Consider the following 57,671-nt stretch of genomic DNA (forward strand, 5'->3'; position numbering starts at 1 on the left):
GTATGTATTGGAGGGGATAAGACAGCGACAATTACCCACCATCCGGCAGTGTGAAGAGCGATTCATTCGCATCATTGCGATGCCGCCTAGCATAGCGATTAAACAGCACTCGCTTCAAGACTACAGTCAATTGTTTGGAGCCCATCATGCATAGAAATACCGCTTCCTTACCCTTGATGCTAAAGCAGCTAAGATTAGCCACGNTTGGCACGCTCTGGGAGAGCGTGGCAGATAAAGCGACTAAAGAACAATGGTCACCCCAGCAATACTTGGCTGAGTTATGCCATCAGGAGCTATTGGCACGCGAGGATAAACGTTTAGCACGCAACCTAAAAGATGCCACACTACCCATCGGGAAGCATTTAAATAACTTTGATTTTATGGCTGTCGATGGCATTAACCAAGCGACCACCTATGATTTACTTCAAGATAAAACGTGGCTGACGCGAGGTGCAAACCTCTTGCTCTTCGGAGCAAGTGGCCTGGGTAAAACACATCTCGCTAGTGCCCTTGGGTATGGGCTACTAGAGCAGGGTTATAAGGTTAAGTTCATACAGGCGACCACACTTGTACAGCAGTTGCAACTAGCTAAGCGACACCTCAAGCTACAGGACGAATTGAAAAAGCTGGATAAATATCAATTACTTATCATTGATGATGTCGGTTATGTTAGAAAATCCGAACAAGAAACTAGCGTCTTATTTGAGCTGATAGCGCACCGTTATGAACGCTTTAGTTTAGCTATTACATCCAATAAGTCGTTTGAAGAGTGGGATGAGCTATTTGACGATACCACGATGACGGTAGCTGCCATTGATCGACTCGTACATCATGCCACAATGATTCATTTTACAGGAGAGAGTTATCGCAAGAAAGAAGCACTAAAAACCCAAGACAAGGGGCAGTAAAAACCGGCCAAGTTAATTGACGCTAAACCGGACAAAGTAGTTGACGTTCTATAGCATTGGCTGAAACGGTTAACGGGCTTTATAAAACAGAGGTGATTGAATATTTAAAACAGCAGTGGCGGGATGCGTGTGATGTTGAATTAGCAACCCTTGAATGGGTCGATTGGTTTAACAAAACTCGCATTCATAGTACGATTGGTTATGTGTCGCCTTTTGAGTTTGAGAGACGATACTATGATAGTCTTACTGAGTCAGACAAAGTTGCCTGACTCAAGCAATCCACTCTCCGATATACTCGGGGCGGTTCTCTATATCATTCCTAAACGCAACTATATATATCCTTTCTCTATTCTGAGGAACCCCAAAGTTTTTGCTATTTAGAACTTCAGAGTAAACCTTATAACCTAAATCATGAAGAACTTGAATAATTACTTTAAATGTCTTGCCACGATCATGACTTACTAAATTTTTTACATTTTCACAAAAAATAATTTTTGGTTTGTGATATTCAACAATACGAGCTACATCAAAAAACAATGTTCCTCTTGTATCTTCAAACCCTTTCTTGCGTCCGGCTAGGGAAAAAGCTTGGCAGGGAAAACCAGCCAACAAAATATCATGCTTAGGAATTGCGCAAGCTGCCACTTTAGTGATATCGCCATGAATTTTAATTGGATCATGAAAGTTCGCTGCATAACTTTCTTGTGCCTTGAGGTCCCATTCACTGACAAACACTGTACTTATATCATCTTTAAAGGCTTTATCAAATCCAAGTCTGATTCCACCGATTCCAGCAAATAAGTCAATAGATTTATACATAAAATGTCCTGCAAGGTTATTTTTAGTCAGACCATTCATTTTGACAACTTATCAAAATATATTTTTTAGTCTTATGAATTAACATGAAAACCGGATAATTAAACACAAAGAATTTTTCTAAAAAGAAAAGATCTTGAGAATAGAAAATTTAGGAAACTTTGTGTTGATGCTTGATTTAAATCTGTTTTTTATATTATTTTTTAATTAACCGACTCACAAATAGTAGCACAAAAAACACCTGTTAAACAGAAAGGCTATTTAATGTCTACCTACAATTGATGAGCTAATTATTGATTATGAAGAGCGCTTTAGACAGGATAAAGCTCGCAGCCGTAGTCACCAAAAAACGGTATAAAGCACAACATACTACTTAGCACCCTCTATCCGTCCCCTACCACTCACCACCAAACTTAGTAAAACGCTCGATATCACGGCGCTGGCGCTTGGTCGGACGACCGCCTCGCATATCATGAGCAGGTTCTGGCGCAAAGCGGCGCATTTCCGCACGACGCTCGCGCTCGGCAATACTCTCAGACGTTTCTTCATAAAGTTGCTGAGCAACTGGCGCTGGCCCACGCACTTGGCTGAGCCCCTTAACAATGATGGTTTTATAATCACGAGGCAATTTAATGAGAATCGTGTCACCAATTTTGACCTCACGGGCCGGCTTCACATTTTGACCGTTAATTTGAACACGGTCCTTATTGATGTTGTCTACTGCCAAGGATCGAGTTTTGAAAAAACGCGCAGCCCATAGCCACTTATCAATACGAACTTTTTCTGCTTCCATTAATACTAGCTCCTCCTAACATTTTCAACCTACCGTTATATATTACAATATCAACGCGCTTAATTACCCGTTTCTCATTTAATTTTCTATGCCTTTATTATCTGAACTACGTCTTTTAGATCTAACTGCACCTTATTGCGAGCATTGGCGCCCCCTGATTCAGGCGTCTTTGCCACAGATAGCAAATCATCCTTCGGTCAGCGCATTATTAAATCAAGTGAAACCGACAAGTTTTCCTAAGCACTTTGTTCCTCAAGAGGATTTACCCGAAGGACAAGCCTATGAAAGCTTTATCTTTGAGACCAACCGCATTCCTACGCGCGACGGCCCTCACGATTACTTCAATGCCCTCTGTTGGTTTTTATTTCCTAAATCAAAAACTAAGCTTAATCAAATTCAAGCCGCGCAAATACAAAAAGATGGCGTTTTAAATCAACGAGGTGCGGTGCGAGATGCCATCACCATTATTGATGAAAATGGCCTTTTACTTGCCTGTTCCGATGCGCTTTGGCATGCACTCGTACAGAAAAATTGGCACACTGCTTTTGTGGAATTAAGTGATCATTGGCAAAGCAGTCAACCAGTCATTTTTGGTCACGCCCTAATTGAAAAATTACTCCACCCCTACAAAGGTATCTGCGCACATGTATTACGAGTCCCCCAGCAAAACAAGCCGATAGATTTAACAACGACAGACACTTGGTTGAGTGAGCAGCTCACAGCGGAGTGGCTGGCAACTAAGCCCTATATACCGGTTCCTATTTTCGGCATTCCCGGATGGCACCCTGATCAAGAACAAGATGACTTTTATCAAGACACACATGTTTTTAGACCACCGCGCCGATAAAAAATTACCTCCTTCCTAACATTTTTTAGGTCTTATCTACAATATTGTTGGTACAGCACAATAGCAAAAGCATTAAATCGATTGAATAATTGTTCAGTGCTACAATTCAGCCTAAGTAATTTTTAAACAATCAGCTTATTAAAACAGTAATAAGCCTTTGGAGACTGTTCCCATGAGCATTTGGGCTATTCTAATTTCACTGTTATTACTGATGTTTCTCGCTTATCGAGGGATTTCAGTATTAATTCTCGCCCCCGTTTTGGCGGCTTTAGCTGTTTTGTTATCGGGTGATATTCATCTCATGCTACCTATTTACACCGAAACCTTTATGGGTGCATTGGGTGGTTACTTAATCAATTATTTTCCGATTTTCTTATTGGGTGCGATCTTTGGCCAATTGATTGCTGACTCCGGAGCGGCATCCAGCATTGCTCATTGGTTCACCAAAGTGTTAGGCCCTAAGCACGCCATACTCACCGTCGTACTGGCTTGCAGTGTACTAACTTATGGTGGAGTATCACTTTTTGTCGTCGCATTTGCAATTTATCCAATTGCTAAAGTCATGTTTTATCAAGCAGGCATCCCGAAGCGGCTCATTCCGGCGACCATTGCCTTAGGTGCTTTTACCTTTACCATGACTGCTTTACCAGGCACACCGGCCATTCAAAATGCCATCCCCATCCCCTTTTATAGTACCAATGTTTTTGCAGCTCCCGGATTAGGTATTATTGCTTCGCTAATCATGCTCTCAACAGGTTTGCTTTGGCTCACAAGCAGAGTAAGAATAGCCCATGCCAATGGCGAAGCATACGGCGAGCACGATGATGGCGTGGAACATGAAACGATCAGTGGTGAAAATCAAATGCCTATTTTATTAGCATTTTCTCCACTGATTCTGGTCATTGCTTTAAATGCACTCTTTACCTACGGCATTTTTCCAAACATGGATTTCACCGGCATCCATGCTGAATTCTCTGCCCTTGACCCAAGCAAAAAAACCGGTTTGTGGGCAATTATTGTTTCTCTCGTCATTGCCTGCATATGGTTAATTGCGATTGCTTGGCCTCGTTGGCAACACCTCCAACAAACGATCAATAAAGGCACCTTAGGTTCAATGCTACCGGCCTTTAATACCGCTTCTGAAGTAGGTTATGGTGCAGTGATTGCCAGTTTGGCAGGTTTTGCGATTTTAAAAGAATTAGTCCTTAACGTCTCACCAAATAACCCGCTAATTTCTGAAGCTATTGCAATGACAACCTTAGCCGGTATTACCGGTTCCTCTTCCGGTGGTTTAAGTATTGCACTACAAACCCTAGGAGCAGACTACTTACGAATCGCACTGGAGAATAATATCAATCCAGAGCTTTTACACCGTGTTGCGGTGATTGCGGCGGGCGGTTTTGATACGCTACCGCATTGTGGGGCAATTATCACCCTACTCTCTATTTGTGGTATGAATCACCGCCAGTCTTATTTGAACATTGCTGCTGTGACTATTATCGGCCCAATGATTGCCCTAGCGGCTGTTATCACACTTGGAACCATCTTCGGTTCATTCTAGGAAAGCACTAACGCGACAAACAATCAAATAACTAGTTTGTCGCGTTATGTCCTAAAAGCTAATCAGTTAAAAACTTAGTTTTTAGCTTTCATCTCTTTAATCATTTGGTCGGTAATTTCTGTCAGGTTACTTACACCGCCAGTCACCACATACCAAGGGTTAGGCTCTACATAGAAAACACGGCCTTCTTTAACTGCGTCAGTTTTGCTAAGCTCTTCGTGATTGTTTAAGGTGTTAGCAGCTGTTTTCTCAGCATCATTGAGCGCGCCGCGGTCTAATACAATGAACCAGTCAGGGTTAGCCTTAGCGACAGTAGAAATTTCTGCAGCAGATTTCTCAGCCCGTGCCTTTGCTTCCGGTGTGTCAGGCTTTGGACGAGGTTGATTTAATTCTTCTTCGGTACGAGCGCTTAAGATAGGTTTTAAACCGGTTAGCTCTTCAATATAGCCAAATCGATCCCCTGGTGCATGAGTCATTACGCGATCTTTGATAACAAAAAGAAATGCGCCCGTTTTACCCTTGTTTAACTCATGCAGCTGTGCAATATTCTGCTCGAGCTTCTCTAGGAGTGCCTTGCCCTCGGCCTCTTTATCCCACGCTTTAGCAATACTATTTGTGGAGTCTTTAACAGAATCAACAAAATTATTAGGATCGCTAGTAAAACTGATGGTTGGTGCAATTTTTGAGAGCTCAGGTATCGCTGCAGCAGAACGGCCACCGGCAATAATTAAATCCGGTCCGATTTTCTTTAAGGCCTCATAATCCGGCTCAAATAAGGTACCAACGGTAGGACTGTCATTATATCGCTCTAATGAGTTTTTATAACTAGACGTTGGAACAGCGACTGCCTCAATCCCTAAAGCCGTTAATGTATCTAGTTGCGCTAAATCATAGCTCACTACTTTTTGAGGTGTCTGCTCAAGTTCTAATACACCCTCACTGTGTTTGATCTCAAATGCATTAGCCGCTTGCATTGCTAATAAACTAGAGCCAATTAACATACTGCTTAATAAATATTTTTTCATCGTTTTTAAATTAAAGAGTTAAGAAAATTAAAAATAGCGATAACCGCTCAGTGCAACCGTCATAGCAGCACCAGATTAGTTATATCTCCATCCGAAAAGTACCAAGTGCTACATTGACATTCAAATTAATTGAACATCAATGTAATGAGAGTCATTATCAGAAACATTCGCGACAAAGTCAACTATATTTCCCAACTCGATAACAAAGCAATACGCTTGTCTCATATAAAAACAGCGCCTATTTCACCGTAAACGCTGTTTAAAACTAAATCACCCCAAAAGCAATAAGCGATGTTCTCAACATATAAATACAAATAAAAGCTAATATGCCTGCGAAGATTTTTTTAATACGCCCTACTGGCCATGTATGGGCGTATTTAGCGCCAACCGGTGCCATCAACATACTGGTAGAAATTAGTACTAACAAAGCAGGCCAATATACATAACCCAACATACCTGGCTGTAAACCTATCTCTTTGATACCTGAAAAAATAAAACCGACACTATTAGCAATAGCAATTGGAAAGCCTAATGCCGCAGACGTACTGACCGCCTTACGGATATCAACATTACACCAAACTAAAAATGGCACTGTTAAAAAGCCGCCGCCCGCACCGACCAAACCTGAAACAAAACCAATCACCGCCCCCATTGCCGAGGTGCCTAAAAAGCCGGGGAGTTGACGTGATGGTTTAGGCTTTTTATTTACCGCCATATTGTAAGAAGAATAGGCCATAAAAAGGGCAAAAATCAATGCTAACCAAGCAGTATTGATAAAGGAGAAAACCACCCCTCCCGACAGGAAACCACCAATCAACACGCCGGGCACGAGTGCCGCCACGACCGGCCATAAAATACCGCCACGCTTATGGTGAGCTCGCATACTGGACAAAGAGGTAAAGCAAATCATCGCCATGGATGTAGCAATACACGAGTGCACCACTAACTCAATAGGCATTCCCTTCCAAAGGAACAACATGGTCAGAAACGGCACTAAGATCATACCCCCGCCTATACCTAACAAACCTGCTAAAAAGCCACCGAAAGCGCCTAAAACTAACAAGCACAGAGCGAGGTCTAAGCCAAAACTGATCATTTTTCACCTTCTTTTATAGGACGACAATAAAAACGATTGCAACGCCCTAACGTATTATTTTAAGTTACCGGATAAAAACTGCTGTAGGCGCAAACTTTTCGGATTATCCAAGACTTCCGCCGGGGTACCTTGCTCTTCCACTAAGCCCTGATGTAGGAATACGACTTGCGTTGCGATATGACGTGCAAAGCCCATCTCATGAGTCACGACAATCATAGTTCGTCCCTCTTCGGCCAGCTGCTGCATCACTTTAAGCACCTCACCGACCAACTCCGGATCAAGGGCTGATGTGGGCTCATCAAACAGCATAACCTCCGGCTCCATCGCTAAAGCACGGGCAATCGCTACGCGCTGTTGCTGCCCACCTGAAAGTTGGGCTGGATACTTAGCTTCGGCTTCTCGTGGCAAACCCACTTTCTGTAAATATATACGGGCACGCTCAATGACTTCTTCTTTTTTAATACCCAACACATGCACCGGCGCCTGTATCACATTATCCAAGACCGTCATATGGGCCCATAAATTAAAATGCTGAAATACCATGGTGAGTTTAGTGCGGAATTTTTGTAATACTTTTTTATCACTCACCTGCAAATAACCCTTATTGTTCTTTTCTAAGGGTAACGCCGTACCATTAAGGACGATTTTACCGTCATTAGGCTGCTCTAAAAAATTAATACAGCGCAAAAAAGTACTCTTGCCCGAACCGCTAGAACCGATCAGAGCAATCACATCACCGGCCTTTGCTTGCAGGGTAACTCCCTTCAAAACCTCGTGTTCGCCGTAAGACTTATGAATATCCAGAACTTCTAATTTATACATTTTTAACTACCTGTTTATCATTTTTTGAGCTAACCACAAGATAAGCTAACGCCCGTTTTTCTACTTTTCTAAATACTGCCACAATCACAAACGCCACCACCATATACACTAAGGCGGCAATACCATAGGCGATAAAGGCTTGATAAGTAGCGGCATACGCATCACGCGCCACCTTCAGAATATCGGGCACTGTCGCCGCAAAGGCTAATGAGGTCGTATGCAACATCAAAATCACTTCATTGCTATAGGCAGGGATAGCACGCCTCAACATGGAAGGAATAATAATCCGCGTATAAATCTGCCATTTGCTCATACCATAAGCCAGCGCCGCTTCGATCTCACCCTTATTCGTAGTGCGAATATAGCCGGCAAACATTTCTGTCGTATAAGCGGTTGTATTGAGTGTCAAGGCTAAAATCACGCAATAATAACCATTAATAAAAAAGTGACGCAGCAATGGCGTACCCTGCACCACCTCAAGGCTCATCAAGCCACTATAAATCAGCAACAGCTGTATATAAAAGGGAGTGCCTCTAAAAACATAGGTAAAGAGCCAAATCGGCCCTTTGATCAAACGATTTTTTGAAGTACGACCGATCGCTAAAAGTACTGACAACACAAAGCCAAAAAGCAGTGACAGTACTAAAATCCATAAAGTAACGGCAAGCCCTGAGACCTCAAAACCATCCCAAAACAAATAGGCCGACCAATACTCTTGCCAAATGTCTAAAAATCTATCCATTGCCGCTTAATCCAGCTCAAATTTAGCAGCACCCACTGAATAGCGTCGCTCTAAAAGCCAAAGAACCATATTAGACAAAGAGGTCAGGACTAAATAAATCAACCCCGCGATCAGGATAAACTTAAACATATCCCCGGTTGCTCGCCCCGCGTCCTGACTCGCTTTAACCAAATCACTAAGACCAATAATCGATACCAGAGCCGTTGCTTTTAGTACCACTAGCCAATTATTACCGATGCCGGGAATGGCATAGCGCATCATTTGTGGAAATAGGATATGGCGAAACACCTGTGTGGAGTTCATGCCATAGGCCATACCGGCCTCGATCTGGCCCTTTGGCACAGCTAAGAAAGCTCCCCTAAATGTTTCCGTAAAGTAAGCGCCATATATCATACCAATCACAATCACACCGGCCCAAAAGGGATCAATTTGGATCACTCGCCACCCCAGCGCATCAGTTACTTGGTTGAGCCCCATTTGAATACTGAAAAACAATAGCAACATCAGTACCAAGTCAGGCACAGAGCGAATAATGGTGGTGTATAGCGTGGCTATACCACGCAGTAAGCCACCACCAAAAAGCTTGGCACTCGCGCCAAGCAAACCTAAAATAAAGGACAATAAAACGGACAAAAGGGCTAACTGAATCGTTGCCCAAGTGCCGTTTTTAATGAGTTCCCAATAGCCGTCTAAGAACACGATATTTTTAATTTAAGATTTAGTTAACAACAGAGATTTCACCTTCTTGGAAATACTTCTCGGCAAACTTCTCGATGACACCCTCATCCTTAAGTGCCTGAATCACCTCATTGATTTTGGCTTTTAACTCCTCATCGCCCTGACGTAAGCCGATGGCAATCTCATTATTCATAATAGGATCGTTTGTGATTGGCTCACCTACAAACTCATAGCTATCACCGTCCGGTGTGCCTAACAAGCCCTCAACTGCATTGGGTGATTCAAATAAAATGGCATCAATACGACCCACTTTTAAATCACTGATTGTTTGTGTCTGATCCATATAAGCCGTGACTCTGACACCAGAACGTCTACCCCAACGCTCACGTGCATAGGTTTCTTGCACTGAACCCTGTAATACGCCAACTGTTTTACCTTTGAGGGACTCATCACTACCATCGATGCTGCTACCCTTGGGGGCTACTAATTGACTGCTGACTTCATAAAGAGGATCAGTAAAATCAATGGTCTTTTTACGCTCTTCGGTCACTGTTATTGCTGAGTGAGCTAAATCAAATTTACGTGCTAATAAGCCGGGGATTAAACTATCAAACGGTTGCTCAACCCAGACACACGTCATATCCAATTTTTCACAGATAGCATTACCAATATCAATATCAAAACCGGCTAGCTCGCCGCTCGGTAATTTATACTCAAAAGGCGCATAAGATGCCTCGGCACCAATACGTAACTCGGCCTTGTCTTGTGCTGCAACAGCAAAAGAAGCAAGCCCTAAAATAGTGGCAGCAACCAATGAGGTTAGTTTTTTCATAATTTTCTCCGCTCGGGTAATTTTAGTTATATAAAAAATTAAAGACTTGAATTCTACTGCCTTAATCGCAAGATTAATATAGTACATAGCCTAAACCCTTGATGTTACATCAATTTACTCGTGTCGTTTATTAAATGTGTTCAAGTTAAGTCAATGTAAACACTTTTTTTAGCCTATGTGTAAAACACATTTTTTTCAGGTGGTAAACATGCAACAAATCGAATTTTCCCGCTTCTCTTTTTTTAATAAGATAAGCAATATTGCTCTAAAAGCCGGTCAAACCACCATTGAAAAAGCCTTACAGCTTTTTTATGCTGCGCAAAGCCCTGACACACCGGCTTGGACTAGGCGTGTCGTATACGGAGCGCTTGCTTATTTAGTATTACCGGTTGATGCGATTCCGGATTTTTTACCGGCTCTTGGCTTTACCGATGATTTGGCAGTTATCACAACAGCACTTACTACAATTGCAACCCATATCACACCGGAGATTAAAGCAAAATCCGCTGCCAAGGTAACGCAATGGTTCCACAAAAGCTAATCATTCAACAAAGTGTGAAATAATATCACGTTTAGATAGGCAATAGCCTCACACTTGATTTCACACCTTATACCAACAACATGACTAAATTCACCGAGCTTTGGCAAACAGAGGCTGTCCGCTTAAAGGAACATCATGATGGTCCTCTGGATGATGCTGCCTATATTTATGCTTTGCGCGCTCAAGATCTTAGTCCACAACAGAAAATCATTCATCGTGCTCAACGCTTAGCAACGGCATCAGGTCTCAGTGAAGCGATTGCTAATTACCGTCGATTAGCTAAATACGCTTTGTTGTTATTGCTTGTTTTGTCCGTATTTACCGGTATTGGGTTAGCCTATGCGGCGCTAGGTAGTCGTAGCACGGAAGTTAATCTACTAAGCGCTTGGATGGCGATATTAGGCTTGCACACCTTAAGTTTTATTATTTGGTTAGTGTATTTATTTGTGCCTAAACGCAGCGATAAAGACTACCCATTATTAGGTCAGTTATGGCTATGGTGCACTAAAAAATTAGCACGCGGCCCACATGCAGCTCTCGTTCCTAACGCCTTATTCAGCCTGACACGCCAACAACGCTCAACCTCATGGCTTTTATCAACGATCAGTCATGCATTGTGGCTCACGGCACTCCTTTCTGCCTTGGTGACCGTCTTCTTTTTACTATCGACTCGACGCTACATCTTTGTTTGGGAAACCACCATTCTTTCTACACAAAGTTTAGAAAACATCGCGCATGTATTAGGATTTATCCCCGCTTGCTTAGGTTTTCCGATGCCGGAAGTCGATCAACTCCTGAGCACAGGGGCAGCCGACAATCCGGCACTGCACGCCTTATGGTCAAGTTGGTTCGTTGGTCAAATTATTGTTTTTGGTCTCTTAACCCGCTTAATTGCTTTTATTATTTGTTTGGCTATCAGTCGCTATCGTCTCAGCCGCTGTCAATTGGATATCGACTCCGCCGCTTATGCTTCTTTACTGGCTCGCTTAGCGCCTATTGCGATCAATACCGGCGTGGACTCCCCAGCACCTCAGATAAAGGCACCCGCACTTCAAAAGGCCTCTCTTGACCTATCCGGCAATGGCACCTTGGTTATCGGCATCGAACTGGACCCCCATGAAAAATGGCCCGTCATTAAGAATCCAGACGGTCGGCATATAATTGATGGCGGCAATATAGAAAGCCGAGAGCAGCGCCATCAACTTCTTAGTGAGCTTGGTCAACGACTGGCGCCCTTACAACAAATACTTTTTATTTGTGATGCCGAGCAAACCCCGGATCGCAGCCATTTAAATTTAATGCAGACCATCGCTCATTTTGGACAAAAACACGCTGTTCTTCTCATTAATCATCACGATCCTCAACGCGACCAACGTGCGTTATGGCTAAAATCACTGACTGATTCCGGTCTTGAACAAGAAGCTATTTTTATGGAAGAAGAAGCAGCTTATAATATGCTTGACATCTAAAGCACAAAGCCTATGAAACAAATTCAGCAGCGTTTTTTACCTCAAGAGGATTACCTGAAGTTAGCCGTGGTCGGTCATACCAACACCGGCAAGACATCACTTTTACGCACACTATTGCACGACGCTGACTTTGGTGAGGTGGCCAACGCTCCCGCGACCACACGCCATGTGGAGGGTGCCATGCTGCGCATTGAGCATCTTAAACTACAGTGGTTTGATACCCCGGGCATTGAGGATAGTATTGCTTTATTGGATTATTTAGATCAATTACAGCAACAAAGCATTACGCGACTTGACGGTCCTGCCATCATTGAGCGCTTTTTAGAGAGCCCAGAAAGCCGGCAGCGCTTTGAGCAGGAGGCGCGTGTGTTGCGTCAACTCCTCACCTGTGATGCCGGCTTGTACGTAGTCGATGTACGCGAACCGGTACGCTCTAAACACCGCGATGAGCTGGCTATTTTGGCGCGCTGTGGTCGTCCCATCATTCCGGTTTTAAACTTTTTACATCACTCAAATAATTATAGCGACGATTGGAAAAACACCCTCTCACGCTTAGCAATCCATTTGATTATTGAGTTTGATACCGTTGCCCCGGCCATTGATGGTGAGCGACAGCTTTATCAGAAATTAGCCTTAGTGCTTGATGAGCACCAGCAAAGCCTAAACGAGCTAGCAGAAGGTGCCAATAAAAGACGTCAACGCCGTCGCCAACAAGGTCAAGAGTTATTAGCTGAGCTCTTAATTGATGTGAGCGCCTATAGGCGTCAAAGCGCTTCCTCTTCCGATAATGAGCAGGAAGGCATCCGACTCTGGCAAACAATGCAAGAACAGGTTCGACAACGTGAGCATCAGTTTATCCGCGACCTACTGGGTCTTTACCGTTTCCACGAAGAAGATTACGAAGAGGACCTTTTACCGATTAGCGGCGAGCGTTGGAAAACTGATTTATTCAGTACAGAAGCCCTTAAAGACATGGGTATTAGGGTCAGCAAAGGTTTTGCCGCAGGCGCGATGGCAGGCGCTACGGTAGATATCATTACCGGCGGTTTAAGTCTAGGCGCCGGGACGTTAGTGGGTGGTCTAGTCGGAGGGCTCTGGCAAGGCGCAGAAAAAGTCGGTAATCGCTTACTCGGCATGCTGCAAGGCTACCGCGAACTTACCGTTGATGATGCCGTACTACGACTCCTAGCTATACGCGGTTTACGCTTATTGGATGCCCTAGACCGTCGTGGTCATGCAGCTCAACATCGTATCGAACGACATGATGCAGACTATAAAACCTGGCAGGAGGAATCCCTGCCATCGCCACTGAAAAACGCCCGCTCCTACCCCGAATGGTCAAGCCTCAACAAAGACTTCAAAGATAGTCGGGCAAGAGGTGAGGAAATTAGGACATTGAGTCAAACACTCAACCCCTAATCCGACATCCCAACAACTCACCCCTTAAAGAATCACCGGAGTATTAGGTAGATAGTCCTCGCCATCACCATCAGTACATTGTGGACAGGCCTTTTGAAGCTCCTCTTCAATCAACCTAACGGCTTCGACTAACCCTTCTCGGAACTGCTTATTTTTAAAATAAGTGACTAATACATTGCTAATCTCAACCCACCGCTCATTATCAACAGCGATACCGCGATCAGCAATAATTTCAATCGCCTGTCTGTCTAAAGACAGGTATAGCAACAGCCCTGTATTGAGTGGAGTATCCCACACTTTAAGACGCCCAAAGACCTCAAAAGCTCGGTCTCGGGTGACCTCCAGATGCTCCGGGAATTTGCGCTCAATTGCCACCACTAACTCGGCCTGATGGTCACGCTCCGCCTCGGTAATCAACGCAGAGATTTCCGCCAAAAACTCCTTTGTAAAGTAACGACGTCCAAGGTACTGGCCTTTTAGCGTAGCAATACCTGTTAGCTTTGTTAATGCATTACCACCCACCTGATGCTCCTCCACCGCCGCTGGAGCCACCGCCCCCGCCGCCAAAACCACCGCCACCGAAGCCGCCGAAACCTCCGCCGCCACCAAAGCCACCCCAATGATCATGGTTGCGCTTACGGCGTGTCGTGCGACTACCTGTGATTGGATTACTGTTTGCTGCGACCAGTCCCGTTGCCATTAATTTCTTGACGAACAAGTTCCATATTAGCGCAACAACAGCAGCGATCAACGCAAGTCCGATCGAACCACTGATAGCTAAAATAAAAAAACCGGCAACAATAGGGGCTAGCCAAATAGGCCAAAACAAGACAAAGACGCCCATGAAAAGGAGCAACTCCATTGGCAATATATCACCAAACAGCGACTCCTCATCCATCGTTGTACTCGTACTGACCTCCGGTAAATCCTCACCTTGAATCAATAACGTTAAATGATCAACTGCCTTTTTAAGGCCGCCATAATAATCATTGGCTTGGAAGGCCGGTGCCATATCGCGGTTAATGATATAAGAAGCTTGGACATCAGTGATCGCTCCCTCTAAACCATAACCGGTTTCAATACGCATTCGACGGTCGTTTTTAGCGACTAAAACTAATACCCCGTCATCAATCTTGGCTCGACCAATGCGCCACTCATCAAAAACTCGTCGGGCATAGGTCTCAACCGTATCATCCGGTTGCACCGTAGGCACCATTAAAACCATGATTTGCGAGCCTTTTTCCTCTTCAAGTTGCGCAATACCTTGATTAAGCTCACTTTGCTGCGCAGCTGATAGCGTGCCTGTCATATCCACCACATAATTAGTCAATGGTGGCACCGGCACTTCCGCACGTACCGATGTGTAGAAAGACATCGCTGCGATCAGCATCGTGAGCAGCCATAGGTAAATAGAGCGCAGAGTAGTAGGCTGCTTAAACAGCGTCATGACACTCTCCCGAATAATAGCTATAGGTTATTAAATTATTGAGCCGGTGCAGAGCGGGGATTATCAAACTGAATGGTTGGTCTTTGCATGATCTTGTCTTGATTCTCCACGCCAAAATTTGGTAGCACCTTGTAGCCGAAAATCTTTGCTGTAATTAACGTAGGAAACTGGCGGATATACGTGTTGTAGCCCTGAACCTCACGAATATAACGACCACGCGCAGTAGCGATGCGATTTTCAGTACCTTCGAGTTGTACATTTAAATCTCTAAACAAACCATCTGCCTTTAGATCAGGATAGTTTTCTGATACCGCAATCAAACGTGATAGAGCGGACGTTAATTGTGACTGTGCTGCTTGGAACTGCGCCATTTCCTCTTCGGTAGGTAAGCGATCCGGCGATACGTTAATAGAACCGACACGTGAACGTGCCGCTGTGACCTCCGCTAATAACTCACGTTCGTGCACCATATAAGCGTTAACACTTTCAACTAATTGCGGTACTAAGTCTGCTCGACGTTGGTATTGATTTAACGTCTCTGACCAAGCGGCCTTAACACCCTCATCCAAGCGCTGAATTTCGTTATAGCCACAACCGGCCAATAAGCTAGCGAATAATGCTGCGATAAACAATCTAAACAATTGACGCATAAGAGACTCTCTACAAGATAAGTTAAGCTGACGCTATTTTAAGGTCACAGTAAAAATTACTCTACCCTAAGGGATAACTAATTGTAACTTAGCTTAGCGCTTATAATTCTCTGTCTGCATGATTAACTATGCAAGTTTTCACACCCAACTTTCTACTCAATCTCTATGGATTTCTCCCTCTGGTTAGCCTTGTTCTTAGCAGCATGGGCAATTTCTATTTCCCCGGGCCCGGGCGCAGTAGCCTCAATGGCTGCCGGCTTACGCTACGGCATGTGGCCTGGCGCAGCCTTAGTCTGCGGTTTAATTACCGGATACACCATACAGTTTATTATTAGTGTGGTGGGTGTGGCTGCAGTAATTAAAACCTCGCCACTTTTATTTGAAGTCATTAAGTGGGTTGGGGTCTCGTACTTAATTTACCTAGGTATCAAGCAGTACCGTTCGCCAGTCAGTATGATTCGAGTCGATGTATCCACGATGCCCTCTGCCACAGCCGGCAAATTATTTATGCAAGGCTTGTTAGTTGATATTACGAATCCTAAAGCGGCTATTTTCTTATTAGCGGTAATCCCACAATTTGTTGATACAACTCGACCGCTCATGCTGCAATATGTTCTAATTTGCCTCACACTATGTCTGGTAGATCTGGTGATCATGTTGTGCTATGTGGCGCTGGCAGCAAATTTAGTTAAGCTGTTAAAAAATCCTCACCTCACAGCTAGGATTAATAAAATCTTTGGTGTGTGCTTTATTTTGGCTGCCCTAAGCATGGCGTTTATGAATATTTAGCGCACCTCAAACCAGCTAAGCTCATGATACAATTGACCAATTTCTATTTACGCTCAAAACGATAACGTTATAAAAAGCATGTCAAGCAACAATAAAATCTCTCAAGAAGTCGCCAGACGGCGCACCTTTGCTATTATCTCCCACCCTGATGCGGGTAAAACTACGCTAACTGAAAAACTCCTTTTGTTTGCTGGTGCCATTCAAATTGCCGGTAGCGTAAAAGCGCGTAAAGCTGAGCGTCATGCCTCTTCAGACTGGATGGAAATTGAAAAACAACGCGGTATTTCTGTCGCCTCTTCTGTGATGCAGATGGAGTATAAAGACTGCGTGATTAACTTACTAGACACCCCCGGTCACCAAGACTTCTCTGAAGATACCTATAGAGTACTCACCGCTGTCGATGCGGCAGTCATGGTGGTTGATGCGGCAAATGGTATTGAGCCACAGACCGAACGCTTATTACAGGTTTGTCGTGCGCGCAATACACCGATTTTGACTTTTATTAACAAGTTAGACCGTGAAGTACAAGAGCCCTTAGATTTGATAGGTGAAATAGAATCGCACCTGGAAATGGACTGTATACCCTTTACTTGGCCCGTCGGCATGGGTCGCCAGTTTAGCGGCATTGTGGATTTACAGAAAGGCCATATGCGGATGTTTAACCGTAGTAACCCATCAAAAAGCGGCTCTGCGGACGATGAGTTTATTAGCGGTTTAGATAACCCCTTACTGGACGAACGCTGTTCTGAGACCATCGATAAAGCCAGAGAAGAAATCGAACTCATTAATATCGCCACACCTGATTTTGATCGGGAAGCCTTTTTAAACGCTAAACAGACACCGGTATTTTTTGGCTCGGCAGTGTATAACTTCGGCGTCCAAGAGCTTCTCGATACGCTCGTTGAATATGCTCCGCCACCGGGTGCGCGCGAAGCGTTAGAGCGCACCGTTGAGCCAAACGAAAGTAAATTCACCGGCGTTGTGTTCAAAGTACAAGCAAATATGGATCCGGCTCACCGCGACCGCGTGGCCTTTGTCCGTGTCAGCTCCGGTAAGTTCGAGCGCGGTATGCGCTTGAGAGTTGCTCGTACCGGCAAAGATATTCGCCCCAATAACCCTGTATCTTTTTTATCACAACGACGTGATATTGTGGATGAAGCGTACGCCGGCGATGTGATCGGTATTCCTAACCATGGTGTTTTACATCTAGGTGATGTCCTCACTGAGGGAGAAAAGCTACACTTTACAGGTTTACCATTTTTTGCCCCAGAACTTTTTCAAACGGTTGAAGTCAAAGATCCATTAAGAAGTAAGCAGCTTCGCACAGGTTTAACCCAATTGGGCGAAGAGGGCGCGATTCAGGTCTTTAAACCACAAATTGCCGGCGGCGCATTATTACTAGGTGCGGTCGGACAGTTACAGTTCGAGGTAGTGGCTCACCGCCTCAAAACTGAATATGGTGTAGAGGCTCTATTAGGCCCTTCTCGCTACAATATGGCCAGATGGGTCACTAGCAGCGACCCCAAAGCCTTGCGTAAGTTTTTGGACACCAACATCGCAAATATTGCCTATGATGTGGTTGAAGCGCCTGCCTTTTTAGTCAGCTCGCCTGCACAACTAAGGGTAGCGCAAGAGCTCCATCCCGATATACAATTCCATGTAATGCGTGAGCATGGCGGCCAGATTTTTGCTGATAATCACTAATTAACTCAAAGGGTTCACCCTCCTACCTATTATGTCTTGGCGTTTATTAATTTTTACCATTTTAGTTTTTGCCGGTGTTGCCACCGCCCTAGGTCTACAAGCCGGCGATTACTTAATTGGACGTGTACCGGTTCAGGCTAATATTCCTAACGTCACTGAATTGGATCCCCCGGCAGAATATGACGAACAAGGTCGGTTAATCATCCCTCAGCCAATGCAGCCCTTGCTTGATGGTACGCAAGGGCTAGCAACAGCAACCCCGGATATTGATTGGAAAATCAAAGAATCTTACTTGGATGAGGCAGTTAAAAATGAGGAAAGTAGCGCCATGTACGCCGAAGAGAACCTTCGCCTAAGTGGTGTCGTCACGCAGGGCTCAACCGGTGTGACCAAAAACTTCCAACCTATTCAACGCCAGCGCCCTACTCAAGGCGATGCCGGTGGCAACAACTTATCGTGGGTTGGCACATTTAATCAAGAGATGGCCCAATGCCGCACGCTCGGCTTCAATGACCGTCCTTCGTGCATCAGCCGAGTTCGCCAACAATACTGTGGTGCAAACAACGCTTGGGGCCGTGTTACTGATTGCCCCGCCCGTTAATTGCTCCTAAGGTGGTTAGGCCAGTTAAAAATCGGTAAAATGAGTTTTCATTCATTTAAAAACTGATAGAGTACTCGCCATGAACCCCAAACGCTCTGATTACAGAAGAGATATTAAAGTCGTAGATAGCACGCTCTTAAACTTAATTAAGGGCCGCATTTTTATATTGATCGTTGTCAGCATGCTTATTTTGGGCGTGCTGTACTTTGTTGCTAAAAAAATTCTAAGCTTTGGTCAAACGCTGGACTACTCTCCCTTAAAAGACACCGCTGTTGACTCGATTATTGAGTACTTAGAAAAATACGACACCTACTTCTGGTGGGCTATTGTCATCATCATCGCTCTCTTTGTACTGTCTTTTATCAATCATATCGTACGACAAAGTCTTGATAGCTTTTCCAAAACCAATGTGCCCATGCCGGTTGCACGAAATCTCTTTAGCACCCTTTCTCCAATGGCCCTCGAAGTGCTGGCTTGGGTCTGGCATGAGCGCCGTGAACCTCTCAAGGTCAATGACTTGAAGCTGCTAAGTCGCGAGCTTAAGCAAGGCAGATTTAGCCGTATCGAAGACGCGAGAGAGCAAGAGCGCCTTCTCAGCCAAGGACTCTACGGACAAACGCATACAGAGGCAAACCAAGTACCGATAGCCTCGAATTTTCAGCAGTCTGAGACCCAACAAGTCGAACCGATACTCAACGAGCACGCTCTAAGTGAGCCCACGTTAAGACAAAATGATACAGTTCAGATACAAAATGACGCTTTAATAATAAAAGATGAACCCAAGGCTTGATAAATTAATATAGCCGTGATAGAAATAATAGTTATGGATACTCAACAGGAAACTTTCGCTGTGCCTTATATGCACTTTGTTGATGGCTTATCAGCCTCAACTAAGTCGGCGACTCCTGTCTACACGTCTTTCACTGCTATCACTGCTAATTTATCCACTCAAACTGCGGCTCTCCTCCTCGGTTTACTCCTCCTATTGATCGGTTGCCTAGCCTAGAGCCTAGGTGGTGCTATGCAGCCGACCTCTTTGAGCCACCCAAACAAACCCCTCTCACGGTGTGTTTTTCTCAAAACATTTTTTATTTTTATAGATAAGATCTACATCAAGACGATTGATAGGACAATCAAGGTCATAAGCCAACTTGAGTAGAAAGAAATAGGTGTCATCATGCTATCGAACCCAGCCACAAAATACGTCCCTTTTAAGCCTTTTCAACGTGATTTCTCTGAGCGTACCTGGCCTTCTAAAACCATCACAGAACCGCCTATTTGGATGAGTACTGATCTACGCGACGGTAATCAGGCGCTTATCGAACCAATGAGTATTGATCGTAAGTTACGCTTCTTCAAACACTTGGTTAAAATCGGCTTTAAAGAAATCGAAGTAGGCTTCCCTTCAGCCTCAGATACGGATTTTGATTTTGTTCGTCATATCATTGAAAACAACCTTATCCCTGATGATGTAACCATTATCGTACTGACTCAAGCGCGCCAGGAACTCATTTCTCGTACAGTCGACGCGTGTGCCGGCGCTAAAAATGCCATGGTGCATCTATACAATGCATGTGCACCTTCTTTCCGTAAAATCGTTTTTAATATGAGCAAAGACGAGGTTCGTGATTTTGCGGTTGCCGGTACTAAAATGGTCATGGCTGAGCAAGCCCGTTATCCTGAGATTAACTGGCGCTACGAATACTCTCCGGAGATCTTCTCAACCACTGAGCCGGAATTTGCAGTCGAGGTGTGTAATGCCGTAGCAGAAGCGTATGGCGCTACAACTGATAAGAAAATTATTTTCAACTTACCGGCGACTATTGAGGCGACGACGCCTAACATTTACGCTGACCAAATTGAGTACTTCTGCAATAACATTAACAATCGTGAGGCTTGCATTGTTAGCGTCCACCCACACAATGACCGTGGTACAGCAGTAGCTGCGGCTGAATTAGCCGTAATGGCCGGTGCTGATCGTGTCGAAGGCTGCCTGTTTGGCAGTGGCGAGCGCACAGGTAACGTATGCTTAGTCACACTAGCAATTAACCTTTATACCCAAGGTATTCACCCCGGCTTAGACTTCTCAGATATCGACTCAGTACGTCGTACAGCTGAATATTGTAACCAGCTACCGGTACATCCTCGCCATCCATGGGCCGGCGATTTAGTGTTTACCGCTTTTTCAGGTTCACACCAAGATGCCATTAAAAAAGGCTTTGCAATTCAGAAAAAAGACGCTGTTTGGGAAGTACCCTACTTACCAATCGACCCTGCTGACTTAGGCCGTAGCTATGATGCGGTCATTCGTGTTAATAGTCAATCAGGTAAAGGTGGTGTCGCTTATTTACTCGAAGAAGAGCATGGCTTGAGCTTACCGCGTCGTTTACAAATTGAATTTAGCCGTGCCATTAAGCGTGTCACTGATGAGACAGGTAAAGAAGTCAATGCACAAATAGTTTACGAAATTTTCCAAAATGAGTATTTAACACAAGATACCCCTTGGAAATTAATCGATCATCAAATCACCAGTCACAATGATGCGGCAGAAAATGAGCGTTTCTCTGTGGTTGTACGTATGAGCCACCATGGCGAAGAAAAAACCTTCAGTGGCAAAGGTAATGGCGCTATCTCTGCCTTTATCAATGCGATCGATATGCCAATTGAGTTTATGGACTACTCAGAGCATGCGGTAGGTAGCGGTGAAAGTAGTAAGGCGGCAAGCTACGTTGAGCTGCGCTTAGGCGATTCTCAGTCAGGCTATGGTGTTGGCATGCATAAAGACATTGTTACTTCTTCATTCCTAGCTGTAATTAGTGCAATTAACCGCCACTTACAAACGGCTGAAGTGGAAACTAAAGCAGCAACTGAAACCGTTTAGTTAGACCGAAAAGCACTAAAACTTGAAAAACCGAGCGTGTTCATAACCTCATAACCGCTCGGTTTTTTTAAATACCGATCAAAACGCCTAATTACCAGCCACTACCACCTTGCCAAATGACGTCATCGCCATGCTTTTGCGCATTTTCGAACATATTTAATAGTGGATAAGCACGCTGACTAAAGCTGACACCCTCAAGCATTGGGTGCTTTTTCTCACGCTCCTCTTCCTTACGCTCTTCCTCTTCCTTATCATGCACAGCATAACTATGCATATCTTTATTCTCATCCTCTGCAATCGCCTGGCGTAATTTGGCAATTGCATCAGGTAACTCTGCCACAGTAAAAACACCCTCTGTAGGTAACTCTTTACCATAATCTCGTCCAGCGACTTTTAATACGGCGAGTACATGCTTATCCAACATAAACACTTCACCACTATTTTTAGATTTAAAAGTAATTAACATGTATTTCTCCTGTTGTTACAAACACCATCCATGTTATTTATGATGCCAATATTAAGCCTATTAGGCAATTAATAATACTTTTTATCACATGAGCTTAAGCTTCAGGATTATAAGAACGTCACAAATGTTTAAGCTAAAACTTGATAGCACCATGATAAACAGTCGCTTATAAGTCAACTCTATTTATTCATGAAATGAAAAGAGTATAAACAAATGACGAAATAGTATTTTCTAGTAAATGAATTTCACTCCTATGATGTACTCCACGCATCCTCTATTTTCTAAGGTCTTTATTGCTACAGTACTGAGCCTAGTCGCAGCACCTGCTTTAGCTGCAACAATTAACTTGCTCAACGTCTCTTACGACCCAACTCGCGAGTTTTACCGTGAGTACAATAAAAGCTTTGCTAAGCATTGGAAAGAAAAAACCGGTGATGATGTCGTTATTCGTCAATCCCATGGCGGTTCGGGAGCTCAGGCGCGTTCTGTCGCCTTTGGACTAGATGCAGATATCGTCACCCTAGCCCTGGCTTACGACATTGACGTCCTTCGCCTACGAGATGAATTAATTCCGGAAGATTGGCAAAGCCGTCTTGATAAAAACAGTTCACCTTACACGTCCACCATTGTGTTGCTTGTACGTAAAGGTAATCACAAAAACATTCAAGATTGGAATGATCTAGCTCGTGACGATGTAGAGGTTATTACACCTAACCCTAAAACGTCCAGTGGCGCTCGCTGGAATTATCTAGCCGCTTGGGCTTATGCGTTAAGACAATACGATAATGATGAGACCAAAGCCTATGACTTTGTCCGTAAAATCTTTGCTAATGTCTCTGTTTTAGACTCAGGTGCGCGTGGCTCTACCAACACCTTTGCTCAACGCGGCCAAGGCGATGTTCTTATCGCTTGGGAAAATGAAGCGTATCTATCGATTCAGCAGCTGGGTAATAATGAACTCGAAATGATTGTCCCCTCACTAAGCATTCTGGCTGAGCCTCCTGTAACACTCATTGATAAAAACGTTGATCGCAAAGGCACCCGTGAAGTGGCGCAGTCATATTTAGAAAATCTCTACAGCGACGATGCCCAACGCCTTGCTGCCAAGCACTTTTATCGCCCCAGCAATCCGGATATTGCAGCAGAGTTTAGCGATCAATTTCCCCAAATCGAGCTAGTCACCATAGATGAGGTCTTCGGCGGTTGGACCAAGGCACAAGACACTCACTTTAATGATGGTGGAGTGTTTGACCGTATTCAAGCCGATTTATATAGGAAATAACGTTCAATACATACTGATAGGACAAATTTAGCCTACTAGGATCTTTTAATCGTATTCTCTATGACAATAAATAGTTTCTTTAGTGTGTTGAGAATGGTTTTATGAATCTAGGTATTTCGTCGGCTTTTATTGTATTAACCTTATTTAGTGCATTACTTGTTCCTACTCCCGCTTCTGCACAAACAGCCTCCACTGCCGGTGCAGAATGCTCCACCCCCTCTACCGGTAACCCATGCTTTGGTACCGCTAATAATCCAGGCCAGGATCGTTCTGCTGCCAACCCGATTAATTTGACTAACGGCAATAAATACCAAGAAGAGTTGGATTATTGGGGTGGTGATGACTATTCCGGCCTCGAATTCCTCCGGTATTACAACTCAACCCAATTAACCCCCTCATTAATTGGTCAGGGTTGGCGCCATTCCTATAGTCGCAAGCTGTATTGGCGTGGGCATCGAGCTCAAATTCTGCTTGATGACAGTACCCGCATTATGTTTGATCCGCTACAAGGTGACGTGGCACAGTCACGTTTTAATGAATATGGCTCCCTTAAAAGGGTCAAATTATACGGGGCAATGGAGCGCTTAGATTGGTCCAAAGCAGCCACTGCTAGAAAATCCGTTAATGATTTTTTCTCAAAAAACTATTTACACACGTTACAAGGCGACCTCTGGCTCTGGCAATACCCTTCCGGTGCCATTGATGTATTTAATCGCTATGGCCACCTAGTCATTAGCCAAATGCCGTTTAGTGAGGCCATTTTTATCGAAAGGGAGATTAAACCGGGTCCTACTTACGAGGCTATTCTAAAGGTACAAAACCAAAATCAACAGAGCATTGACTTTCACTACGCGATTTTGGGAAATCGTGCTCGCCTAAGTCAAATTGATACGCCCGAGGGAAGTGTAGAGTTTAGGCATGACATCCCTAGAGACTTTGAGGAAACCCGTCTTCTTAGCGCCCATCATATTGATGGTGCAAAAATTACTTATGGCGCCGTTGATACATCTACTGATGAGGAGCTATCGCCCTATTTACTAGCACGTGCCAAACATTACACGTCGGATAGCAAGCAAGCTTTTCGTGATATTGAATGGCGTTATGACACATGGGGACGAGCAACTGAAACTATTCTTCATCGTCATGAACAGTTAAATCAACCTCTTTCAATGCAATTCAACTATGTGAAAACGCCTCAATTCAATGGCGACAAGGGTATCACTGAGTTAACTCAAAGGATTGGCACCGAAAAAAGTCTCAGCCGTTTTCACACAACCATGCTAGGTAGTCAGTATCTTCTCACTAAGGCCGAAGGCGCTCCTTGCTTTGCATGCCCTGCGACAGGCACTGAAATCAGCTATAACGAAAAGGGCCAAATCACTGCAATCAACGGTCTCAACATCAGACGTAGCACGAGCGATAACAGCATTGAAAGCATAGGAATAAACCATCGAGGCTGGCCCGGTTTACGTATTTATTACGATAAAGACGGTACACCTCACGGTTGGAGCAGTCTGCATACAGGCAAAACGCTTTATGAGCTAGATACAGATACTTTATTTCCAAAGTATAAAAGCTTTGCGAATAAGACGAGGATGTATAGCCGGGACTATGATAGTGGCTCACGCTTAGTTAGGTACAGTTATGAAAATGGAAGTCACGATGCAAGCGCTCCGAGCGGTTTATTAACAAAAACTAAACCTTTGGTATTCAATTTAAGCGGTGAAGACAATAGAAAACGTCTCAGCATTAAGCTTCATAGCCAAAGTGTTAATTTAAGAACAACTCGTTGGTGGGCTAACCACAAAGAATCACGGTTAAATGAATATTTCACACCAAACTATGCCAATAAGCTGGTAGAGCATCAGCTTCCCGAATGGGGTAGTCTCTATTATCAATATGACGACAATCAGCGGTTAAAAAGCATTTTTTGGCAAGTTGCTAATACGACAGAAGAACATCAATGGCAGTTAGTTTATGAACGCCTAAATAACCACGAGCGTCAATACGGCAATCACATACTAGCACGTGCTCGTAAAAACACCGGTTTCATTAAACACAGCACACGACTGGAACTATTAAAAGACAAGACGGACACTCCCTATTGGCAGGAAATTCGCTATTATCATGCTGACGGGCACCTAGCAGCAGAGCACCAACTATCATCTAACTTAGACATCAATAAGTTTAGACAATATCAATTTAATCTCCACGGCCAACTCATACGCGTAGATACCGATCTACACAATAAAAAAAGCACAACCACCGATTTATATGCGTGGCAACTTGGTGGCGCATCCTTTGCTCGTCAGCATACAAGCAAAACAGACAAAGAAGATCATACTGAAACGCAAACAGACTTAATCATTAAAAATATAGAAAGAGATAAGGCCGGCTTCATACACAAAATGGACAATTTAGAGCTAGTCTATGATGAAAGAAATTTACTGACAGAGATAAAAAAAGGCAACGACACAATCGCCAGCTATCTCTACGATGCTCTTAATCAACGTATTAGAAAAGTCACCGCCAAGGGCGAAACCCAATACTATTATTTAAACCAGCAATTAGTTGCTGAAGCCTTCATACCTACCAATGAAATTAACCCCAACTATGGTGACTACTCTCTTGAGAGATCATTCATTTCAAAACGCTACATCTATGATGGTGTACTTCCTGTCGCCCTAATTGACTACTCTAAGGACATTGATGGTCAACTCTACTACATACATAGTGATGGTAGCGGGCAACCTTTTTTAATCACAGATGATGCTCAACAAACGGTCTGGTTAGCAGACAATGACGCTTTTGGACAAAGCCGTCCAATCATCGAAAAAATCGAGTTTAATCTACGCCTACCCGGTCAATACTATGACGAAGAGAGCGGTTTACATCAAAACCTTTATCGAAACTACGACCCTGAAGTGGGTCACTATCTTGAGCCCGATCCCTTAGGCCCAATATCCGGCAATGATGTCTTTGGCTATGCTAAGCAAAACCCTCGTCAGTACATCGATCCGCTCGGTCTGCTCATGTTTGTCTTTGATGGCACAACCAATACCCCCAGCTCACAAAGTAATGCCTATAAACTAGGGCAACTTTATGATGAAGGACCTCTAAATTACTTAGAAGGAATAGGCACCAAAGAAGCGCAAAACAAGGTAATCAACTTCTTCGATAGCTATCGAAAAGAACTCACTGAGACACAAACCGTACCCGATGATATCAGAGCCCAGCGCATCTACGCCTCTTCACTCCTAGAGTGGAAGGTACCGGAGTTTATCCCCCACGTCACACAAGATAAAATCTCAGCCGGCATGGCACCCTATATGCTTAATATGCAGTGGATGCAATTAATCGATGAGATGATTCGCCTCACATCCGCAGGGCCTCTCATAGACAACACAATCAATATTGATTTGTCCGGTTTTTCCAGAGGGGCTGCCCTCGCCAGTATCTTTGCTAATAAAATTGACCAATATACCAAACATGGCTATTTTCAATACACGGCTAAGTGGCTGCCGCCCGGACAACAACACATTCGAGCGTGCGTCAATTTACGCTTTGTCGGGCTATTTGATACAGTCCATCAACTGGGCACGTTAGGAGCTGACAACGATGACTATAACTACACTGTGTCCCCTGCCTGGTCAACTGTTGCCCATGCGGTCGCATTAAATGAGCATCGCTATTGGATGATGCCTTTGACCAGCTTTGCAAGTGATGATTTAAGCAATGTGTATGAGCAGGGCTTTTTAGGTAATCACTCGGATATTGGTGGAACTATCTTCTCCAAAGATTTAAACGCCCAAACTAACCCCTATCCCGGTACCTATGGAGACTTAGGCAACATCCCCTTAGCTTGGATTCACTATATGGCACTGGATGCCGACGTTAAACTCAAGCCGTTAGAATCCCTCACTCAATGGCAACTCGACACCGTTAAAAACCCGCTTTTGCATCTCAACAGCCTATTTGATCAAGATTTAGCAAGCCGTCGCTGGTCACTTGCCGACAGAAGAGTTTATTCTTCAAGCGGTAAGCTACTCGGCTTACAATCTTTCTCAAAAAGACTGGGAGGAGCGATACGCAAGGAGCACGCTGAGCACGTGTACTTCCCATTATCACTGGCCACGGAGTCACTCTATGACACTAATGGAGCAGGCTACCCTTACGGCATCGTCGACGCGAGTAAGTATATTAACTTTTTAAAAGGATCAATAGAGTGGGAATCTTCCCTCAAGACAATATCGCAACAACAGCAATAGCAGCCCTTCATGCTATCATTACACATTGATTTTATAAGATATTTTTAACCATTATTGATTGTTTAAGTCACCATTTGATTAAGATGGTGATATAAGTAGAGAAAGTTATGCTCCCTGAGCTTCAAGAAAAACTAACGCGATTAATCCAAGAAACTATTAATAAGATTGTGCCTGATAATCAGGCACAGATTAAACTTGAGCGCCCAAAACAAGCAAGCCATGGCGATATCGCAACTAACATTGCTATGCAATTAGCCAAACCGGCAAAGCGCAACCCACGAGAACTAGCACAAGAAATTTGTGATGCTCTTATCGACAATCCGGAAGCACAGAATATTCTCGCGACCGCTGAAATTGCCGGTCCCGGGTTTATTAACTTCCGACTCAAGCCGGAAACGCTTTGGGCTGTGATTGAAAAAATCGCAGCTGAAAAAGAGCAGTACGGTCACTCCAAAGGCCAAGCCGATCAAAAGGTCATGGTTGAATTCGTTTCAGCCAACCCTACCGGCCCTTTACACGTCGGTCACGCTCGTCAAGCAGCGTTAGGTGATTGTATTTGTCGTTTATTTGCGGCTAACGGCGCTGAGGTTCATCGCGAATTCTACTACAACGATGCCGGCAACCAAATCAATGCCCTTGCTCTCAGCGTTCAAGCACGCGCACAGGGTATTGATCCTGATGACGCTAACTACCCTGAAGATGGGTATCGCGGCGATTACATTCTTGACATTGCCAATGATTTTATGGCCCAAAAAACCATTTTAGCTGATGGCCAGGAAATAACCGCTAGCGGTGACAGCGATAACCTAAGTGATATTCGTCGCTTTGCAGTCGCTTACTTACGTCGCGAGCAAGATCTTGATTTGCAAGCCTTTAACCTGATCTTTGACGAGTATTACCTAGAAAGTTCACTCTACACGGATGGTAAAGTTGAGGAAACCGTTCAGACTTTAACCGACAACGGTCACGTTTATGAAAAAGACGGTGCGCTTTGGTTAAAAACGACGGAACTCAATACCGGCGACGACAAAGACCGTGTGATGCGTAAGTCTGACGGTTCTTACACCTATTTCCTACCGGATGTAGCCTACCACCGCAGCAAGTGGGAGCGTGGTTATAAGCAGGCGATTAACATCCAAGGCAGTGACCACCATGGTACGGTTGCGCGTGTTCGTGCCGGCTTGCAGGGGTTGGAACTAGGTATCCCGAAAGACTACCCTGATTATATTTTGCACAAAATGGTTCGCGTGATGCGTGATGGAGAGGAAGTTAAAATTTCCAAACGTGCCGGCAGCTACGTCACCATGCGTGATTTAATTGACTGGGTTGGTCAGGATGCGGTGCGCTTCTTCTTAATTCAACGACGTGCTGACACCGAATTTACCTTTGATGTCGACTTAGCTCTCTCTAAGAGCGAAGAAAATCCCGTCTTTTACGTACAGTACGCCCATGCTCGTATTTGTAAACTGCTCATGGACAGCGCAAACTTGACCGCTCGCCTACACGAAGCAAATACCAGCCTTCTGACAGCGCCAAGTGAGCTTACGCTCTTAAAGCGCTTATCTGAGTTACCTAACTTAATTGAAATGGCGGCGCGCGAACTATCACCGCACCATCTCGTATTCTGGTTAATTGACTGCGCTGCAGATTTCCACTCTTGGTACAATGCTGAGCGCATCATGGTTGATGATGAGGAATTAAAACTGGCTCGTTTAAGTCTGGCTAACGCAACCCGTCAGGTTATTGCTAATGGCCTAGACCTACTAGGTGTCAGCGCTCCTCAGAGAATGTAGTTAATAATTAAGTATTTAAGTTTATGGCAGCACCCCGCAAACGCACAACTAAACGAACGACGACGTCACGCCGTCGTACACCGGCAAAATCAGGACGCAGCAGTAGCTCCTTTGTGGCCATGGGCATTATTGCGGGCCTAGCCATCGCCATTCTTTTTTATTCGATTTTTATTCGCCAAGATGCTAATTTATCTAAAGGCACGACACCACAGTATGCACATACGCCAAACCAAACGGATGTGCTAAACCCCTTGCCTCCTAGACCTCGTCAAGAACTAGCAGCCGCTGTTAGCCAGAGCCAACCCCCTGCTCCTGACCCATCTGACACGCGAGTCAACACACCATTGAGTATTGCTGAGTCCACGGCTAAGCAAAACGAGTCTCAGCCGGCGACCGCCTCTACTGGGGCGACTACACAAACTAAATCTCCAAGTGCCAAGCCTACGCCAGCGCCGGCAAAACAAACGCCACCAACACCCAGCATGAGTGAAGACGCGATCGGCAACCTCATTGCACAAAACCAGAAACCGGCTCCGAACCAAGCCAAGCCTTCTCAATCCAAAGATGCCGTTACGCCTAAAGATACTGCCGACCACGTAGGTGCCCTGATTCATACCATGCCGTCCGCCACCGTTAGCGACAACGCTGACGGCACAAAGCGTGTAACAAAAGAAAAAATCATTACCAAACAAAGCAGTACGCTCAATACCGTACCGGAAAAAGCAATTGCCTTACATCCTGTACCGACTAAAGAAAAGCCTTTTTACTTACAAACTACGTTTTATAAGACAGAAGATGAAGCCGATGCTATGCGCGCTCAACTTCTTTTATTAGGACACGGCACAGCCAATGTACATAAAGCACTGGTTAACAACCAAACGATGTATCGCGTCCGTATAGGTCCTTACACCTCACGTACTGAACTTGAAAAGGCTCAGAAAAACGTTGAAGCAGCTAAGTTAAAGCTAAGCCCTATACATTAATCAAATACGCTACTAATGGAACCAATTGCCTAAGAAAAGGTCATTAGTTCTGTTATGAATAACGAATACGCGCTAAACCTAGCATGCATAGTAAGAACTGGACTGAATATGATTAAATTACGTAATAAATTTCTTGCAACAGCCCTATTAAGTGCAACCTTTGCGGCACCAACAGCCTTAGCTCAAGACCAAGGGTATATCACTTATCAGCAACCACACGCTTCCAGCACCGCAGATAAAGTCGAAGTCTTAGAGTTTTTCTCCTACACTTGTGGACACTGCGCACTCATTGACCCCATGATCACCGAGTGGGAAAAAACCTTAAGTGATGAGGTTAAATTAGTTCACGTACCGGTCGCTTTCAATGCCTCTATGCAGCCTATGCAAAAATTCTACTATGCGATAGAAGCCTTAGACCGCTTAGATTTACACTCAAAATTATTTGATGCTATTCACAAAGAAAAGCAGCGCCTCTTTACCGAAGACGCGTTAATTGATTGGGCGGCTAAGCAGGGAGTCGACAAAGAGCAAATAACCGCTGCCATGAGCTCTTTCGGTGTTAATTCCAAAGCTAGAAATGCCCGTCAACTCACTGACAACTACCGTATTGAAGGCACTCCCTCAATCGCGGTTGGTGGTCGTTACCTAACCTCTCCATCCATGACCGGTACCTATGAAGCGGCTATTAACCAAGCTCAAGTATTGTTAGATCAAATCTTAGCCGAGAAATAATCTAGACATTACGATAAGCGACAAAGTAAGAGAGTCACCCCTCGCGCTCAAAAACAACGGCCCTACAAAAATACATAGGGCCGTTTATCTTTATCTATCTATGCAGAATCAACTGCTTATTAGGCACCAAAAGCAGCATGGTACGCTTGCTGTAAATCCGCAATCAAATCATCAATATCTTCTAAACCGATATGTAAGCGGACAAGCTGTGTCTCGCCATGACGTAACTCGTCAGAAGTATAAGAATGATTGACTAAGCCTTCCGGACGTACCCATTGGACTAAGCTCTCAAAACCGCCCCAAGAATAACCAATAAAGAAAATTTCCAAGGCATCAACAAAGGCGCGAGTCTGCTCGCGACTGCCCTTTAACTCTATCGACATTAAACCATTAGAACCTTTGCAATCACGCTGCCATAGCTCATGATGCTTATCACCTTTAAAGGCGGGATGATAAATCGCTTTGACGGCTTCTAGACTTGCCAAATACTCACACACCTTAAGGGCACTTTCTGCATGCTGCTTCATGCGAATAGGCATCGTGCGCACCCCACGAATAGCTAACCAAGCGTCATCGGCACTAATAGAATAGCCCAAAGCATATTGATTTTTATTGATACGATCGATAAGCTCCTTACCCTTAGCCACGACAGCACCCAGCATTAAATCAGAGTGACCACCAACATACTTAGTCCCGGCAATAATGGAAACATCAGCACCTAAATCTAAGGGCGTATAAATTAAACCACTACCCCAAGTATTGTCGACCACAAACGTTAAGTCGTGCTTTTTAGCAATCGCTGACAAAGCTGGAAAGTCCAGCATTTCCATCAATAAAGAGCCTGGGGACTCTGCGTACAACACCTTTGTTTTGGGTGTAATAGCCGACTCAATCGCATCATAGTCGTGACCGCTCACATACGTGGTGCGAATACCCATGCGCTGTAATACCGTACTATCCATCTGACGTACAGGGCCATAGACATTGTCTGTACACACCATATGGTCACCTTGACCTAGCAAAGACAATAGCGTCATGCTGATGGCACCTACCCCTGAGGACGCTAAAAAGCAATGTTCGCCATTTTCTAGTGCTACAAAAATCTCTTCTAAATCAGCATGTGTATCTAAGCCCATGCGCCCATAGCTCATTGCCCGTTCACCCTGCATGCGTAAAGACTCTGTGTGATCTAACTCTTGTAAACTATGAAAACGAACAGTACTCGTACGCACTGAGGGAGTGGCCACAGCAGCAACCGGATTTTCCTCATCACACGGCATGGTACCTAAGTGTTGTAGACGAGTAACTAAACTAGGTGTTTTTTTCATAAAACTTCACTCCAAAGATTCTAAAGACTTTACACTCGGCGATCGATAGCAGTACACGGACTCGCAATCGAGTCATCTCAATGACTATTCATTTTATACTGTTGAACTATGTTAACCAACTGCCTTAGCGCTTATGACCTTTGCCACTGCTTTATCATTTTTTTTCGCTGCTTCACTCATGGCTCTTTTGCCGGGACCGGATAATCTCTATGTCATGGCACAATCATTACGCCAAGGTTGGCGCATTGGCTTTATGTTGATCTTGGGCTTATGCTCCGGATTGGTGGTGCATACGGGCATCGTAGCGTTTGGTGCGACAGAGTTAGTGGCACGTTATCACTGGTTTTATCTGTTAATAAATATCTTTGGAGGCTGCTATTTATTATATTTAGCTTACTTACTTTTTAATGCCGGCCCAATCACCCAAACCCAGCAATCAAGCGATATGCTAAGGCCCGCTCAGGCTTATAGACGTGGGGTTATTATGAATCTCAGTAATCCCAAAGTGATTATATTTTTCTTATCATTTTCTCAGCCATTTATTAATGTCGAGCGGGGTAATGTATCACTACAGTACGTACAACTAGCGATATTGATGATTATCGCGACCATGCTGGTTTTTGGGACAATTAGTGTGTTTGCTGATCATTTAGGGGCCAATTTAAAAAAATCCGCTCGCGCTCAACGCATCTTTAACCGGGTGAGCGCGTGTATTTTATGTCTATTGGCAATCTCTTTATTACTCAAGCTGTTGATATCGTAAAACACCCAGTGCATCTTCGCTACGGTTTAACTTACCATCAAAATACAAGGCTTGTAGATGCGCCAACGCCTCTCCCATAGCAAACGTCAATTGGTGTAAATCGAGTTTACGCTTAAACATGTGAGGCACTACCTCAGCAGCGCAGGTTGGTTCTTGACATAACTCGAGTACTTCTTGCAGACGATCTTCATGATGCGCTAACTGCTGACTTACCCGCTCTTGAATCCCTTTAAATGGTCTGCCATGTGAAGGCAATACCAAGGTATCATCCGGCAGCTCCAAAAACTTAATCACAGAGTTTAAATACAGCGGCAATGGATTGGCGTCCGGCTCATAATCAAACACACTGACATTAGTTGAAATGCGGGGCAACAGCATATCACCGGAAATTAACACCTTTAACTCCTCGCAATACAAACTGATGTGCTCAGGCGCATGACCATACCCACTAATTAAAAGCCAATCATGGTCGCCAATTGCAATGACTCGATTATCGATGAGGCGATTAAAATGAGCAGGTAAGGGATGCACGAGACTTGGATAGTAGCCGGCGCGTTCACGAATTTGTTCCTGTGACTCCTTATTAAGTAAACCATGACGGGCAAAGTGCTCTACCGCCCCATCGCCACCGGTACCGGCACCACTCGTGCTGTCGGTCCATGAACGAGCGACAAAATAATCGGTCATACTCATCCATAACGGAGCATTCCAACGACCACAGTGCCAACCGGCTAAACCCACATGATCAGGGTGCATATGTGTTACTAAAACACGCACAATGGGCAAACCATCTAATTCATTAGCAAAAATCTGCTCCCAAAACTCACGTACCACCGGTTTATTAATTCCACAATCAATCATCGTCCAGCCCTTGACCCCCTCAAACTCATCAGCAATCAGCCAACAGTTCACGTGGTCTAAAGCAAAGGGCAATGGCAAACGGATCCACTTCACCCCGGGAGCCACTTCGATGGTACTACCTTCTCTCGGTAGCTCATCTCCAAATGGATAGTTTAATTTTTTTTCATTTTCATTCATATAGATTCTCCTCTGTAGCAGTCTCAGTTTTAGCACCTTTGATTGTTCTACCCATCACATACTAAAGCAACACGCTGACAAAAACATGTTAATTATTGACACAGTTGAAATAGTAACTCATAATTACGTTTACGTTAACGTAAAGATAAACATTTAAGTCATTCAATCACAGTGAGAGTTGTTTACATATGACACAAGAGCTTTGGTCCATTTCAGAGTTAGCCGAGATGTATGAGGTAACACCCAGAACACTTCGTTACTACGAGGATCAAGGCATTGTTGCGCCAAGAAGAGATGGACAAAAACGCATTTATAATCAGCGCGACCGCACACGCCTGAAACTCGCACTTCGAGGCAAGCGTTTGGGCTTTTCACTAGCAGAAATTCGTAGTTTGATTGATATGTATGACGGTCCCAGTAGTCACCCAGAACAACTACAGTCTTATTTAGCTCACTTAAAAAGACAAAAAGAACTACTTGCTCAACAGCAAAAAGATATTCAGGCAGTACTCGAAGAAATTCGTCGTCAAGAGCAGGTATGTCACGATTTATTAGCAAAAAATATTGAGTAATTTAAACGCCCACAGGAGACAAACATGAATATTCCAGGCATTAATTTTAATTTAGGTGACGATTTAGATATGCTGCGTGATGCAGTCCGTGATTTTGCACAAGCTGAAATCGCCCCTCGCGCTCACGACATTGACCACAGCGATCAGTTCCCAATGGATTTGTGGGAAAAGTTCGGTGAACTAGGCCTCTTAGGATTAACAGTCAGTGAGGAGTATGGCGGTACCTCCTTAGGTTACTTAGCTCATATGGTGGCGATGGAAGAGCTTTCACGCGCCTCTGCCTCAGTCGCTCTGTCTTATGGCGCGCATTCAAACCTGTGTGTTAATCAGCTGTTTCGCAACGGCAATGCGGAGCAAAAAGCCAAATACCTACCAAAACTAATCTCTGGAGAACATATTGGTGCGCTTGCAATGAGTGAGCCAGGTGCCGGTTCCGATGTGGTCAGTATGAAGTTACGTGCCGATAAAACAGGCGATCGCTATATTTTAAACGGCAATAAGATGTGGATTACTAATGGTCCGAACGCCGATACCTTAGTTGTCTATGCCAAAACCGACCCCAATGCCGGCCCTAAAGGCATTACCGCCTTTATCATTGAAAAAGACTTCCCCGGCTTTTCTGTTGCTCAAAAGCTGGACAAACTAGGTATGCGCGGTTCACACACGGGCGAATTGGTATTCCAAGATTGTGAGGTTCCCGAAGAAAATATCCTCGGTCAGCTAAATGGTGGCGTTAAGGTGCTGATGAGCGGCTTAGACTACGAGCGTGCAGTGCTATCCGGAGGCCCCCTAGGCATTATGCAAGCCGTGATGGATATGGTTGTGCCTTATATCCACGATCGCAAGCAATTCGGACAATCCATTGGTGAGTTTCAGCTGGTTCAAGGCAAAATTGCTGATATGTATGCCGGCCTCCAAGCCAGTCGTGCCTATGCCTATGCCGTTGGCAAGCAACTAGATAATTTGGGGAGTGGTCATGCCCGTCATGTCCGTAAAGACTGCGCCGCCTTGATCCTATACGTCGCTGAGTTAGCCACAAAAATAGCAGGTGACGGCATTCAAATCTTAGGCGGAAATGGCTATATTAATGAGTATCCGGCCGGTCGTTTATGGCGTGACGCCAAGTTGTATGAAATCGGTGCGGGCACAAGCGAAATTCGTCGCATGTTGATTGGTCGTGAACTATTTAATGAAACAGCTTAATTTCTTTTAATTAACACTAGCTCTCCGAGGAGTTTCTTATGTCTGATTCTGTTGTTATTGTTTCTGTTGCCCGTACCCCGATTGGCGGTATGATGGGTACTCTTTCTGCCGTACCTGCTTATGAATTAGGTGCGACTGCTATTAAAGCGGCTGTAGAGCGTGCTGGCATTGATCCTAAAGCTGTTGATCAAGTCATCATGGGTAACGTACTGCAAGCTGGTCAAGGCCAAGCGCCTGCGCGTCAAGCAACCCTTGGTGCAGGTCTGGACAAATCCACTTCAGCCACTACCGTACATAAAGTATGTGGTTCAGGTTTAAAATCCGTGATGCTTGCAACTGATATCTTGAAAGCTGAAAGTGCTGATGTCATTGTTGCTGGTGGTCAAGAAAGCATGTCCAATGCTCCTTATCTCCTACTCAAAGGTCGAGAAGGCTATCGCTACGGCCACTCCACGGTGTATGACCACATGGCCTTAGATGGACTTGAGGATGCCTACGAGCGCGGCACACCGATGGGTGCCTTTGCTGAACAAATGGTTGAAAAATACGGCTTCACCCGCGAAGACCAGGACAACTATGCCGTTGAATCCTTAAACCGTGCGAATAAAGCGATCGAAGATGGTAGCTTTGAGTGGGAAATCACACCTGTCACCATCAGCTCTCGTCGTGGCGATGTCGTTGTTGATACTGACGAACAACCGGGCAATGCCAAACCTGACCGTATTCCAAGTCTACGCCCTGCCTTTAAGAAAGACGGTACGATTACTGCCGCTAACGCTTCATCAATTTCTGATGGTGCCGCAGCCGTCGTCATGATGCGTGCTTCAACCGCTGAAAAACTGGGTGTTAAGCCATTAGCCCGTATCGTTGCGCACACTGACTTTTCTCATGAGCCAGAGTGGTTCACCACTGCACCAGTGACCGCGATGAAAAAGTGTTTGGAAAAAGCTGGTTGGACCAAAGATGAGGTGGATTTATACGAAATTAACGAAGCCTTTGCTTGCGTTACCATGGGTGCAATGAAAGATCTCGAGTTAGATCATGCAAAAGTAAATATTCATGGGGGTGCGACTGCTTTAGGTCACCCTATTGGTGCCTCAGGTACACGTATTTTAGTAACCCTTATCGCTGCTTTACGTAAAACCGGCGGTAAAAAGGGTGTGGCTAGCCTATGTATTGGAGGCGGTGAGGCCGTTGCCCTAGCAGTTGAACTAGTAGACTAATCATCAGCACTAGGTCATAACAAACTATTAAAGGGCTGCCGATCATGATGAAGACAAGGCAGCCTTTACTAATAGGCGCACTTAAGTTTTGGAGGAGATTAATGCCTATTCTTAAAAGTCAAATTAATGTTCGTAGCCAATCATTTCAAGAAAATAAGGAGGCTATGCAACGACAGATCGACGATCTAAACGAAAAGCTCGCGATTAACCTCAAAGGCGGAAGTGATAGCGCAAGAGAGAGACACCTAGCGCGCGGTAAGTTGTTGCCACGAGATCGCGTAGAAAAGCTCCTCGATCCGGGTAGCCCTTTTTTAGAGCTGTCTCCTCTGGCTGCCTTAAATATGTATAACAATGACTCGCCTGCTGCCGGCTTGATCACCGGTATTGGTCGTATCAATGGCATTGAGTGTATTATCGTCTGTAACGATCCGACCGTCAAAGGAGGTACTTACTACCCGATGACGGTCAAAAAGCACATCCGTGCTCAGGAAATTGCCGAACAGAACAATCTGCCATGTGTTTATTTAGTTGACTCCGGTGGCGCTTTCTTGCCAAAACAGGATGAAGTCTTCCCCGACCGCGATCACTTTGGCCGCATTTTCTACAATCAAGCGGTGATGTCTTCTAAAGGCATTCCCCAAATTGCTGCCGTTCTAGGTTCATGTACAGCAGGTGGCGCTTACGTCCCAGCGATGTCCGACGAGTCTATTATCGTTAATAACCAAGGAACGATTTTCCTGGGTGGGCCACCGCTAGTAAAAGCGGCCACAGGTGAAGAGGTCAATGCCGAAGACCTTGGTGGCGGTGACGTACACACTCGCTTATCCGGTGTGGCCGATCATTTAGCACAAAATGACAGCCATGCCTTACAGCTTGTACGCCAGTCAGTTTCTCGCTTAAATCGCAAAAAACACAACCCTCTGCTAACCATCGCACCACGTGCTCCTTTATTCGATGTTGAGGAGTTAAACGGTATTATTCCGGCAGACACACGCAAGCCATTTGATGTGCGTGAAGTCATCGCTCGTATTGTCGACGGCTCTGAATTTGATGAGTTTAAAGCACGATTTGGACCAACCTTAGTCTGCGGTTTTGCTCATATCGAAGGTATGCCAGTCGGTATTATTGCTAATAACGGTATTTTATTTTCAGAGTCTGCACAAAAAGGCACGCACTTTATCGAGCTTTGCTGCCAGCGCAAGATTCCATTAGTTTTCTTACAAAACATCACTGGTTTCATGGTCGGTCGCAAATATGAAAACGAAGGAATTGCTCGCCACGGTGCCAAAATGGTCACCGCCGTATCAACCGCCAAGGTGCCTAAATTTACTGTGCTAATCGGTGGCTCCTTCGGCGCTGGTAACTACGGTATGTGTGGCCGTGCCTTTAATCCCCGCTTCTTATTTATGTGGCCTAACGCTCGAATTTCCGTCATGGGCGGTGAGCAAGCAGCCAGTGTCTTGGCGACAGTCAAACGGGATAGTATCGAAAGCAAAGGCGGGACTTGGTCTACTGAAGAAGAAGAGCAATTCAAAGCGCCCATCCGTGAGCAATATGAGCATGAGGGTCACCCCTATTACGCCAGTGCGCGGATGTGGGATGACGGCATTATCAAACCCGCCGATACTCGTCGTGTTTTAGCCTTAGCCTTATCGGCTTCGCTTAATGCCCCAATTGAAGATACCAAATTCGGTATTTTCCGTATTTAACCTCAGCGGAGTTGCTTTATGTTTAAAAAAATCCTAATTGCTAACCGCGGTGAGATTGCTTGCCGTGTCGCCAGCACCGCTCGTCAAATGGGCATTGCAACGGTTGCTGTGTATTCTGATGCTGACCGTCATGCAGCGCACGTAGAGGCCTGCGATGAGGCAGTTTATATTGGTGGTTCTGAACCTGCCAAAAGTTATTTACGTATTGATGCCATTATTGAGGCAGCTAAAAAAACGGGGGCCGAGGCCATTCACCCCGGTTATGGTTTTTTAGCTGAAAACGGTGATTTTGTAGCAGCATGTCAACAAGCCGGCATCACATTTATTGGCCCTTCGGCTGAAGCAATGGCTGCCATGGGCTCCAAATCAGCCGCTAAGACCTTGATGGAAAAAGCTGGTGTGCCGCTCGTACCTGGTTATCACCGTGATAACCAAGATCCCGATTTTTTACATCAACAAGCAGATAGTATCGGCTACCCCGTCTTAATTAAAGCCAGTGCCGGTGGGGGCGGTAAAGGCATGCGCATCGTCAATAGCAGCGATGAGTTTATCGGCATGCTGGAGTCATGTAAACGCGAAGCCATCAATAGTTTCAGCAATGATCACGTATTAATTGAACGCTACGTTACTAAACCTCGTCACATTGAAATTCAGGTGTTTGGTGATGAGTTTGGCAATTACGTGTATTTATTTGAACGTGACTGCTCAGTCCAACGTCGCCACCAAAAAGTCATTGAAGAAGCACCCGCCCCCGGCATGACCGAACAACGTCGTCGCGCCATGGGTGAAGCCGCTGTCAATGCCGCTCGTGCAGTTAATTACGTGGGCGCTGGTACCGTCGAGTTCATTGCGGAGCAAGACGGCACCTTCTACTTTATGGAGATGAACACTCGCCTACAAGTAGAGCACCCAGTGACTGAAATGATTACTGGCTACGACCTAGTGGAGTGGCAATTACGCATCGCCAATAAGGAGCCGATTCCGGTTCAACAAGCTGACTTAGCAATTAATGGCCATGCCATTGAAGTACGTATTTACGCTGAGAACCCAGATAACGACTTCTTGCCCTCAATTGGTCAACTGAGTCACTTGAGCTTCCCAGAGCACCTGAGCTTTATCAATGCACCAATTCGCGTTGATAGCGGAATTCGCGAGGGCGACCGCATTAGTCCATTCTATGATCCCATGATCGCCAAGCTGATTGTGTGGGGTGTTGACCGTGAGCAGGCCATTGCTCGTATGTGCCAAGCGCTTTTAGGGACGCATATTATCGGACTGCATACTAACGTATCCTTCTTACATCGTTTAATAACTAATGAGGCCTTTGTTAATGCAGATCTGGACACGGGTTTAATCGAAAAGAACCACGCTAGCCTCTTCCCGCCTGCTCAATCCGTATCGAGCAAAGCATTGGCTTATGTCGCCGCAACTTATATGGCCAAACACGGTCTGAAGCATAGCCGTGCCGCTAAAAACGCACCAATAGGCTACATTGACCCATGGGCTAGTGCTGATTACTGGCGTGTCCGCCAAGGAGAAGGCACCACGGTCACCGTAGAGGATGATCATAACGAATACCCACTCCGTATTACACAGCGCAGCAACGATGACTGGATTTTGGAAATTAACGGTGTTATCCACGAGCTTACTTGGGATGTCAACACCTCTGGCAACAATGGCCTGACCTTTGATATCAAATTGGGACTTGACGGGGATTTGAGCCAGGCTAAAGTGGTGCATGAAGGTGAAGAACTTTACCTCTACACTCAAGAAAGTCAAATTCGCCTAAGAGTGCCTAATACCTTAGCACATGCGGCTGAAGGTGATGAGCTAGGCGGTGGTGGCCTAACCGCCCCTATGCCCGGTAAAGTCATTAACATTCTGGTTAATGTCGGTGACCGCGTTGAAGCCGGTGATGTACTGCTAGTGATGGAAGCCATGAAGATGGAACACTCGATTACGGCCGATACAGGCGGCACCGTTGAAGAGCTATTCTTTGCGGTAGGTGACCAAGTAACCGAAGGTGCGGAGTTAATTAAGCTTAATAGCGACGACTAAGTTACATACGGTCAGCGCATTAAAGTTCAAAGGGGATGCTTTATAAACAAGCATCCCCTTTTTTTGCACTATTGAGTTATTCATGACTCACACTTGAGGTACAAAGCTTGCCTGACTAGCTCACTCGCATTAGCCCTTAGAGCCACTTCATCCAGTGTATTTAGATATGTAAACACCTGAACATAAATCTCATGTGGCAAGACTTGACTCTTTAAACACCAGTTCTCTGTATCAGCGATCGCGAGCACATAACCTTGCGCTTGAGCATTAAGTAAACTGGGATCTGAGAACAGTTTCTGGCTTGCTTCATTAGCCCCTAAATTTTTTAATAATTCGCTACCAGACATCATCCAGTCACGCCTTTCTTCAGCAGAAACCATGGTTGTGAGTAAGCTAAGGCTTAACATAAGAGCAGAGAGGTATTTCATCATAATAGTCCCCAATGTAAAAACTTATTGATTCCATTGTAGAGCGATTAATAGATTAAAGACATTTAAATCAAAACTCATCTGTTATATTAGATCTTGCTACAATAAGCTACAAACCTTTTATTACCACCCTTTAGCTACTGCTTAACAACCATGCAACTAAATTTCAATTTTAGACAGAGTCTCGGACTAGTCGCCATGGTGGCGGCTTTATTTATCGTCCTCTTTCCATTTGATGGTTATCCATTACATTTTTCTCATAGTGCTGCCTTAGTCCTTATCACCCTAGCTAGCTGGAGTACCGGTTTATTTCCTCCCTTTCTTACAGGTCTGATTTTCTTTGCCTTAGCGGCAATTTTTAATCTATTACCAGCCGATATCTTATTTTCTGGCTTTAGCTCAACGGCGGTCTGGCTTATCATTTCCGGTTTTGTCATTGGCGCCGCAATCTCCACCTCTGGTTTAGGTAAAAAGATGGCGTCGATGATAGCGCCACAACTGACTGGCAGCTACCCACGCATGATTACAGGACTTGTGATCAGCGCTGTTTTATTAAGCTTTATCATGCCTTCTTCAGTAGGCCGAGCCGTGGTCATGATCCCAATTGGCATGGCGCTTGCCAATCATGTCGGTTTTAAAAAAGGGAGTAATGGACGTTTAGGAATCGCCACTTCACTCGCTATTGCCTGCAATATGCCAGGTTTTGCGATCTTACCGGCCAATATCCCTAATATGATTTTAGCCGGTGCCAGTGATAATTTATTCAACATGCAGTTTGGCTACATGGAGTACTTACTACTCCACTTCCCAGTACTTGGCGTACTTAAAACCTTTTTGATTATTTTTTTAGTGGTTAAAATTTTCCCAGCTGAAATCAATATCACTGAAAAAACTGAAGAAGACAATGATCCTGAACAGAACGGTAATAAAGCAATGCAGAAAAAAGTAGCTATATTGCTTGGACTGACCCTCATTTTCTGGATGACGGACTCAATTCATGGCATCAACCCCGCTTGGGTCGGATTAGCCACTGCGGTGATTTTATTATTACCTAAATGGGGTGTGGTCGCACCGAAAAACTTTAATGCCTCGGTTGACTTTGCCACCGTCGTCTTTGTTGCTGCCGCCTTGGGTCTAGGCGCCTTAGTTAATGAGTCAGGCCTTGGGACGGCTATGGGACAGACATTTATTCAATTACTACCTGAAGAAAGTGGCGAAACCTTTCTGAACTTTATGTCTCTGTCCATCATGACAACCATCACCGGCTTACTGACTACCATCCCTGGTGTGCCGACCGTACTGACGCCCATGGCCATGGACTTTGCTGATACCACCGGTTTCTCTCTACGCTCAGCGTTGATGATACAAGTTCTCGGTTTTTCTACCGTGATATTTCCCTATCAAATTGGTCCATTGATCGTGACCATGCAGCTTTCAGGGGAGCCTTTACACAAATTATTGAAGATTACACTGCCGTTAACCTTATTGACGGTTGTCGTGTTATTTCCGCTGGATTATTTATGGTGGGGACTGCTTGGTTGGCCTAAATAAAAACTCACTTTGAACCTGCTAAAGCTTCTCTGCTTAGTTTCATCATCAGCCATTCAAAGCAATTCGCCAAAATGACTCACTCTTCCAATTAGGTGGGAAACCCATATGCGGCAGCGAAATATTAGTATTTTTATCAAGTAAGGCAATTAACCTGACAGACCAGCGACTTGTTGGAGCAATAACTCTCATTAATGACTCAATAATAACAAGCTGAAAATACAATCTATTAATCGGTGCTATTTCTTGAAGAGGTGAGCTACTTGAGCCAGAAGATATAGTAACTGGTATTGACGGCCAGTTCTGAGGCTTATTTTTTGGAATCATCGGTCTAGTGCCAAACTCTCGATTCCAAACCCTACTATGGTGGGCACATAAATTGCGTAAATCTGCCAAAGAACGAAACCATGATCGTAAAACAGGCATCTTCAATCCAAAGGATTGTTCTATGGGTGATATGTCTTGAGTTTCTCGTAAATTTGCAAACAATCTAGAAACCTCACTAAATGTTAATAACTCTAAAGCCATCCAGATAGGAGGTTGTTTAGGTGAAGAAGGATACTTGCTAAGATAATGTTTTAAAAACACTTCAACCTCGCGTTTTTCACCCTCTCTTTCAAGTTTATCCATTAGCCAATCATGAGCATAATTAGTATTAAAAATAGCTGAATTAAGATAACCATGGGGTCCATAATTGTCTGCTAATGTATTGCCTAATTGTGCTCTTAAAGCCACCTCGATTCGTTCAATCGCATCAAGAATAATTAAACGTAACTCACGGTCAAATACATACAGACTCAGAATATCGTTAAACTCTGTATTTGGTAGAAAATGCTTAACTTTTTGAGCAGGGATATAAAATGGTATAGCATAAGCTGATAGACGAAAATAGCTAATATTTGCCAAATAATGTCGAGTTTTTGTCTTATCCTTAATAATAAGACCACGTTCCTCAAGTTTAGAGATTTGCCGTTTCATATCAAAGGATGGCTTCCGAAAGTTACTCATACCATACCCCTAAAAAGAAAAAACCCGCTAAAGTGTGCATCGTTGAGAGGCATAGCGGGTGTATCACCTTAATAATATAACGAAGATCTACAGAAGTCAAATTAATACATACCCGTTTTTGCATCTATTACTTATAGGTTGTGCAAAAATATTTTGCACAACCTTAATCATGCACGAATAAATAACAAAATCTACGTTTAGGTATCAATTTGTCCACCTTAAACAGCATCTACGCAGTCGAGTACAGGCAGCTATTCTTGCTAATGAAAATATGGAACTACTAAAAAGCCTCTAGTTGGTTGGCCGCAGTAAAAACACTCACCTAGAGCCTGCTGAAGCTTCTCGACTTAGCTTCATCATCAGCCGATCCAAGGCATTGGCAAACTCACGCTGATCCGAAGAACTGAAAGCCGCCGGCCCACCTATTTCCACGCCTGAGCCACGCAGTTCCTCCAGCATATTACGCATGGATAGGCGCTCACGAATATTATTAACGCTAAACTCCTCACCACGAGGACTCAACACAAAGGCCTGTTTATCAACCAACTCTGCCGCTAAGGGGATATCACCCGTGATGACTAAATCGCCCGCTTGCACTCGTTGCACAATGTAGTCATCGGCCACATCAAAGCCACGAGGGACTTGTACTGCATTAATTAAACGTGATGGTGGTGTACGCAGCATTTGATTGGCAACCAGCGTCAAAGGCTGTTGCCAACGCTGTGCAGCTCGGAAAAGAATCTCCTTTACGACGACTGGACAAGCGTCCGCATCGACCCAAATATGCATAAAAATCCTGATAAACTAAAAAGAATTGAACTTTTAAACAGCTTGCTGACACTGATCCAACCAAGCTCGAATCGTCTCTAAAGCCTCAGGCTCATCTAAAAACGGCACATGAGCACGGTCTTTGAGTGTACACGCTAACATACCTGGGTGACGCTTTTGCATCTCGACTACCGTCTCAGCACTCAGAAGATCGGAGTTTTCACCACGAATCACGGCTAAAGGCTTATCCTGAAGCAAGTCAAATAAAGGCCAGATAGGTGGCACCTCATCGACATCGACCATACTCTCGACAAAACCCTTACGCAAGGCAGGATCGTAAAACAACTCAATCCCGTTTTCACCCTGTAAATACTGCTTTTCCGCTTCCTCTAACCAGCGCGAGTCAGGCACACGATAAAAACCGACACGAGAAGCTTTGAGGACGTCGGCCATTTCCTCCAAAGTCTTAACCTCAGGCAACACACCTAGGTAATCACCGATTTTACGCAGTCCCTCAAGCTCCAGTACTGGTCCGATATCGTTGAACAACACGCCAACAATACGATCCAATGCCGCATAAGCCAAGGTCATGGAAATCAGGCCACCGCGCGAGGTACCGATAAAGGCAGCACGCTCAATGCCTAATTGATCCATCACCTCCAACACATCAGCAGACTCCTGCGGCACCGTGTAGGTCGTGTAATCGGTCCAGTCAGAGTGGCCACGACCACGGCTATCAATTCGCAATAAACGAATTGCAGGATCAAAATGAGCAGCCAAATAATCAAAATCCTGACTATTACGAGTTAAACCGGCCAAGGCAATAACGGTCAACCCCTCATACCCTTCAGGATGTGAATCACGATAAAAAATCGTGGTGCCATCTTTTAATGTAAGGCGATTTTCACTACTCATCTATCTTGATCTCCACAATTTGTTTTATTGCTATTACGTTAGGCTACAGCCGCACGTTGACCCACTAACTCCCTGGCTGCACGAGCAATGACTAACTCTTCATCCGTCGGAATCACCATCACCTTGACTCGAGAGTCATCGGTACTGATTAAACGCTGGCCTTCACCCTCGGTATTACGCTCATTATCAAAGTCCACGCCAATCCAACCTAAACCTTCACATACTAGTCTACGTATCTCAGCAGAGTTTTCACCAATTCCAGCCGTAAAGACAATTAAATCGACTCCCTGCATAGTGGCTGCCATGGTTGAGATACCGGAGCGAACCTTATTAACAAAATAACGAATGGCACGCTGCCCCTCTTCGGTTCCGGCTTCATTAAGTGTACGCATATCATTAGATAAGCCACCAGATAAACCGAGTAAGCCAGATTCATAGTAAAGCATACGGCTAAGCTCCGACACACTATAGCCCTCACTTTCTAATAAGTGAAGCAAAACACCAGGATCGATCTGACCACAACGAGTACCCATCGGTAAACCGTCAAGGACTGTAAACCCCATGGTTGTCGCCTTACTCTTACCATTATCAATAGCGCATAGAGAAGTACCATTACCCAAATGAGCCACCACTACCTTACCCTGATGCAGTTCAGGAGCAATACGTGCTATCTCACTATTAATATAGTCATAGCTTAAACCATGGAAGCCGTAGCGCATAATTCCCTTTTCATATAACTCATAAGGGATGGCAAAAGCCTTGTTCTCAAACTCCTGGGTACGGTGAAAGGCCGTATCGAAACAAACGAGCTGAGGAATCTCTGGAAAATACTCCATCGCCGCGTAGATACCAGACAGATTATGCGGTTGGTGCAATGGCGCTAACTTACTAAAAGACTCAATATTTTTGAGTACTTCAGGGGTAAGCATCACGGGACCGTCATACGCATCACCACCATGCACAACACGGTGACCGGCTGCTGCTACCTCAATCTCCGGGAAATGCAGATTAAGCGATGCGATCACCACTTCCATCGCGGCCTGATGATTTTGCAAATCGCAATTTTCAGGCAAATCCAGAGCCTCACCACTTGCTCCCTTCAGCTTGACGGTACCACCGCTACCGATACGCTCACAATTACCAACCATCACTGGGTTATCCTGAGTTGCCACATAAAGCGCAAACTTCAAAGAGGATGAACCCGCATTAAGCGCTAAAAAGCCTTTATTTTTTACATTATTTTCGCTCATAATGACTCCTTTTTAAGCTATTTTGATGCTTTCTTTTGATTCGCATATTGCAGGCAAACTACTGCGCAAGAGGCTAGGCGGGACATCTCACTATCAGAGCGTGAGTTAAGAATCACCGGTACCTTGGCACCCAATACTAGACCTGCACCCTCAGCATGAGCCACATAAGTCATCTGCTTAAAGAACATATTAGCGGCGTCCAAGTCTGGCATCACAAGGATATTGGCACGACCGGCAACCTCACTAACAATGCCTTTAGTACGCGCAGCATTTTCGTCAATCGCATTATCCATGGCTAAAGGACCTTCGACCAGGCCACCCTTAATCTGCCCGCGATCGGCCATTTTTGATAATAGCGCTGCATCAACGGAAGACTGAATCGCTGGATTAACCACTTCAACCGCAGATAATACGGCAACACGCGCTTCTACACCTAAAGAAACCGCTAAATCAATGGCGTTTTGCGTGATATCGACTTTGGTATTTAAATCAGGGTAAATATTAATCGCTGCATCACTGATATAAAACAGCTCTGGGCGACCTGGTGCATCCATAATAAAGACGTGAGTAAAGCGACGACCAACACGCAGACCACTCTCTTTATTCAACATGGCACGTAGTAAATCGTCGGTGTGCAAATGGCCCTTCATGATAGAAACAGCACGTTCCTCATGCACCATCTTGCACGCATACGTCGCCACATCCTGATCACTACCAGGCACCTCAATAATTTCCATACCGGAAATATCAGCACCGAGCTTCTCAGCTGCTTCACGAATCTTTTGCTCATTACCCAAAAGAATCGGAATAATAATGCCTTCTTTAGCCGCTAAAACCGCACCACCTAGGGAGTTTTTATTATGTGGGCAAACCACCGCCACTGGAATCGGATCGCACTGCTTGGCACGACGTAATAACTCTTCAAAATGGCGATGACGCTGCACCAACAAACCCGGTACCGCCAAATTATCACGCTCATACTTAATGGTCGGGGCATGCGCATCGGCATGACCATCAAGAATCAGGACATTATCCGAGGTACGTGTTACTGATAACTTAAGACTGACGATGTTCTTGGGTTTTTTATCAGTGACCTCAACCTCAATCAGCATCTCATCACCCGGATGGGCACGTTCATGCGCTTCAAAATGGTAGTCCTTAAAAGCAGTACCCGGACCAGGTAAAATATTACCCACCACCGCAGAAACGATAGAAGCTACAAACATCGTCGGTGCCATATTTTCCGGTTCACCATCACCGTCAAGATCATGATTTGGCAAACTGAGCGGGTTGTAATTACCGGAAGCTGAAGCAAAAACATATAAATCATCAACCGTAATCAGGCGACGTAACTCGGCTTTATCGCCAACCTGTAACTCATCGAAGGTGCGATTTACTAGACGCATAATTTAAATTCCTTACTCTTTTTAAAATGGCTCATTTTGATAAAAAATCGCTTAGCCGTGACACACAAAAACCACCAAAAAAATCGAACTAGCGTCCCCAACTCCACACCTTTTAATAGGTGTTAAAAATTATTTCTTTTATAAGATAATACTAACATGCGCTCATGACCTGTTTTTGACAATTTCTACTAAACATGAGGTATCTCAAATGTTAAACCTTAGGTCTTCAAAAAGATCGGTACATGGACATTTTTAGCATAGCTACGAGTCTCTGAGAACTAACAAGGTATCATGTGAAGAATATGATTAATTCCTGCTGAACTTTAATTTTTTTATGACTATCAACCATTCTTCCAGCGAAACACATCGAGTCGAGTTTAAACGCGAGCTGACACCCGCTCTCGATTTAGAAAAAGAGGTGATTGCTTTTCTCAACTCTGCTGAGGGAGGCTTTATTTATATCGGTGTTGACCAGCACGCAAAGGCTCTGAGTAATCAAGCGATCGATAGCGACATGTTAAAAATCAAAGACCGCATCAAGATGAACATTGCGCCTTCGGCCATGGGGTTATTTGATGTGATTGTCGATAATTGGCAAGGTACAGAAGTGATCAAACTGATTATCGCCAGTGGCAGTGAAAAGCCTTATTTTAAACAGAAATACGGCATGACAGAGAAAGGCTGCTTTATACGCTTAGGCAGCGCTGCCGAGCCTATGAAGCAAAATCAGATTGATAGACTTTTTGCAGGTCGAACTCGTAACTCCATTGGCAAAATCAAATCTCATCGTCAAGAGCTGAGTTTTGCTCAATTGCGCATTTACTACGAAGAAAAGAGAAAACCCTTAAATCAGCAATTCAAGAAAAATCTCGAATTACTCACCGAAGAAGGTGAGCTAAACTACGCTGGCTATCTACTCGCTGATGAAAATGCTGTTTCCATCAAAGTCGCCAAGTATGCAGATACTACACGTGTTCACTTAATAGAGAGTAACGAATATGGTTACAGCTCCCTAATCAAAGCAACACTGAGTGTATTACACAAACTTGAAACTGAAAATACGACAAGCACCTTAATCACCGCCAAGAACCGAATTGAATCGCGCCTTTGGGAGCCTGTGGCTTTGCGTGAAGCGGTCATTAATGCCATGATTCATAATGACTATACCCGTGAGGTACCACCCAAGTTTGAAATCTTTAGCGACCGTTTAGAAATAACCTCAGCAGGCAGCCTACCTGAGGGTTTAAGCCAAGAAGAGTTTTTTGAAGGCTACTCTATTCCTCGTAACAAAGAACTCATGCGAGTGTTCAAAGATCTTGAACTAGTTGAGCAACTAGGAACAGGGGTGCAGCGTATTCTGGCGCACTATGAGAGAGAAAACTTTGTTTTCACAGATAACTTCACGCGAATTAAGTTACCTATCAAAGCAGCGCATCAAGATTTTTTATCGGACATTAGAAAAACCTCAATTTACCGCACAAGCGACCAAGCGACCGATCAAGTAAGCGACCAAGTAAAAAGACTTCTACTTGTTTTAAATCACAATGAACTAAGTACTCAGGAGTTATTAAACTTACTGCAATTAAGGCATCTACCTAGTTTTAGAAAAAACTATTTACATCCTGCTCTCGACTCAAGTCTGCTTGAAATGACTCAGCCCGAGTCTCCACGCAGCCCGACTCAAAAATACCGCCTAACGGAAAAGGGCTTTAAGCTGCTTGAGCGCTTATCAACGACACTAGCACTTAATCACTCACAGTGAGTGTTGATTTTATGTTTAACTTGACGTAGTCCCTATTTGGGACTAAAATTAAATCTCATGAAAATTATCTCAACTCAAACCTTACGTAAGTTCTGGGAAAAACATCCTGATGCAGAGCAGCCGCTTAAAGCGTGGTTTGATGAGGCTAGTAAAGCCACATGGACTCAACCCTCTGATATTAAAGCTTATTACCGCCATGCAAGCATCTTAAAAAAATCGACGTGCTGTATTTAATATTAAGGGAAATGATTACAGATTAATTGTTGCTATCGCTTATAAATTAGGCATTGTTTACATCAAATTTATCGCGACACATTTGGAATACGACAAAATTGATGCTGAAACAATCGATATGGAGTAAAAAATGCAAATTCGTCCTATCCGCACTGAATCAGATTACAAGAACGCACTTAAGCAAGTTTCCCGTCTTATTGAGCTTGATCCTGATATTAACTCAGCAGAAGGCGAGCAACTTGAGGTTTTAAGTACTTTAATTCAAGCTTACGAAACAAAAAACTTTCCTATAGAACGCCCTGATCCCATTGAAGCCATCAAGTTTCGAATGGAGCAAAACGGACTGACTGCTAAAGATCTAGAGCCAATGATCGGACGCCGTAACCGAGTATACGAGATCCTCAATCACAAACGTCCTTTAACTTTAGCCATGATATGGAGATTACACAAAGGGCTTGGTATTCCCGCTGAAATCCTAATCCAACCACCAGCAAGTAGCTAAGCATACCCCCACTACGAAGCCGGCATCGGCTTAGCCGCCAAACTCAAATCCTCTTCATTGTCTTCATCTGTCACCACCTGCTCAAGCTCATTACCAAGCACATCTTCCGTTCCTTCTTTTGCAGGCGTCAAGCGCGATGGCGTATGTCCGGCTGCCGTTGCACGTCCCTTAGCAGTACGTGCTTTGCTGCTCATACGTCCGACATTTATATTGGCAGCGGGTGCCTGTCCATCTTTATCCTGACCAAAATAAACCACTGTATGCGGATATGGCAATTCAATATTAGCGGCATTAAAGTGCTTTTTAACCAAGCGATTGTAGCCACGCTGAACTGCCCATTGCATACCAGGCGTAGTTTTAATCAAGACCCTGATAGTGACGCCGCGCTCATTAATCGCCGTTACCCCAGGAATGGTGATCTCTTCTAGAATTTCTGGTGCCAAGACATCATTTTCCATCAACTCGGCAAATGCCTGCTCTAAGTGATAAATGGCTTCGTCCACATTTTCTCGGTGAGCAATGGTGTACTCACCCATATGATAAGAAAAGTCGCGCATATGATTCACCACCACATCCACAGAGGAGAAGGGAATCAGGTGATAACCACCATCCAACGTGCGTAAGCCAACCGAACGGATCGTCATTTTTTCCACCGTACCGAACACACCACCAGCTTCAACCACATCATTGACGTTCATGCCGTTTTCAATTTGAATAAACACACCGGTAATAATATCCTGCACTAATTTCTGTGCACCAAAACCAATGGCTAAACCCACCACACCGGCACCAGCAATCAAAGGGCCAATATTAATCCCTATTTGAGACAGCAGCACCAAGGCCGTCATAGTAATAATCAAAATCAGCGCTGCATTACGAAATAACGACAGCAAGGTTCTCTCACGGGCACTGGGCTCTTGCTGACCCACTCCACTCAAACGGTTCTCTATAAAACTCGCAAGAATGGTCCAACTTAGCGCTGCAAATAGCAAAATAATCGCCACATGCACCAGCATATTGATGAGGGCTTGAGCAGAATCGGAAGCTAGCCAAGCAGCCAAGTCAAAAGCATGCCACGCATCAAACACAACCAATAGCACCACCACGATGGTAAAAAGACGCAAACCTTTTAGAATAGCTGGTACATAGGAATTAATTCGTGCTTCCAGTAAAGGAAGACGAGTACGCATGTCCTCGGATAAATGGATACGTCGACTCAGCGTTGTAGTGAGTACTGCTGATACAATCAGCCCTAGCACAATTGCCACAATACTTTGCAAGGTTGCCTGTGCCATAAAAGGCAAAGCATTATCAGTATCAATCTGACTGACGACCAGTAACACAGTAAAGTAAATAATGGCTAAGACATGCCAGATTCTAGCGAACAGACGCATTAGTGTGCCGAAAAAAGCCATAGAAGCTTGCTTAGAACGCTCAATCACACGATCACGTACTTCAATCCTATTTTTCCAAATCCCTCTGACTGCATAAATATAAACACCCAACATAATCAGCAGAGCGACCATGCTACCGAATGCCGTTGTAAACAGAGCAGACACCACCGGAACCACTAACAGCATGCCGTATCCAACCACTTGTACCAAGACACCAAGCCATCGGTTCCAGTACTGCGCAGCCTCATCGGACATGGCCAACAAACGCAATTTCGGAAAACGCGTTGCAAATACAGTCCGCACTAACGCCCTAGTCACTTCCACCACAATAAAAGCATTAACAAAAAGTGATTCAAAGGTGCCTGCGACCTCACCCTCTCCTGCGATTAACAAGATAACGCCATAAGCAACGATCCCAGCCAACGCAACGCCAAGCACATCCATCAGAAGTGCAGCAATCACAGCCATACTTTTTCTTAAGAAAGCAGCACCCTGCCGACGAATAGGCGGCCCCTCAACCGGTGGGGCATGTTTAAGCCGGTTATTAACCCACCGAAAACCACGAGAAGCAAGCAGACGAATCACCACAAAAGCGACTATTGTGGCTGCAATAACTAAGGCTAAATTCCATAATGCAGTCTTCCAACGCGGCATATTAATCCCTTCGACCTCCTCACCACGGGCAATAGCACCAACCGCATCCGCCGTATGGCCAAGGTCATTGAGTACTTTTGTCAAAAAAACCTGCGTACTATCTGCCACTTTTCTGGGTAAGGAATCATCCATACCCTCCACTGCTGACAGAAGACTCGCTTTACCTGGATTCTCAGGCACCTGAGCTCGCAACTGCTCAATTAATTGATTACGAGTCTGCTCATTTTCTAGCAAATCGGCTAACTGAGTTAAAGAGGTTCCACTTGCAGGTGCTTCTGTAGCAGTCTGCTGTGCTTGAACAGAAAACACCATAAAAAGCGCAAAAGACAGTAATAAAAACAGCTTCAGCAGAAGCCCCAAAACAGCGTGTGGCCATTTTTCCCTATGGAACTGAGTCAATGATGATGTTTGGATTATCATGGACGGTACAGGCACGAGATTACTCCCTCTGTTAAATATATTCTTCAAAAATATGGATTTTTAACCCCTACGGTAACATAAGCAGAGAGGGTGACGAAAGTCGCCATCAGATACAAGATGCAACCATATTATGAGAGAGTGCCGAACGCTCTTATGATTATTTTTTCTTAATTTCCCAATGCCCACGTGTTCCACCAACACGCTCAAGCCAACCCGCAGCCTTTAGATTATTTAAATGCTTTTTGATAGTGGGATAATTTTATCCTGCTAACGCCTGATTAATAACACCAAGTGAATCGCCTCTTAATTAGCCTATTGAAAATATACTGCCAGAAGAAACAATATGAGCTACGTTTAGGTATGGATTTGTCCGCCCTCAAAGTAACTTATTAAGAAAAAGGGGGTTATTAGTAGTAAATGGCTATTTTGCAGCTTTATCTTAACAACTCCCGCACTCAACTAAGCATACGCCTCACGTATGATCTTCTCTAAAGGATATCTCGGCTCAAAAGACGCCGCTTGCGCTAAAGGCCAAGCTAGTTCAAAGATTCTGAAGCGGTATTTCTCAACTAACAAATCCCCCTCGTCAATCTCCGGATACAGCACAGACAATAGCTTAACCTGTGAATCCGAAATACGGCGCACCACGTGATGAGCTCTCAGCTGTGACGGATGTTTCAGTCCGGCGGCTTCCAGTAGCTCAGCTAGAGCCAACAAGGTATTACGGTGGAAGTTATAGACTCGCTCTGATTTATCAGATACTACTAAACCCTTTTGACGCATAGGGTCTTGGGTCGCCACACCAGTCGGACAGTGCCCAGTATGACAAGCCTGAGCCTGAATACAGCCCACAGCAAACATAAAGCCGCGGGCACTATTACACCAGTCGGCACCCAACGAAAAGGTTCTGAGCAAATCGAAGGCGGAAATTATCTTACCGGAGGCACCAATCTTAATCTGCTGACGTAAACCAATCCCGACCAAGGTGTTATGTACCAAACGCAGGGATTCATTAAGTGGCACGCCCATGTGGTCGGCAAACTCAACTGGCGCAGCACCCGTACCGCCTTCGGAACCATCAACCACAATAAAGTCCTGCGTGATATTAGTTTCTAGCATGGCCTTGGCGATGGCGAACCATTCCCAAGGATGTCCAATACAGAGCTTGAAACCGACCGGCTTACCTTTGGCCAAGGTCCGCAACTCTTGAATAAAATACATCAGCTCAAGCGGTGTACTAAAGGCGCTATGGTTAGCCGGTGAGTTACAGTCCACACCGACCGGTATGCCACGGGCTTGCGCAATTTCTTCAGTCACCTTGGCGCCTGGCAAAACACCACCATGCCCAGGCTTCGCACCCTGTGACAGCTTGAGTTCAATCATTTTTACCTGCGGCAAAGCGGCGCGCTTAGCGAACTCTTCTGGTGAAAAATTACCCTCGGCATCACGACAACCAAAATAACCCGAACCGATATTCCAAATTAAATCACCACCATGCTCTAAGTGATAGCGACTAATCCCACCCTCACCCGTATCATGTGCAAAACCACCCTTAGCCGCACCACGATTGAGCGCCAAAACCGCATTGGCCGATAAAGCCCCAAAACTCATAGCAGAAATATTCAACGCTGATAAGTCATAGGTCTGCGTACAGTCCGGCCCACCAACCGTTGTCTTAAAATCACTGTTATCAATTTTTGTCGTTTGCAGGGAGTGATTGACCCACTCATAACCCTCGCTATAGACATTTTCAATAGTGCCAAAAGGACGCTTATCGATCTGCTGCTTGGCTCGCTGATACACAATCGAGCGCTGAGCCCGTGAAAACGGTAAGTTATCGTCATCACTTTCTAAAAAATACTGCCGAATCTCAGGGCGAATAGACTCAAGTAAAGAAAGGGGTGTATTTACCCCCCTTCAATACAACTTTAAATATATATATAAAACGATCGGACAACTAGTGTGACAGAGGAGGAGCTTAACCATCGACTACCTTGGCTCTTCACGAAAAGCCTGTCTAACCGCTTCAACAATAGCTTCCCATATCCCAGGCTCCCGTAACACTGGCATCTGTTTGGCAAGGACATTACTTAACTCACCCTGAGTTTGTTCGATAGAACGCAATACGCGATCGGCTTGCTGATCGGGCATTTCTACAATTTCTTTAAGCGCAGTGCGGGCCCGTAGATGATTACGCAAATACTGCGATTGCTCACGCATTTGTTCAGTTAAAGTACGTCTTATAATATTAGAAAGATACAGAACATGAGAAGTCATATCTGGATAACGCCACACGGGACGTGCTTTATTGTTACCACTAAACTGAAAATTAGAGACTATTCCGTCAAGATAAGTAGTATAAGTAGAAGTAAATGAAATATCTTCACTTATCTCCCGCATCAACGGCTTGGATATTTCATCCAATACATTGTCATAGTTTCGACGTTCACCTGCATCATCGCTAATCACAGCTGATATTGGCAAAATAACAGGATCGGATATCACCCCATCACGGCGTAATATGTCATTAATCAGAAAACGATGAATACGGCCATTACCATCAGCCAAAGGGTGGATATAAACAAAAGCAAAAGCTATCACGGCACAACGCATAACTGATGACTGCCCTTTTGTCCGTTCAAAAAAAACACGCAAACCATCCAACATATTGGCCACCTCATCCGCTGGTGGTGCTACATAATAAACAATGTCTTGATAACGAACACTTTCTCCTATAAAAACAGGAGATTGACGCACACCAAAATTAGTGACCACCGTATTTTCACCTAAAACGTCAGCCTGCAACTGTGCAAGCATCTTATGGCTTAAAGGTAAATCCCCTTGACCTGTACGACGCGACATCATGTCAGCAAAACGCTCAATACGAGTAGTTCGATCTTCTTCACCTTCTATGGCAAAACTAGCCTTGCTTTCCCTCAAAGTCATCCATACGGCGGCGCGACTTAACAACTCTTCACCAAACTCGGCTTCCAAACTCTGAAATAGAGCGGTTACATCTAGCTCCATAGCCTGTATAAGAGCATCAGTTTTAACAATCATTGGGCAAAAATAACGTGTACCTGGCAAATTATCATTAATACGCCATCGCGATGACTTGATCACAGAAGCACTTGAAGCTACAACTAATTTAGTACTATCCAATAAATCAACATAGTTACCGCCGACACGCTTTGGCAACTGTAAGGTGTCATTACTTAACAACTCATATAAAAAAGCTGCTCGACGCGCATATTGTCCCGTGGGTTCAGCATCTACCCATGCCTGGATAAATTTCCCACCAATTCTTTCAAATAAGCGTGACAAACACTCTAAATGAAGAACTTCATGTCTCAAATGAAATTGCAAATGCGCTGCTGGCGTATCTGCTGGTCGCATACTTTCTTGATAAGTTTCTATGCGATAACCATCGATAACTTCTGTCAGTCGCCGACCACCAATCTGACTCTGCACTGGCATCCGCACAATAGGTGTAATTTGATATGTTTTGGCCAACCATGCCAAACCAATAGGATCGACGAGAAGCTCATCCATGAGTTGCCCCTATGAAGCACTATTGAGTGCATAAAAACGATTATTTTCTGATTAAAAACTATTAAGTCAATTATAGATGCATAAAATCAATTAGAAAATAGGTGTTTTGCATAAAAACGATTACCTTAACTCAAGAGCATGGATAGGTTATTGAAATAAATGTATACAATTATCAAAACACTGTTATTCAACGCTAGGACAAAAACTATTAACCTCTATAAGACAACTAAAATCTGGCCAAGGTACTGTTGTCTATTCTCCAGTTGCAGAAGCGCGGGCAGCATCAGGCTTTTCTCAATCACAATTCGCAGCTCTTATGGGGGTATCAGTTCGCACCTTACAGGCTTGGGAGCAAGGTCGAAGAAAGCCATCAGGCGCAGCACAAACTTTATTAGCTGTAGCCATCAAACACCCAGAAATACTTCAAGAATTAGTCGAAAGCTAAAGTAAAGCCACCCTATTTCTCCATTGTTCTAGACAAAACATTACTCCTTATCCACGCTTACATACGCTTGGTGTGGATGATTAGCACTTTCGGGATAAAGAAAACGTAACTGCCCTTGTTCCACCATCGGAATAAGATGCTTATTTCGCAAATAATCACGTGACTTATTTAATAAGGTTGCAAGCTGTTCAACTGTCATGGGTTGCCATGCACAAAGCTGTTTAATCCCATCCCGTAAGCTTTGAGCTTTAGAACGACCTTGCAAGGTTGCAAGTAAGGTTGCAAGCTCGGGGGGAAAGGTTGCAAGCTCGGGAGGAAAGGTTGCAAGCTCGGGAGGAAAGGTTGC

50 protein-coding genes and 3 pseudogenes (1 of these 53 running past the window's edge) are annotated in these 57,671 nt (G+C 44.6%); 29 read left to right on the forward strand and 24 right to left on the reverse strand.

Features of this window, described 5'->3' with window-relative positions:
- The first annotated feature begins 176 nt into the window (after window positions 1–176).
- Together istB and B092_RS0102935 are read left to right on the forward strand one after the other, a co-directional pair.
- Window positions 177–908 carry an IS21-like element helper ATPase IstB gene (gene istB / locus B092_RS0102930; RefSeq protein WP_425311475.1) on the forward strand — a complete coding sequence of 244 codons (732 nt, stop codon included), beginning with the start codon at window positions 177–179 and terminating at the stop codon, window positions 906–908.
- A 53-nt stretch (window positions 909–961) separates the two neighbouring features.
- Window positions 962–1,177: pseudogene (locus B092_RS0102935) on the forward strand (integrase core domain-containing protein); the annotation flags it as partial.
- Window position 1,178: 1 nt separating this feature from the next.
- Here B092_RS0102935 and B092_RS13520 read toward each other — a convergent pair.
- Both B092_RS13520 and B092_RS0102945 read right to left on the reverse strand, forming a co-directional pair.
- Window positions 1,179–1,766: a DNA cytosine methyltransferase gene (locus B092_RS13520; protein ID WP_232244127.1), complete on the reverse strand. Its 588-nt coding sequence runs from the start codon at window positions 1,764–1,766 to the stop codon at window positions 1,179–1,181.
- 352 nt (window positions 1,767–2,118) lie between these two features.
- Window positions 2,119–2,517, reverse strand: coding sequence for an RNA-binding S4 domain-containing protein (locus B092_RS0102945; protein WP_018573752.1), 399 nt, complete (start codon window positions 2,515–2,517; stop codon window positions 2,119–2,121).
- An 88-nt stretch (window positions 2,518–2,605) separates the two neighbouring features.
- Between B092_RS0102945 and B092_RS0102950 the strand changes: the two genes are divergently transcribed.
- Window positions 2,606–3,364, forward strand: a complete 759-nt coding sequence (locus tag B092_RS0102950; RefSeq protein WP_018573753.1) for a DUF3025 domain-containing protein — start codon at window positions 2,606–2,608, stop codon at window positions 3,362–3,364.
- A 172-nt stretch (window positions 3,365–3,536) separates the two neighbouring features.
- Window positions 3,537–4,925 carry a GntP family permease gene (locus B092_RS0102955; protein ID WP_018573754.1) on the forward strand — a complete coding sequence of 463 codons (1,389 nt, stop codon included), beginning with the start codon at window positions 3,537–3,539 and terminating at the stop codon, window positions 4,923–4,925.
- 74 nt (window positions 4,926–4,999) lie between these two features.
- Here B092_RS0102955 and B092_RS0102960 read toward each other — a convergent pair whose 3' ends face one another.
- The 6 genes from B092_RS0102960 to B092_RS0102985 form a co-directional block, all read right to left on the reverse strand.
- Window positions 5,000–5,926: a siderophore ABC transporter substrate-binding protein gene (locus B092_RS0102960; RefSeq protein WP_018573755.1), complete on the reverse strand. Its 927-nt coding sequence runs from the start codon at window positions 5,924–5,926 to the stop codon at window positions 5,000–5,002.
- Window positions 5,927–6,215: 289 nt separating this feature from the next.
- Entirely contained in the window at window positions 6,216–7,046 is an 831-nt protein-coding gene (locus B092_RS0102965; RefSeq protein WP_018573756.1) for a sulfite exporter TauE/SafE family protein, read from the reverse strand.
- Between the two features lie 54 nt (window positions 7,047–7,100).
- On the reverse strand, window positions 7,101–7,868 hold the full coding sequence (locus tag B092_RS0102970) for an ABC transporter ATP-binding protein (RefSeq protein ID WP_018573757.1): 768 nt from the start codon (window positions 7,866–7,868) through the stop codon (window positions 7,101–7,103).
- Window positions 7,861–8,610 (reverse strand): histidine ABC transporter permease HisM, encoded by a 750-nt coding sequence (gene hisM / locus B092_RS0102975; protein WP_018573758.1) that lies wholly within the window; start codon window positions 8,608–8,610, stop codon window positions 7,861–7,863. The genes B092_RS0102970 and hisM overlap by 8 nt, the downstream gene beginning before the upstream one ends.
- A gap of 6 nt (window positions 8,611–8,616) precedes the next feature.
- The gene (locus B092_RS0102980) at window positions 8,617–9,309 is read right to left on the reverse strand and encodes an ABC transporter permease (RefSeq protein WP_018573759.1); all 693 of its coding nucleotides are present in this window, start codon (window positions 9,307–9,309) and stop codon (window positions 8,617–8,619) included.
- A 19-nt stretch (window positions 9,310–9,328) separates the two neighbouring features.
- Window positions 9,329–10,120, reverse strand: coding sequence for a transporter substrate-binding domain-containing protein (locus B092_RS0102985; protein WP_040608063.1), 792 nt, complete (start codon window positions 10,118–10,120; stop codon window positions 9,329–9,331).
- A gap of 208 nt (window positions 10,121–10,328) precedes the next feature.
- Here B092_RS0102985 and B092_RS0102990 point away from each other — a divergent pair, with 208 nt between their 5' ends.
- From B092_RS0102990 to B092_RS0103000, 3 genes are all read left to right on the forward strand, one after another.
- The gene (locus tag B092_RS0102990; RefSeq protein ID WP_018573761.1) at window positions 10,329–10,661 is read left to right on the forward strand and encodes a YkvA family protein; all 333 of its coding nucleotides are present in this window, start codon (window positions 10,329–10,331) and stop codon (window positions 10,659–10,661) included.
- 80 nt (window positions 10,662–10,741) lie between these two features.
- Complete coding sequence (locus B092_RS0102995) at window positions 10,742–12,130, forward strand: DUF2868 domain-containing protein (RefSeq protein ID WP_018573762.1); 1,389 nt, start codon at window positions 10,742–10,744, stop codon at window positions 12,128–12,130.
- A 12-nt stretch (window positions 12,131–12,142) separates the two neighbouring features.
- On the forward strand, window positions 12,143–13,549 hold the full coding sequence (locus B092_RS0103000; protein ID WP_018573763.1) for a GTPase/DUF3482 domain-containing protein: 1,407 nt from the start codon (window positions 12,143–12,145) through the stop codon (window positions 13,547–13,549).
- A 24-nt stretch (window positions 13,550–13,573) separates the two neighbouring features.
- On the opposite strand, the gene B092_RS0103005 is transcribed toward B092_RS0103000, so the two are convergent.
- Genes B092_RS0103005 through B092_RS0103015 form a run of 3 tightly spaced genes read right to left on the reverse strand, consistent with a single transcriptional unit; the run spans window position 13,574 to window position 15,646 of the window.
- Window positions 13,574–14,101: a TPM domain-containing protein gene (locus B092_RS0103005; protein WP_244870495.1), complete on the reverse strand. Its 528-nt coding sequence runs from the start codon at window positions 14,099–14,101 to the stop codon at window positions 13,574–13,576.
- Window positions 14,061–14,996 (reverse strand): TPM domain-containing protein, encoded by a 936-nt coding sequence (locus B092_RS0103010; protein WP_018573765.1) that lies wholly within the window; start codon window positions 14,994–14,996, stop codon window positions 14,061–14,063. Before B092_RS0103010 ends, B092_RS0103005 begins: the two co-directional genes overlap by 41 nt.
- A 35-nt stretch (window positions 14,997–15,031) precedes the next feature.
- Window positions 15,032–15,646: a LemA family protein gene (locus tag B092_RS0103015; RefSeq protein WP_018573766.1), complete on the reverse strand. Its 615-nt coding sequence runs from the start codon at window positions 15,644–15,646 to the stop codon at window positions 15,032–15,034.
- Window positions 15,647–15,811: 165 nt separating this feature from the next.
- Between B092_RS0103015 and B092_RS0103020 the strand changes: the two genes are divergently transcribed.
- The 6 genes from B092_RS0103020 to leuA all read left to right on the forward strand — a co-directional run bounded on the left by B092_RS0103020 (window position 15,812) and on the right by leuA (window position 21,621).
- Window positions 15,812–16,435, forward strand: a complete 624-nt coding sequence (locus B092_RS0103020) for a LysE family translocator (RefSeq protein ID WP_018573767.1) — start codon at window positions 15,812–15,814, stop codon at window positions 16,433–16,435.
- 78 nt (window positions 16,436–16,513) lie between these two features.
- Window positions 16,514–18,139, forward strand: coding sequence for a peptide chain release factor 3 (locus B092_RS0103025; RefSeq protein WP_018573768.1), 1,626 nt, complete (start codon window positions 16,514–16,516; stop codon window positions 18,137–18,139).
- A gap of 31 nt (window positions 18,140–18,170) precedes the next feature.
- Window positions 18,171–18,740, forward strand: a complete 570-nt coding sequence (locus B092_RS0103030) for a hypothetical protein (RefSeq protein WP_018573769.1) — start codon at window positions 18,171–18,173, stop codon at window positions 18,738–18,740.
- A 79-nt stretch (window positions 18,741–18,819) separates the two neighbouring features.
- Window positions 18,820–19,530 (forward strand): hypothetical protein, encoded by a 711-nt coding sequence (locus B092_RS0103035; protein WP_018573770.1) that lies wholly within the window; start codon window positions 18,820–18,822, stop codon window positions 19,528–19,530.
- Window positions 19,531–19,563: 33 nt separating this feature from the next.
- On the forward strand, window positions 19,564–19,746 hold the full coding sequence (locus B092_RS0103040; protein ID WP_018573771.1) for a hypothetical protein: 183 nt from the start codon (window positions 19,564–19,566) through the stop codon (window positions 19,744–19,746).
- Window positions 19,747–19,917: 171 nt separating this feature from the next.
- Window positions 19,918–21,621, forward strand: coding sequence for a 2-isopropylmalate synthase (gene leuA / locus B092_RS0103045; RefSeq protein ID WP_018573772.1), 1,704 nt, complete (start codon window positions 19,918–19,920; stop codon window positions 21,619–21,621).
- A gap of 91 nt (window positions 21,622–21,712) precedes the next feature.
- Here leuA and B092_RS0103050 read toward each other — a convergent pair whose 3' ends face one another.
- Window positions 21,713–22,087, reverse strand: coding sequence for a DUF1840 domain-containing protein (locus tag B092_RS0103050; RefSeq protein WP_018573773.1), 375 nt, complete (start codon window positions 22,085–22,087; stop codon window positions 21,713–21,715).
- Window positions 22,088–22,325: 238 nt separating this feature from the next.
- On the opposite strand from B092_RS0103050, the gene B092_RS0103055 reads away from it, so the two are divergent.
- From B092_RS0103055 to B092_RS0103080, 5 genes are all read left to right on the forward strand, one after another.
- Window positions 22,326–23,369: a sulfate ABC transporter substrate-binding protein gene (locus tag B092_RS0103055; RefSeq protein WP_018573774.1), complete on the forward strand. Its 1,044-nt coding sequence runs from the start codon at window positions 22,326–22,328 to the stop codon at window positions 23,367–23,369.
- A 101-nt stretch (window positions 23,370–23,470) separates the two neighbouring features.
- Window positions 23,471–27,637 (forward strand): RHS repeat-associated core domain-containing protein, encoded by a 4,167-nt coding sequence (locus tag B092_RS0103060; RefSeq protein WP_018573775.1) that lies wholly within the window; start codon window positions 23,471–23,473, stop codon window positions 27,635–27,637.
- Between the two features lie 107 nt (window positions 27,638–27,744).
- Window positions 27,745–29,430: an arginine--tRNA ligase gene (gene argS / locus B092_RS0103065; RefSeq protein WP_018573776.1), complete on the forward strand. Its 1,686-nt coding sequence runs from the start codon at window positions 27,745–27,747 to the stop codon at window positions 29,428–29,430.
- A gap of 23 nt (window positions 29,431–29,453) precedes the next feature.
- Window positions 29,454–30,413 (forward strand): SPOR domain-containing protein, encoded by a 960-nt coding sequence (locus B092_RS0103075; RefSeq protein ID WP_083907447.1) that lies wholly within the window; start codon window positions 29,454–29,456, stop codon window positions 30,411–30,413.
- A 108-nt stretch (window positions 30,414–30,521) separates the two neighbouring features.
- Window positions 30,522–31,145: a thiol:disulfide interchange protein DsbA/DsbL gene (locus B092_RS0103080; protein WP_018573779.1), complete on the forward strand. Its 624-nt coding sequence runs from the start codon at window positions 30,522–30,524 to the stop codon at window positions 31,143–31,145.
- A gap of 119 nt (window positions 31,146–31,264) precedes the next feature.
- Here the strand turns inward: B092_RS0103080 and B092_RS0103085 are convergent, their stop codons facing one another.
- On the reverse strand, window positions 31,265–32,473 hold the full coding sequence (locus tag B092_RS0103085) for a trans-sulfuration enzyme family protein (protein WP_018573780.1): 1,209 nt from the start codon (window positions 32,471–32,473) through the stop codon (window positions 31,265–31,267).
- A 133-nt stretch (window positions 32,474–32,606) separates the two neighbouring features.
- Here B092_RS0103085 and B092_RS0103090 point away from each other — a divergent pair, with 133 nt between their 5' ends.
- The gene (locus tag B092_RS0103090) at window positions 32,607–33,236 is read left to right on the forward strand and encodes a LysE family translocator (protein WP_018573781.1); all 630 of its coding nucleotides are present in this window, start codon (window positions 32,607–32,609) and stop codon (window positions 33,234–33,236) included.
- On the opposite strand, the gene B092_RS0103095 is transcribed toward B092_RS0103090, so the two are convergent.
- Entirely contained in the window at window positions 33,213–34,274 is a 1,062-nt protein-coding gene (locus tag B092_RS0103095) for an MBL fold metallo-hydrolase (protein WP_018573782.1), read from the reverse strand. The genes B092_RS0103090 and B092_RS0103095 overlap by 24 nt on opposite strands.
- A 188-nt stretch (window positions 34,275–34,462) precedes the next feature.
- Between B092_RS0103095 and B092_RS0103100 the strand changes: the two genes are divergently transcribed.
- The 5 genes from B092_RS0103100 (at window position 34,463) to B092_RS0103120 (ending at window position 41,039) form a co-directional block, all read left to right on the forward strand.
- The gene (locus tag B092_RS0103100) at window positions 34,463–34,846 is read left to right on the forward strand and encodes a MerR family transcriptional regulator (RefSeq protein ID WP_018573783.1); all 384 of its coding nucleotides are present in this window, start codon (window positions 34,463–34,465) and stop codon (window positions 34,844–34,846) included.
- 24 nt (window positions 34,847–34,870) lie between these two features.
- Window positions 34,871–36,049, forward strand: a complete 1,179-nt coding sequence (locus tag B092_RS0103105; RefSeq protein ID WP_018573784.1) for an isovaleryl-CoA dehydrogenase — start codon at window positions 34,871–34,873, stop codon at window positions 36,047–36,049.
- A 38-nt stretch (window positions 36,050–36,087) separates the two neighbouring features.
- Window positions 36,088–37,272 carry an acetyl-CoA C-acyltransferase gene (locus B092_RS0103110; RefSeq protein ID WP_018573785.1) on the forward strand — a complete coding sequence of 395 codons (1,185 nt, stop codon included), beginning with the start codon at window positions 36,088–36,090 and terminating at the stop codon, window positions 37,270–37,272.
- A 101-nt stretch (window positions 37,273–37,373) separates the two neighbouring features.
- Window positions 37,374–38,981 (forward strand): carboxyl transferase domain-containing protein, encoded by a 1,608-nt coding sequence (locus B092_RS0103115; protein ID WP_018573786.1) that lies wholly within the window; start codon window positions 37,374–37,376, stop codon window positions 38,979–38,981.
- 18 nt (window positions 38,982–38,999) lie between these two features.
- Window positions 39,000–41,039 (forward strand): acetyl/propionyl/methylcrotonyl-CoA carboxylase subunit alpha, encoded by a 2,040-nt coding sequence (locus B092_RS0103120; protein WP_018573787.1) that lies wholly within the window; start codon window positions 39,000–39,002, stop codon window positions 41,037–41,039.
- A gap of 80 nt (window positions 41,040–41,119) precedes the next feature.
- On the opposite strand, the gene B092_RS0103125 is transcribed toward B092_RS0103120, so the two are convergent.
- Window positions 41,120–41,470: a Rap1a/Tai family immunity protein gene (locus B092_RS0103125; protein WP_018573788.1), complete on the reverse strand. Its 351-nt coding sequence runs from the start codon at window positions 41,468–41,470 to the stop codon at window positions 41,120–41,122.
- Window positions 41,471–41,620: 150 nt separating this feature from the next.
- Between B092_RS0103125 and B092_RS0103130 the strand changes: the two genes are divergently transcribed.
- The gene (locus B092_RS0103130; RefSeq protein WP_026253570.1) at window positions 41,621–43,018 is read left to right on the forward strand and encodes an SLC13 family permease; all 1,398 of its coding nucleotides are present in this window, start codon (window positions 41,621–41,623) and stop codon (window positions 43,016–43,018) included.
- Window positions 43,019–43,063: 45 nt separating this feature from the next.
- Here the strand turns inward: B092_RS0103130 and B092_RS0103135 are convergent, their stop codons facing one another.
- From B092_RS0103135 to B092_RS0103155, 5 genes are all read right to left on the reverse strand, one after another.
- Window positions 43,064–44,023, reverse strand: a complete 960-nt coding sequence (locus B092_RS0103135; protein WP_018573790.1) for an Abi family protein — start codon at window positions 44,021–44,023, stop codon at window positions 43,064–43,066.
- Between the two features lie 318 nt (window positions 44,024–44,341).
- A complete protein-coding gene (locus B092_RS0103140; RefSeq protein ID WP_018573791.1) occupies window positions 44,342–44,812 on the reverse strand; it encodes a YaiI/YqxD family protein in 471 nt (156 codons plus the stop codon).
- Window positions 44,813–44,845: 33 nt separating this feature from the next.
- Entirely contained in the window at window positions 44,846–45,706 is an 861-nt protein-coding gene (locus tag B092_RS0103145; RefSeq protein WP_018573792.1) for an alpha/beta fold hydrolase, read from the reverse strand.
- Window positions 45,707–45,744: 38 nt separating this feature from the next.
- Complete coding sequence (locus tag B092_RS0103150) at window positions 45,745–46,956, reverse strand: acetate/propionate family kinase (protein WP_018573793.1); 1,212 nt, start codon at window positions 46,954–46,956, stop codon at window positions 45,745–45,747.
- A 17-nt stretch (window positions 46,957–46,973) separates the two neighbouring features.
- Entirely contained in the window at window positions 46,974–48,362 is a 1,389-nt protein-coding gene (locus tag B092_RS0103155) for a bifunctional enoyl-CoA hydratase/phosphate acetyltransferase (RefSeq protein WP_018573794.1), read from the reverse strand.
- A gap of 334 nt (window positions 48,363–48,696) precedes the next feature.
- Between B092_RS0103155 and B092_RS0103160 the strand changes: the two genes are divergently transcribed.
- The 3 genes and pseudogenes from B092_RS0103160 (at window position 48,697) to B092_RS0103170 (ending at window position 50,860) form a co-directional block, all read left to right on the forward strand.
- Entirely contained in the window at window positions 48,697–50,124 is a 1,428-nt protein-coding gene (locus B092_RS0103160; protein WP_018573795.1) for a Fic family protein, read from the forward strand.
- A gap of 57 nt (window positions 50,125–50,181) precedes the next feature.
- A pseudogene (locus B092_RS13525) lies at window positions 50,182–50,485 on the forward strand (type II toxin-antitoxin system HigB family toxin).
- Window positions 50,486–50,488: 3 nt separating this feature from the next.
- A complete protein-coding gene (locus tag B092_RS0103170; RefSeq protein ID WP_018573796.1) occupies window positions 50,489–50,860 on the forward strand; it encodes a helix-turn-helix domain-containing protein in 372 nt (123 codons plus the stop codon).
- Between the two features lie 11 nt (window positions 50,861–50,871).
- On the opposite strand, the gene B092_RS0103175 is transcribed toward B092_RS0103170, so the two are convergent.
- From B092_RS0103175 to B092_RS0103185, 3 genes and pseudogenes are all read right to left on the reverse strand, one after another.
- The gene (locus tag B092_RS0103175) at window positions 50,872–53,220 is read right to left on the reverse strand and encodes a mechanosensitive ion channel domain-containing protein (RefSeq protein WP_115148623.1); all 2,349 of its coding nucleotides are present in this window, start codon (window positions 53,218–53,220) and stop codon (window positions 50,872–50,874) included.
- A gap of 567 nt (window positions 53,221–53,787) precedes the next feature.
- Window positions 53,788–55,221 (reverse strand): annotated as a pseudogene (locus B092_RS13530) (FMN-binding glutamate synthase family protein); the annotation flags it as partial.
- Between the two features lie 96 nt (window positions 55,222–55,317).
- Entirely contained in the window at window positions 55,318–56,880 is a 1,563-nt protein-coding gene (locus B092_RS0103185) for a Fic family protein (RefSeq protein WP_018573799.1), read from the reverse strand.
- Between the two features lie 217 nt (window positions 56,881–57,097).
- Between B092_RS0103185 and B092_RS13535 the strand changes: the two genes are divergently transcribed.
- On the forward strand, window positions 57,098–57,325 hold the full coding sequence (locus B092_RS13535) for a helix-turn-helix domain-containing protein (protein ID WP_232244312.1): 228 nt from the start codon (window positions 57,098–57,100) through the stop codon (window positions 57,323–57,325).
- Window positions 57,326–57,365: 40 nt separating this feature from the next.
- Here the strand turns inward: B092_RS13535 and B092_RS0103195 are convergent, their stop codons facing one another.
- Window positions 57,366–57,671 carry the 3' end of an ATP-binding protein gene (locus B092_RS0103195; protein ID WP_018573800.1) on the reverse strand. It continues 1,548 nt past the right edge of the window, so only the last 306 of its 1,854 coding nucleotides appear in the window; the start codon falls outside the window, past its right edge; it ends in the stop codon at window positions 57,366–57,368.

The organism is Oligella ureolytica DSM 18253 (assembly GCF_000373745.1).
Taxonomy (GTDB): Bacteria; Pseudomonadota; Gammaproteobacteria; order Burkholderiales; family Burkholderiaceae_B; genus Oligella; species Oligella ureolytica.

Coding starts and splice junctions, on each gene's coding strand:
- B092_RS0102955 (WP_018573754.1), top strand. CDS start 3,537: ATGAGCATTTGGGCTATTCTAATTTCACTGTTATTACTGATGTTTCTC.
- B092_RS0103055 (WP_018573774.1), top strand. CDS start 22,326: ATGAATTTCACTCCTATGATGTACTCCACGCATCCTCTATTTTCTAAG.
- B092_RS0103090 (WP_018573781.1), top strand. CDS start 32,607: ATGACCTTTGCCACTGCTTTATCATTTTTTTTCGCTGCTTCACTCATG.
- B092_RS0103015 (WP_018573766.1), bottom strand. CDS start 15,646: ATGCGTCAATTGTTTAGATTGTTTATCGCAGCATTATTCGCTAGCTTA.
- B092_RS0103170 (WP_018573796.1), top strand. CDS start 50,489: ATGCAAATTCGTCCTATCCGCACTGAATCAGATTACAAGAACGCACTT.
- argS (WP_018573776.1), top strand. CDS start 27,745: ATGCTCCCTGAGCTTCAAGAAAAACTAACGCGATTAATCCAAGAAACT.
- B092_RS0103020 (WP_018573767.1), top strand. CDS start 15,812: ATGGATTTCTCCCTCTGGTTAGCCTTGTTCTTAGCAGCATGGGCAATT.
- B092_RS0103130 (WP_026253570.1), top strand. CDS start 41,621: ATGCAACTAAATTTCAATTTTAGACAGAGTCTCGGACTAGTCGCCATG.
- B092_RS0103050 (WP_018573773.1), bottom strand. CDS start 22,087: ATGTTAATTACTTTTAAATCTAAAAATAGTGGTGAAGTGTTTATGTTG.
- B092_RS0103145 (WP_018573792.1), bottom strand. CDS start 45,706: ATGAGTAGTGAAAATCGCCTTACATTAAAAGATGGCACCACGATTTTT.
- B092_RS0103010 (WP_018573765.1), bottom strand. CDS start 14,996: ATGACGCTGTTTAAGCAGCCTACTACTCTGCGCTCTATTTACCTATGG.
- B092_RS0103140 (WP_018573791.1), bottom strand. CDS start 44,812: ATGCATATTTGGGTCGATGCGGACGCTTGTCCAGTCGTCGTAAAGGAG.
- B092_RS0103135 (WP_018573790.1), bottom strand. CDS start 44,023: ATGAGTAACTTTCGGAAGCCATCCTTTGATATGAAACGGCAAATCTCT.
- B092_RS0103185 (WP_018573799.1), bottom strand. CDS start 56,880: ATGGATGAGCTTCTCGTCGATCCTATTGGTTTGGCATGGTTGGCCAAA.
- B092_RS13520 (WP_232244127.1), bottom strand. CDS start 1,766: ATGAATGGTCTGACTAAAAATAACCTTGCAGGACATTTTATGTATAAA.
- B092_RS0102970 (WP_018573757.1), bottom strand. CDS start 7,868: ATGTATAAATTAGAAGTTCTGGATATTCATAAGTCTTACGGCGAACAC.
- B092_RS0103030 (WP_018573769.1), top strand. CDS start 18,171: ATGTCTTGGCGTTTATTAATTTTTACCATTTTAGTTTTTGCCGGTGTT.
- B092_RS0103060 (WP_018573775.1), top strand. CDS start 23,471: ATGAATCTAGGTATTTCGTCGGCTTTTATTGTATTAACCTTATTTAGT.
- B092_RS0103040 (WP_018573771.1), top strand. CDS start 19,564: ATGGATACTCAACAGGAAACTTTCGCTGTGCCTTATATGCACTTTGTT.
- B092_RS0103085 (WP_018573780.1), bottom strand. CDS start 32,473: ATGAAAAAAACACCTAGTTTAGTTACTCGTCTACAACACTTAGGTACC.
- B092_RS0103025 (WP_018573768.1), top strand. CDS start 16,514: ATGTCAAGCAACAATAAAATCTCTCAAGAAGTCGCCAGACGGCGCACC.
- B092_RS0103105 (WP_018573784.1), top strand. CDS start 34,871: ATGAATATTCCAGGCATTAATTTTAATTTAGGTGACGATTTAGATATG.
- B092_RS0103095 (WP_018573782.1), bottom strand. CDS start 34,274: ATGAATGAAAATGAAAAAAAATTAAACTATCCATTTGGAGATGAGCTA.
- B092_RS0103120 (WP_018573787.1), top strand. CDS start 39,000: ATGTTTAAAAAAATCCTAATTGCTAACCGCGGTGAGATTGCTTGCCGT.
- B092_RS0103115 (WP_018573786.1), top strand. CDS start 37,374: ATGCCTATTCTTAAAAGTCAAATTAATGTTCGTAGCCAATCATTTCAA.
- B092_RS0102985 (WP_040608063.1), bottom strand. CDS start 10,120: ATGAAAAAACTAACCTCATTGGTTGCTGCCACTATTTTAGGGCTTGCT.
- B092_RS0103035 (WP_018573770.1), top strand. CDS start 18,820: ATGAACCCCAAACGCTCTGATTACAGAAGAGATATTAAAGTCGTAGAT.
- B092_RS0103100 (WP_018573783.1), top strand. CDS start 34,463: ATGACACAAGAGCTTTGGTCCATTTCAGAGTTAGCCGAGATGTATGAG.
- B092_RS0103175 (WP_115148623.1), bottom strand. CDS start 53,220: ATGGTGTTTTCTGTTCAAGCACAGCAGACTGCTACAGAAGCACCTGCA.
- B092_RS0102990 (WP_018573761.1), top strand. CDS start 10,329: ATGCAACAAATCGAATTTTCCCGCTTCTCTTTTTTTAATAAGATAAGC.
- B092_RS0102965 (WP_018573756.1), bottom strand. CDS start 7,046: ATGATCAGTTTTGGCTTAGACCTCGCTCTGTGCTTGTTAGTTTTAGGC.
- B092_RS0102995 (WP_018573762.1), top strand. CDS start 10,742: ATGACTAAATTCACCGAGCTTTGGCAAACAGAGGCTGTCCGCTTAAAG.
- B092_RS0103155 (WP_018573794.1), bottom strand. CDS start 48,362: ATGCGTCTAGTAAATCGCACCTTCGATGAGTTACAGGTTGGCGATAAA.
- B092_RS0102950 (WP_018573753.1), top strand. CDS start 2,606: ATGCCTTTATTATCTGAACTACGTCTTTTAGATCTAACTGCACCTTAT.
- B092_RS0103000 (WP_018573763.1), top strand. CDS start 12,143: ATGAAACAAATTCAGCAGCGTTTTTTACCTCAAGAGGATTACCTGAAG.
- B092_RS0102960 (WP_018573755.1), bottom strand. CDS start 5,926: ATGTTAATTGGCTCTAGTTTATTAGCAATGCAAGCGGCTAATGCATTT.
- B092_RS0103150 (WP_018573793.1), bottom strand. CDS start 46,956: ATGAGCGAAAATAATGTAAAAAATAAAGGCTTTTTAGCGCTTAATGCG.
- leuA (WP_018573772.1), top strand. CDS start 19,918: ATGCTATCGAACCCAGCCACAAAATACGTCCCTTTTAAGCCTTTTCAA.
- B092_RS0103125 (WP_018573788.1), bottom strand. CDS start 41,470: ATGATGAAATACCTCTCTGCTCTTATGTTAAGCCTTAGCTTACTCACA.
- B092_RS0103080 (WP_018573779.1), top strand. CDS start 30,522: ATGATTAAATTACGTAATAAATTTCTTGCAACAGCCCTATTAAGTGCA.
- B092_RS0103160 (WP_018573795.1), top strand. CDS start 48,697: ATGACTATCAACCATTCTTCCAGCGAAACACATCGAGTCGAGTTTAAA.
- hisM (WP_018573758.1), bottom strand. CDS start 8,610: ATGGATAGATTTTTAGACATTTGGCAAGAGTATTGGTCGGCCTATTTG.
- B092_RS0102945 (WP_018573752.1), bottom strand. CDS start 2,517: ATGGAAGCAGAAAAAGTTCGTATTGATAAGTGGCTATGGGCTGCGCGT.
- B092_RS0103110 (WP_018573785.1), top strand. CDS start 36,088: ATGTCTGATTCTGTTGTTATTGTTTCTGTTGCCCGTACCCCGATTGGC.
- B092_RS0103075 (WP_083907447.1), top strand. CDS start 29,454: ATGGCAGCACCCCGCAAACGCACAACTAAACGAACGACGACGTCACGC.